This window comes from Curvibacter gracilis ATCC BAA-807 (assembly GCF_000518645.1).
Classification (GTDB): domain Bacteria; phylum Pseudomonadota; class Gammaproteobacteria; order Burkholderiales; family Burkholderiaceae_C; genus Curvibacter; species Curvibacter gracilis.
Map to the genome: position 1 here is coordinate 1 of NZ_JADZ01000015.1, position 57671 is coordinate 57671.

The window sequence follows — 57671 nt, forward strand, 5'->3', positions numbered from 1 at the left end:
CCCACCCTCCCGTCGGGCACGGCGAGCAGCGCAGACTTGGGCGGAAAAAGGGCTCGCGTCTGTTTGAGCGCAGCGAGTTTAGCGAGACCCCGCCCAAGTTGAGCAGCGCAGCGGACCCTGCGCAGCAGGGCGTGCACGTCGGGTCGCCTTTCTTTGCTTACTTTCTTTGGCGAGACAAAGAAAGTGAGGCGCCCGCCGGGGCGCAATCCCGGCCTCCGACTTCAATCAAAGAGCAGAACCACCAGAGCGCAGCGGCAACACAGAACCCACAACCAGTGGCCAAGGCACCAGCCCCAGGTTGCCCACCACCCATGCGCCCTGACCGCCAAGTCAGCCCTCCACCTCCACCACCTTCTGGTCAATAGCCCCAAACAAACTCACCCCATTGCGCCCCTTCATCTCGATGCGAATGGTGTCCCCGTACTTCATGAACCCGGTGCTCGGCTTGCCGTTCTGGATCGTCTCGATGCAGCGCTTCTCGGCAATGCAGCTGTAGCCCTTGGGCCACTCGGTGCGGCCCTGGGCGTCGGTCACGCCCTGGTTGCTCACCGTGCCGCTGCCCACGATGGTGCCGGCGCGCACATTGCGGGTCTTGCAGATGTGGGCGATCAACTGGCCGAAGTGGAAGGTCATCTCGGGTCCTGCCTCGCACTGGCCCACCTTGCGGCCGTTCCAGGTCGACTCCAGCGTCAGGTGCACACGGCCCTGGTCCCAGGCCTCGCCCAGTTCGTCGAGCGTGATCGCCACCGGGCTGAAGGCCGTGGCCGGCTTGCTCTGGAAGAAGCCGAAGCCCTTGGCCAGCTCGGCCGGGATCAGGTTGCGCAGCGACACGTCATTGGCCAGCATCACCAGGCGGATGCCGTCCAGCGCGCGGTCGGCCGGCGTGCCCATGGGCACGTCGCCGGTCACCACGGCGATCTCGGCCTCGAAATCGATGCCGAAGTCTTCGCTGGGCACCACCACATCGTCGCAGGGGCCGATGAAGTCATCGCTGCCGCCCTGGTACATCAAAGGGTCGGTGTAGAAGGTGGCGGGCACCTCGGCGTTGCGCGCCTTGCGCACCAGCTCGACATGGTTGAGGTAGGCCGAGCCGTCGGCCCACTGGTAGGCGCGCGGCAGCGGGGCCATGCACTGCGCCGGGTCGAAGGGAAAGGCGTGGCGGGTCTTGCCCTGGTTGAGCTGCTCGTACAGGTCCTGCAACTGCGGGGCCAGGAAGTTCCAGTCGTCCAGCACCTGCTGCAAGCGCGTGGCGATGCCGGTCGCATAATGCGCGGTGCTCAGGTCACGCGACACGACGACCAGTTGGCCATCACGCGATCCGTCTTTGTAGGTGGCGAGTTTCATGGTGCGCGGGTCTCCGGCGTAGGGGGTTGGCGGGGGGCTGAAGGCCTTTTTGCGAGCACCCACCGCGCCGGCACAGGGCGCGTGGTTCAATCGGTTCAAGCCAAGGAAAGCAGCGGATTCTAGTGCGCACGGAACAGGAACAGGCCGGCCTTCAAGCCCATGCACGGCAGCGGCCCGAACGCAGCGGCCCCTCACGCCGGGCCCTGGTCGGCCTCACCGTGCTGGTGCTGGCCGTGCACGCTGCGCTGCTGTGGCAGGGCCGCAGCCTGCTGCCGGCGGGCGAAGGCCCGGGCACACGGGTGGCCGCCCTGCCCCTGCCCGTGTTCAGCACCCGGCGCGTGGAGGTGTCGGCCCCGGTGGCGGCCGTAGGGGCCGTGGCCCGACCGCCCCGGGTGATTCGGCGCCCTCCGCGCAGCATCCCGGCGCCCCAGGCCCCGAGCCCGGCCCCCGGCGACACCCCGCCCGACCCGAGCGCCACCGTGCCCGAATCCCCCAGCGACGCGCCGGCCTTGAGCGCCAGCCCCGCCGCCACGGATCCGCCCCAGCCGCAGCCGGTGATCGGGCCGACGTCGGCCCCGGTGGCCAAGGCACCCGAGGTCAGCCCGGCGGCCGCCGAACACCGCACCCTGAGCGTCAAGGTGCCCCCACCCATCCGCCTGAGCTATGCGGTCAAGGCCGAGGTCAAGCACCTGAACTACCAGGCCAACGGTGAGATGAGCTGGACCCACGACGGCAGCCAGTACGAGGCCCAGGCCTCGGTCAAGATGTTTCTGATCGGTGGGCGCAGCCAGACCAGCCGCGGCCGCATCACCGCCGCCGGCCTGGCCCCAACCCGCTTTGGCGACAAGGTGCGCAATGAACAGGCGGCCCACTTCGACGCCGAGCAGGGCAAGGTCACCTTCAGCGCCAACACCCCCGATGCGGTGCTGCTGCCCGGCATGCAGGACCGCCTGAGCGTGTTCATGCAACTGGCCTCGCTGGTGGCGGCCGAGCCGACCCAGTTCGGCCCCGGCACGCGCATCACCGTGCCCACGGTGGGCCCGCGCGACGCCGAAACCTGGGTGTTTGTGGTGGATGGCCCCGAAGAACTGGCCCTGGCGCAAGGCCCCTTGCCCACCCTCAAGATCACGCGCGCGCCGCGCACCGAGTTCGACACCCGGGTTGAGCTGTGGCTGGCCCCCGGCATCCACTACCTGCCGGCGCGCATCCGCATCACGCAGTCTCAGGGCGATTTCGTGGACCAGCAGCTGACCGGCGTGCTCACGCCCTGACAGCGACCGGCCCAGGCCGGGTGTTGCTGAAAACCTGCAGTGCGCATGGATTTGCACAGATCTTGAAACTGGCACGGTCATTGCCATCTACCATGGGACTCAGAAGGAATCCATCTCATGCAAATGCTCTATGACTCCGACTCCTTTGTGGTGGTGCACCTGGTGCCCGACCTCGACCTGACGCCGGGCAGCACCGAGGCACAGGAGCCCGCCGTGCCCCAATTGGCGCGGCATGGTTTCGAGATCGTGGACAAACGCTCAGGCAAAGAGGTGTACCTCGACGGCTCCTGGGCCGAGATGTTCCAGCAGATCATCCTGGGCTGGCAGCTCAACGCCCCCACCGAAGAAGAGGTGGAAAGCACGCTGGAGCGCTACTCGGGCCTGGCCCAGAACCCGGTGCTGGTGCACTGAGCACGTCAACCACCCGCTGACCGGGCTCAGGCCTGGCCAGGTTTCAAGCGCCGGTACAGGGCCCGGTACAGCGGCTCGACCAGCAACAGCACGGCCACCAGGCGGCACACCTGGAAGGCGGTGACCACCGGCACGCCCAGTTGCAGCACCTTGGCCGTGATCGACATCTCGGCAATGCCCCCAGGCGAGGTGCCCAGCACCATGGTGGCCGGGTGCAGGCCGGCAGCCCATCCCAGCGCACAGGCAAAGCCGGCGCACAGCAACACCATGGCGAAGGTGCCGAACACCACCGAGGCCATCCAGCGCGGCGCCGTGTGGATGAAGCCCGGCGTGAAGCGCACCCCCAGACTCACCCCGATCACCAGCTGCGCCGCATTCGACATCCACTGCGGCACCGCCGACAAGGTGTGCCCCGTCATGGTGATGGCCGCAGACACCACCAGCGAGCCCAGAAACCAGGGGTTGGCGCGCCCCAGCCGGTGCATGACCAGCGCGCCCACACCGGTGGCCGCCCCCAGCAAGGCCAAACCAGCCCCATCAACGACCCGGGTGGTCGCAGGCATCTGATCCAGGCCATGCAGGCCACTGAAGGTGAAGGCAAACGGAATCAACACCGTGACGATCACCAGGCGCAGCGAATGGCTGGCGGCCACCAGCTCGGTGCGGGCCTGGGCGCGTTCGGCCAGCAAGGTCATCTCGGAAGCGCCCCCGATGGCCCCGGCAAAGAAGGTGGTGGCGCGCAAGGCGGGTTCGTCCAGCCCGCTCAGCAAGGCGCGGTTGCGCAGGCAAAGCCATTGGCCAAAGGCCCAACCCAGGCCCAGCGCCCAGGCAATGCCCAGCACAATCGCCCACCACAGACCCAGCACCAGCGAAGTGACCTCGGGCGTGAAATACAGGCCCAGCGCGGCGGCAATCGTCCACTGCCCCAGGTTGCGCAGCGGCGCCAGGCTCAGCGCCGGCGCCCCCAGCATGCTGGCCGCGGCCACCGACAGCAGGGGCCCCAGCATCCAGGGAAGGGGAACGTGCAGGGCCACAAAGGCCTGGGCAGTGAGCCAGGCCAGCAGCAGGGTCAGCGCGGCGCGCATGACGTCATGGAGGCGGGTGGGCATACAGGCAGGCGAGCAGAACAGAGAGCAAACCCGGCCGGGCCAGAAGGCCATGCCTGTGGCATGCCGGAGTCGGGATAGTATGCGCGCATGCGTGTTTTCCCCTGTCTTGAACGCCCTCGCATCCGGGCATGGCTGGCTTGCTGCTTTGCCATGGCCGCCCTGCTGGGCTGTGCCAGCAGCTCGTCCGACCTGCCGGCGCGCCAACTCTCCAGCCTGCTGCCGGCCGACGTGCTGCTGCTGGGCGAGCAGCACGATGCCCCGGCCCACCACCAATGGGAGCGCCAGGTGGTCGAAATCCTCGCGGTGCAGAACCGACTGTCTGCGCTGCTGCTCGAGATGGTCGATCAGGGCCACGACACCCGCGGCCTGCCCCGCAACGCCAAGGAGGCCCAGGTCAAGCAGGCGCTGCAATGGAACGACGCGGGCTGGCCCTGGGCCGACTACGCGCCAGCCATCATGGCCGCCGTGGAGGCCGGGGTGCCGGTGCTGGGCGCCAACCTGCCCCGCGAGCGCCAGCGGCCCGCCATGAAAGACCTGAGCCTGGACCTGCGCCTGCTGCAGCCGGCGCTGGAGCGCCAGCGCGCCGCCATCCGCGACAGCCACTGCGGCCTGCTGGACGAGGCCCAGGTCGCCCCCATGACCCGCATCCAGATCGCGCGTGACCTGGCCATGGCCCAGGCCGTGATGAAGGCCCCGCGTCCGCCGGGCCGCACCGTGCTGCTGCTGGCCGGGGCGGGCCATGTGCTGCGCCCGGTGGGCATTCCGGCGCACCTGCCCGAGTCGCTGAACACCCGCGTGCTGGTGGCCGCGGTGGAGGGCAGTGAAGTCGCAGCGAACTTGCGCAGCCCGGGCGGGTCCGCAGAGACCGATCTGCTGTGGGTCAGCCCGCGCCAGCCCGAGCGTGACCACTGCAGTGAACTGCGCCAACGCATGCAACTGAACTGAACTCTTGACTGCGCTTTTAACGGAGCCTGGACCAAGGCTGAACTGAGCCTGCGCCTCAACCCCCGTCCGGTGGCGCAGCGGTCGGCGGTGCATCGACCGCGTCGACCACGGGCCCAGGCGCCTGCCCATCCTCATACCTCACCACGCTCGCCGGCCTGGGCGGGCCGCGCCAAGCTTGAAGGCGGTAGGTCCACTGCCGCTGCGGCCAGGGCTTGTCGGCCAAGGCCTGGACCAGGGCCGGCTGACCGCTGGGCACGTCGTGCTGGCCCCGGGCCTGGCCCAGGGGCACCCGCGGAAACAAGGACACCTGATCCGACCCCAGGGGCTGGCGCACCGCCAGGGGAGCATGCCCACGAAGATGGGCGGCCAACACCGCCGCCAGGCTGGGTTGATCGGCCCAGGCCAGGTGGGCCGAGGAGGGGCAGCACGGATTGCAATCGATCAGCCAGGCCCGGTCAGTGCCGGGCTCCAGCCTGAAATCCAGGCTGTGCAAACCCGTCAGTTGCAGGTGGGCGCACAACTGGCGGGCCGCCGCCTCCATGCCCGGGTGGCCGATGCGACGCACCACCGTGGCAGGGCCCGCGGGGCCCAGGGTCTCCACCGCCGCCAGCGACAGCCAGGCCAGCACCTGCCCTTGCTCGCAGAGAATCAGGGTGCTGGCGGGCTGCCCTTCGACAAAGCGCTGCACCAGCACCCGGGTCCGCCCAGGGTGGCGCCGGCTCCACCAGGCCAGGGGATCGCGCTCGACCACCAGGCGGCGCAGCAGGGCCGCCCCGGACAGGGGGCGGCTGAAGGACGGCCAGACACGTTCGGCCTCGGACAGGTCGTCCACCACACAGTCGCCTGCGCCATCGAAGCTCAGGTCCCGCTTGAGCACGCTGCGGCCATGACCTTCGCGGAACCAGAACAGCAGGTCCTGGGCGGAGTCGAGCTGGCGGTGTTCGGGCACGTCCAGCCCCAGAGACTGGGCCGTCGTCAGCAAGCGGTGCCGCTGCAGCAGCGTGGTGTGGCTGGACGCCGGGCCGATGGACTGCTCGATCAGGCTGCGCAGCACCGGCACCTGCTCGTGCAGCGCGATCAACTGGGCCACCACCGCATCGTCGCAGGGCAGGACCCGCCGGTAGCCATGCCCCGATCCCAGCACGGCACGCAGGCTGCCCAGAGCGTCGAACATCGCGAAATGCCAGCATCGGCCCAGGCCCGGCACCTGCTGCACAGGGTGGCCAACGGGGCACAGCACGTCGACGCGGCACCCCTGCTGCACCAGGGCCAGCGCCAGGCGGGCCGCCGTGGACGAACCCGTGCTGGTGACCAACAGAAGAGCTGGTTTTTTCAAGGCGCAGGGGCTTCCTGGCGAGAACTGCCGCTGCCGGCCACTCCGCCGTGTCGATCAATGAACATGTCTATCAAGTGATGAAAATGGCCGTTCAGCATCCCAGGCCCACCCCGGCCGTCGAGCGCTCACTCTTTGAGGCGGGGCAGGATCTCCTGGCGGATCACATCGGCCGTGAGCGGCCCGTGGAACTGGAACACGATGCGCCCCTGAGGGTTCACCACCCAGGTCTGCGGCGGTTTGCCACTGCCCAGCCGGCGCTGCAGTTCGCCATCGGCATCGACCAGGGAGGTCCAGTAGGGGTTGCCGAAGTAGGCCAGGTAGTTGATGGCGTCCTGGGTCTTGTCGCCTCCATTGAGGCCGATCAGTTGCTCGGCACGCCCGTCGGCACGCAAGGTGGCGGCCAGGGCCAGCATGTTGGGGGCCTCTTCACGGCAGGACAGGCACCACGATGCCCAAAGATGCACCACGCGCGCCTGGCCGCGCCACTGCGCCGGGCCCATGCGGGCCGCATCGGCCAGCTGTGGCAGCGCCAGTTCGGGCCAGGCGGGGGCCTGATTGGCCGCCTCCTGCGCTTGCCAGGATCTGCGCAACTGGTAGCCACCGGCCACCAGAAGCAGCAGCACCAGCAGACCCAGGCCCCAGCGCACCCGGTGCGCCATCAAAGAACTTTCTGAACTATTGGCCATGTTTTCTCCTTTGCAGCGCTGTTCCACGCCCAGCCAGGCCCCGGAGACCCGGGCCCTGGCGGGCGCGCAGCGCACTGGCTGATCGTTGTTGGATTCAGAGGTCACAACCCGACGCGCAGTGCCCTCCCAGGCAGGCTGGCCGCGGGGCACCTCGGCGCCCCACAAACCCGCTCACTGTCACGCCCGGCAGAGTGCTGCGACAATCCGGGGGTTATGACCAAAGCCTATATTCTCACCCTGTCCTGCCCCGACCGAACGGGGATTGTTCACGCCGTGTCCGGTTTCCTGCTCGAGCGTGGCGGCAACATCGAGGAAGCGGCGCAGTACAACGACCCGGCCACCGGTCTGTTCTTCATGCGCGTTCAGTTCGCCTGCGACACGTTGAACCACGAGGAACTCAAGGCCCAGCTGACCCCGTTTGCCGACGGCTTCGCCATGAAATGGAGCCTGCACGCCACCTCCGAGCCGGTGCGCACCGTGCTGCTGGTGAGCAAGGAGGGCCACTGCCTGAACGACCTGCTGTTCCGCTGGAAGTCGGGCCTGCTGCCGCTGGACATCCGCGCCATCATCAGCAACCACCGCGAGTTCTACCAGCTGGCCGCCAGCTACAACGTGCCCTTCCACCACATCCCGGTGACGGCGGCCACCAAGGCCCAGGCCGAGGCACGTCAGTTCGAGATCATCGAGGCCGAAGGCGCCGAACTGGTGGTTCTGGCGCGTTACATGCAGATCCTGAGCGACGACCTGTGCCGCAAGCTCGCCGGCCGGGCGATCAACATCCACCACAGCTTCCTGCCCAGCTTCAAAGGCGCCAAGCCTTACTACCAGGCGCACGACCGCGGCGTGAAGCTGATCGGCGCCACCGCCCACTACGTGACGGCCGACCTCGACGAAGGCCCCATCATCGAGCAGGACGTGGCCCGCGTGGACCACAGCCGGACGGTGGAAGACCTGACCGCACTCGGCCGCGACACCGAAAGCCAGGTGCTGGCGCGGGCCGTGAAGTGGCACAGCGAACACCGCGTCTTGCTGAACGGTCACAAGACCGTGATCTTCAAGTAAACCACCCGACCGCCTCACCGCGCTGCTGACACGCGACCCGCCAGGCCCAGGAACGACATGGACGAAGACAACCGCAACAACAACGGCAGCAACAAGGCCCAGCGGATCCCGCCCATCCAGTGCCTGCTCACGTTCGAGGCCCTGGCGCGCCTGCGCAGCGTGACCCAGGCGGCCGAAGAGCTGTGCGTGACCCCGAGCGCCGTGAGCCACCGGGTGCGCCAGCTCGAACAGATCATCGGTACCAAGTTGTTCGGGCGGGCCGACTTCTCGCTGACCACCGAAGGCAGCGAGTACCTGGCCCATGTGCGCGAAGGGTTGGACGCGTTGCAGAAGTTTCCGGGGGCCCCGGGTGTCAGCGGCAAGCGCAAGCTCAAGCTGGCCGTGACGCCCACGTTCGCACGCTCCATCCTGATCCCGCGCCTGAAGCAGTTCACCGAGGCCTACCCCGAGATCGACCTGGCCCTGCATGTGTCGATCCCGCTGCTGGACGTGATCGCCGAGGACGCCGATCTGATCGTGCGCTTCGGGCCGGGGCGCTATGCCGACCTGGAGCACATCAAGCTGGCGGGTGACGACGTGACCCCCCTGGCCTCACCCGCCTTCGTGCGCGAGCATGGCCCCTTCGACCGCCCCGAAGATCTCGAGGGCGTGCCCTTGCTGCGCAGCCCGCTGGAGCCCTGGCGCACCTGGTTCGCGGCCCACAACCTGGACTGGCCCGAACCGGCCGAAGGCTCCCAATTCAACGATGTGGGCCTGATGTGCGACGCCGCCTCGGCCGGCATGGGCGTGGCCCTGGTGCGGCTCAAGCTGGGCCGCCCCTGGCTGGAGGCGGGCTCCCTGGTGCGGCTGTACGACCGCAACGTGACCAGCCCGCACGCGCACTACCTGTGCTGGCGCACCGGATCGATGGACCGCTGGGAGTGCGCGGCCTTTGCGGAGTGGTTGCGCAAAGCAATTCTGTGAATTGTTAGCCCCCACGGTCGTGCACTTCGTGTCACTCCCTGCCCCCCGAGGGGGCCGCAGCCCGCCTTCGGGCGGCCGGGCGGCGGGCTGGACTGTGCGCCCCCACGCTCCCTCACTTCGTGTGGTCGCTGCCCCCCGGGGGGGCCGCAGGCCGCCTTGGGGCGGCCCGGCGCCGGCCTGACTCCTTCGTTGTAGGCTTGCTGGAGCCCCAAGGGGGCCTGTCGGCCCCCTCACTTCGTGTCACGCACGGCCCCCAGACGGGCCGCAGCCTACCTTCGGGCGGCCGGGCGCCGGCCTGGACTGTGAGCCCCCGCGCTCCCTCACTTCGTGTGGTCGCTGCCCCCCAAGGGGGCCACAGGCCGCCTTGGGGCGGCCCGGCGCCGGCCTGACCTCTTCGTTGAAGGCTGACTGAATTCAGAAGAGGGCCTGACGGCCCCCTCACTTTGTGTCGCTCCTACTCGCGGCCGCGGGGCACTGAGGCTCTTCGCTTCGCGGGCTGGCTGACCAGCGGCGATGGGCGGGCAGGGGGGCTTGCGGCTGATTGACGGGGAGCACGCAGACTGCAACAAAAAACACCTTGTGAATCGGTCATGCCTTGGTTGGGGACAAGGCTTACCGACTTCTCACACGGCTGATCATTTATTACTTTTCTCAGTTCTGTACGCGACACGAAGGGCTGGGGGGGCTGTTGGAAATTGGGTGGCTGGCGTGGCCTGAGGAGGGCTGACGCCGTTCATCGACTTTCTCATGAGGTACCCCATGAAAGCATTTCCCTGGATCGCGTCCTACCCCGAAGGGGCTCGCTGGGACATGGCCTTGTCACCGCGGCGCATTGATCAACTGCTGAGCGATGCGGCACGCCGATGGCCCGGCCAGACGGCGCTGGACTTCCAGGGGCGGCGCATGAGCTACCAGGAGCTGGACCGTCGTGTGGACGAGCTGGCGGCCGGCCTGCAGTACCTGGGCGTGGGGCCCGGTGTGCATGTGGGGCTGTACCTGCCCAACACCCCGCACTATGTGGTGAGCTTCTTTGCCGTGCTGCGTGCGGGCGGCACCGTGGTCAATTACTCGCCGCTGGATGCGCGCAACACCATTGCCCACAAGATCGAAGACAGCGAGACCGATCTGCTGTTCACGCTCGATCTGCCGGCCTTGTACGGGCAGGTGCATGACCTGTCGGGCCAGACCCGCCTGCGCCACCTGCTGGTGGGCTCGCTGGACGATTTTGGCGCCGATGAGGCCGCCGCCAACGCCCACTTGCGCCACGACGCGCCCTATGTGCCCACGGCAGGGCCCCACATCTTGCGCTACGCCGCCTTGTTCCGCCAGGGGGCCCGGCCGGTGCGCTCGGCCGGGGCCGGCGGTCTCGATGAGATCGCAGTGCTGCAATACACCGGGGGCACCACCGGCCACCCCAAGGGGGCGATGCTGAGCCACGCCAACCTGAGCGCGGCCACCGACCAGGCGGCCGAAGTCTGCTCGCTGGGCGGCGAACAGCTCAAGCCGGGCCAGGAACGGATGCTGGTGGCCCTGCCCCTGTTCCATGTGTACGCCATGGTGATCAACCTGCTGATGGGCGTGAAACTGGGGGCCGAACTGGTGCTGGTGCTGAAGTTCGACCCCGGCCAGATCCTGCACGACATCGCCACCAAGCGCATCAGTTGCTTTCCGGGCGTGCCCACCATGTTCACAGCCTTGGTCAACCACCCCGATGCCGCCCGCTACGACCTGCATTCGCTCAAGACCTGCGCCTCGGGGGGAGCTCCTTTGCCGGTCGAACTGCTGCACCAGTTCGAAGCCCTGAGCCACTGCATGCTGTCCGAGGGCTGGGGCATGACCGAAACCAGCTCGATCGGCACCTTCACCCCCACCACCGGGCTGCGCAAGCCCGGTGCCTGCGGCATCCCCTCGCCCCAGGTCGAGATCCGCATCCTGCGGCTGGGCGGCCAAGATGAACCCGTGCCCGTGGGCGAGATCGGCGAGATCGTGATCGCCGGCCCCCAGGTGATGCAGGGCTACTGGAAGAACCCCCAGGCCACACGCGACAGCTTCACCGCCGACGGATTCTTCCGCACCGGTGACGTGGGCCGCCTGGACGCCGATGGCTTTCTGACCCTGGTCGACCGCAGCAAGGACATGCTGCTGTGCAGCGGCTTCAACGTCTACCCGCGGGTGATCGAAGAGGCCATCTACACCCACCCCCTGGTGCGCGAAGTGATGGTGATCGGCCAGGACGACCCCTACCGTGGCCAGTCGCCCAAGGCCTACATCAGCCTGCGCAAGGCCGGCGACACCTTGACGCTCGAAGAACTGCAGGTCTATCTGCGCGACCACCTGGGCAAGCACGAGATGGTGCAGGCCCTCGAGCTGCGCACCGAGCTGCCCAAGACCGCCGTGGGCAAGCTTTCCAAGCAGATGCTGCGCGAAGAGCTGGCCAAGCGCCCATGAGCCGCCAGCCCATGACTCGCCGCCTACCCATCTCATTTCCAACGCCTCTCATAGGATTTCCATTGCCCAACATCTTTTCCTGGCGAGCCTCGCTCTCGCCCTGGTCACCCCAACCTGTTGATGGCCCGCCACCGGCCTGGCTGGCCATGATCGAAGGGCGCGCCTTCATCGAAGCCAGCACCATCCCGCTGGCCCTGCCCTGGCTGCTGCAGCGCGTGCCACGTGGTGACGGCCACGCCGTGCTGGTGATGCCGGGCCTGATGGCCTCCGACGCCTCCACCCGCCCGCTGCGGCAGTTTCTGAAACGCCTGGGCTACCAGGCGCGCGGTTGGGGCCAGGGTCGCAACCTGGGCCCACGCCCCGGCGTGCAGGAGGGCCTGAGCGAGCGCCTGCAGCAGATGCACCGAGACAGCGGCGGCAAGGTCAGCCTGATCGGCTGGAGCCTGGGTGGCCTGTTCGCCCGCGAGCTGGCCCGCCAGGAGCCCGAACTGACGCGCCAGGTGATGAGCCTGGGCAGCCCGCTGTATGGCACACCCGGCGCCGACTCCAACCCCCTGGTGTGGCAGATCTACAAGCAGTTCAACGAAACCCGCCCGGAACACATCAAGGCCTTCCGCGGCGACTGCGCCCCGCCCGTGCCCACCACCTCGATCTACTCGCGCGGCGACAGCGTGGTGGCCTGGGCCGCCTCGGTCGAGCACGACAGCGACGCCACCGACAACATCGAGATCAACAGCGCCAGCCACCTGGGCCTGGGCTTCAACCCCCTGGTCTGGTACGCGGTGGGCGACCGCCTGGCGCAACCTGAAGGCAACTGGCAGAAGTTCGACCCGCCGCCCCCCGAACGCTGGCTGTTTCCACGCCGGCTGCCCTCCCGCTGAAGCCGGTCGCATCCCCTCACCGGCCCCCGCAACACCCAGCCCCTCCCTCCAACCCATCCACCCGGAGACCCCCATGGACCACCTGAGCGGCCTTGACGCCACCTTTCTTCATGTTGAAAGTCCCGAAACCCCGATGCATGTGGCCTCGCTGCACGTCCTCGACCTGCCCGAGGGCTACCAGGGCGACTACTGCGAAGACGTGCGCCACCACCTGCAAGAGCGCCAGCACCTGGCCGACCTGCTGACCCGTCGGCTGGCCCTGATGCCCTTCGACCTGTCCGACCCGGTGTGGGTGCGCGACGACGACATCGACTGGGACTACCACGTGCGCCCCATCACCCTGCCCTCGCCGGGCAGCAACGCCCAGCTGCAGGCCCTGGTGGCCCGGCTGCACTCCTCGCTGCTGGACCGCAGCCGCCCACTGTGGGAGGTGGCCGTGATCACCGGCCTCAAGAGCGGCCAGGTGGCGCTGTACCTCAAGGTGCACCACTGCGGCATCGACGGCCAGTCGGGCGTGGCCCTGGGCAACGCCTTGTTCGATCGGGTGGCCAGTGGCCGGGTGGTTCCCGCCCCGCTGCCCCGCCCGCCGGCACGCCAGCGCGACCTGGGGGTGGCCGAACTGGCCGCCGCGGCGCTCAAGAACACCGGGCGTCAATACCTCAAGCTGCTGCGCATGACCCCCAGCATGGCCCGCGCCGCCAAGACCGTGCTGCTGCCCGCCCCGGGCGAGGACGGCAAGCGCAGCTGGCGTCTGCCGAAAAACCTGCAGCTGCTGGCGCCCCGCACCCCGTTCAATGTCACCATCACCAACCAGCGCTCCTTTGCCGCCCGCACCGTGCCGCTGGCCGAGGTCAAGTACGTGGCCAAGCACCTGGGGGGCTCGGTCAATGATGTGGTGATGGCCACCACCTCGGGCGCGTTGCGCCGCTACCTGACCGAGCTGGGCTGCCTGCCCGAGAAGTCCCTCACGGCAGCGGTTCCGGTCAGCCTGCGCACCCCGGGCGACAGCCGGGCCAACAACCAGGTCAGCATGATGGTGGTGCCGCTGTGCACCCAGGAGGGCGACCGCGCCCAACGCTTCCACGCCATCCACGATGCGGCCCAGGCCAACAAGGGGGTGATGGGGCAGATCAAGGCGGCCATCCCCACCGACTACCCCATCTTCGCAGCCCCCTGGCTGATCTCGGGCCTCAACACCATGCTGGCGCGCTCCAAGCTCATCAACCAATTGCCGCCCATGGCCAATGTGGTGATCTCGAACGTGGCGGGCATCCAGGAAGCCCTCTACTGCGCCGGCGCCCGCGTGGTCTGCTACTACCCCTTGTCCATCCCCACCCATGGCATGGCCCTGAACGTGACGGTGCAAAGCTACAACGGCCGGGTGGACTACGGCTTGATCGCCTGTCGCCAGGCTGTGCCCCAGATCCACGAGCTGGCCGACTTCGTGCTGGAAGAGCACCAGCAGTTGCTGGCACTGGCCCGCCAGGCCGAGGCCCACGGCGGCAAGCCGGCGGCCGCTGCGGCGCCCGGCCAAACAACAGGCCCCACCACCGGCGCCCGCAAGAGCGCCTCCACGGCCTCTTCCGGCCAGACCCAGAGCCTGGCACAGGGCACCACGCCCGGGAGTTCGCCAACCCCCGCCCGGGCCACCGCGCGCCCCCGGCCGGCCGCCGCCCGCCGCACCACCGCCACGGCCGACAAGCCCACCGCCCCCTCCGCCAAGACCACCCCGGCCAGCCGCAGTGCCCGCCCGGCCGCCAAGCGCAGCAGCCCGGAGGGTTCGGCCACGCAGGCAGCGCCAGGCACAGCCCCGACCAAACGACCTGCCCGGCCCCGCAGCCGCACCGCAGCCGCCGCCAAGGCCGCGCCAACCACGGCCACCACAAGCCCGGGCGCCAACCAGGCCGGCGCTGACAGCGGCGCCACCTCGACAGCGACCACCGCCTCGACAGGCGCTGCAGCCGCCACAGCGTGAAGCTGACACCGTGAGCTGAGTCCACGGGCGCCCCATGTGGCCAGCTTGCCGCCCGCTGGCCAGCCACTTGTCACCCGCCCTCCCCTCAGGCCCCCTGCCAGCCCGCTGGCCGGGGGCATTTTCTTCACGCATTGCTGAAAGAAACTTCATGGCCGGTGCCCGCGGTTTGGGCTTAAATTACCGGCTCTTGCCGCCGGCCTGTGCTGGCGTGCACGCTGTTGTCCAGAAACCGTCCGGATCCATGCCATGAACGCCACCTTGTCCGCGCCGCCCACCGACCACCGCCACCGCGCCGAGCGCCAGGCCCAGGTGGTGGCGGCCCTGCAGGCCGTGCTGCCCGCCCATGCCCTGCTGTGGCACACCGAAGACACCGTGCCCTACGAGTGCGACGGCCTGACGGCCTACCGCGAACGCCCCTTGGTGGTGGCCCTGCCCGAAACCGAAGACGAAGTGCAGGCCGTGCTGCAGACCTGCCACGAGCTCCAGGTGCCGGTGGTGGCCCGCGGGGCTGGCACCGGCCTGTCGGGCGGTGCCATGCCGCACAAGATGGGGGTCACGATGTCGCTGGCCAAGTTCAACCAGATCGTGCGCATCGACCCGGCCAGCCGCACCGCGGTGGTCCAGGGCGGCGTGCGCAACCTGGCCATCAGCGAGGCCGCCGCGCCCTTCGGCCTGTACTACGCGCCCGACCCCAGCAGCCAGATCGCCTGCACCATCGGCGGCAATGTGGCCGAGAACTCAGGCGGTGTGCACTGCCTGAAGTACGGGCTGACGGTGCACAACGTGCTCAAGGTGCGCGGCTACACCATGGCCGGCGAAGCCGTCGAGTTCGGCAGCGATGCCCTGGACTGCCCGGGCCTGGACCTGCTGTCCATCGTGATCGGCAGCGAAGGCATGCTGGCCGTGACCACCGAGGTCACGGTGAAGCTGGTGCCCAAACCGCAACTGGCGCGCTGCATCATGGCCAGCTTTGACGACATGCGCAAAGCCGGCGATGCGGTGGCCGAGGTGATTGCCGCCGGCATCATCCCGGCCGGCCTGGAGATGATGGACAAGCCCATGACCGCCGCGGTGGAAGACTTTGTGCACGCAGGCTACGACCTGAACGCCGAAGCCATCCTGCTGTGCGAGAGCGACGGCACGCCCGAAGAGGTCGAAGAAGAAATCGGCCGCATGAGCGAGGTGCTGCGCCGCTGCGGCGCCACCGCCATCGCAGTGAGCCGCGACGAGGGCGAGCGCCTGCGCTTCTGGAGCGGGCGCAAGAACGCCTTCCCGGCCAGTGGCCGCATCAGCCCCGACTACATGTGCATGGACTCGACCATCCCGCGCAAGCGCCTGGCCGACATCCTGCTGGCCATCAGCGAGATGGAGAAGAAGTACCAGCTGCGCTGCGCCAACGTGTTCCACGCCGGTGACGGCAACCTGCACCCGCTGATCCTGTTCGATGCCAACGACCCCGACCAGCTGCACCGCTGCGAGCTGTTCGGCGCCGACATCCTGGAAACCAGCGTGGCCATGGGCGGCACCGTGACCGGCGAGCACGGCGTGGGCGTGGAGAAGCTCAACAGCATGTGCGTGCAGTTCAGCGCCGAGGAGCGCGAGCAGATGCTGGGCGTGAAGCGCGCCTTCGACCCGCGCGGCCTGCTGAACCCGGGCAAGGTGATCCCGAGCAAGCACCGCTGCGCCGAGTACGGCAAGGAGCTGGTGCGGGGCGGGAAGATCAAGCATCCTGGCTTACCGAGATTTTGACCCCCCCTGAGTCGCCTTCGGCGCCTTCCCCCCGAGGGGGACGACACCAGCGGCCTGGCAAAGCCAGCTCCGCGGTGTCTGCTGGCATGGCTTGCTCCGCAGCCTTTTGAACGGTAAGGCTGCACGGGGCTCAAGCGCTGCGCCCTGCGCTCGGCCTCTGCGACTCCGTCTCTGACATGCCCCTCCGGAAGCCCCGAGGGCGACAACACCCGCGGCCTGGCAAAGCCCGCTCCGCGGTGTTTTGAGCGGCGGGGCTCAGGCAGCCACGGGTTCGCGGGCGGGGTGGCCGACCTGGTCGAGGGCGGCGGCCAGTTGGCCGACGGTGCGCTCCACGTTCTGCCATTTCTCCAGGCCGAACAGGCCGATGCGGAAGGTGCGGAAGTCGGCGCCCTCGTCGCATTGCAGCGGCACGCCGGCGGCGGTCTGCAGGCCCACGGCGGCGAACTTCTTGCTCGACTGGATGTCAGGGTCTTCGGTGTAGCTCACCACCACGCCGGGGGCCTGGAAGCCGGGCGCGGCCACGCTGGGGATGCCGCGCGACTCGAACAACTGACGCACGGCACGGCCCAGCGCCCACTGCGCTTCGCGCATGCGGGCAAAGCCCAGGGCCTGGGTTTCCTTCATGGTGTCACGCAGGCGCACCAGGGCGTCGGTGGGCATGGTGGTGTGGTAGGCGTGGCTGCCGTTTTCGTAGCTCTCGGTGATCTGCAGCCACTTCTTGAGGTCGCAGGCAAAGCTGCTGCTGGTGGTGCCGTCGATGGCCTGGCGGGCGCGCTCCGACATCATCACCATGGCGCAGGCCGGCGAGCTGCTCCAGCCCTTTTGCGGCGCCGAGATCAGCACGTCGACCCCGGTGTCGCGCATGTTGACCCACACCGCCCCCGAGGCGATGCAATCCAGCACGAACAGGCCGCCCACCTCGTGCACGGCCTCGGCCACGCTGCGCAGGTAGTCGTCGGGCAGGATCATGCCCGAGGCGGTTTCAACGTGCGGGGCAAACACCACGGCAGGCTTTTCGGCGCGGATGGTGGCCACCACCTCGTCGATGGGGGCCGGCGCCCAGGGGGCCTGAGGCCCGGGGGCCACGCGGCGCGCCTTGAGCACCGTGACCTCCGGCGTGATCGCGCCCATCTCGAGGATCTGCGACCAGCGGAAGCTGAACCAGCCGTTGCGCAGGATCAGCACCTTCTTGCCGCCGGCAAACTGGCGCGCCACCGACTCCATGCCGAAGGTGCCGCTGCCGGGCACCAGCACGGCACTGTGGGCGCCATAGACCTCTTTGAGCATGTCGCCGATGTCGAGCATGACGCGGCGAAACCGCGCCGACATGTGGTTGAGCGCGCGATCGGTGTAGACCACCGAGAATTCGAGCAGACCGTCGGGGTCCACGTGGGGCAAGAGTCCGGGCATGTTGTGTCTCCGTCAGACGCCGGGTGGGAGGGCACGCCATCCGTGCCTGTTGACCACCCGGGAGCGAATCACTTTAGCACGGCCCCTGCGGGCCCGCTGCCCCGCCTGCGGCCTGGGCCACGAGGCCCATCGAGCGCGCATTTGATGCAGCGCAAACACCCGTGCCGGCGCGCCGGAAAACCCCATTGAAGGCATGGAATTTGCGCCCGGAGCGCTCAGCCCCCACGAAGTGACACGGTGTGTCACAGCCCGCCGCAAGCCGGGCACCGTGGGGTGTTCCGCACCGTTCAACGACAAGGAGATGGACCATGTCTTTCAAAACCCCCCTGATGCTCGGCGCCCTGCTGCTGGGCGCCCAGGCCGCACAGGCCGACGCCAACCTGGACGCCCAGATGAAGGCCCTGGCCCTGGGCAGCGGATGCCTGACCTGCCACCACATCGAATCGGGGGCCAAGGCCGCTGACGGCAGCAAGCCCATCGGCCCCAACTGGCAGGACGTGGCCCACAAGTACAAGGGCCAGGCCCAGGCGCTGGACACCCTGGTGCAGACCGTGATGCAGGGCTCCAACCCCTACAACAGCCATTGGAAGGGCCAGGCCAGCGGTCTGGCCATGCCGCCCAATGCCGTGGCCATCAGCCAGGCCGATGCGCAGAAGCTGGTGGGCTGGATCCTGAACCTGCCCTGATCCGCCTGCGCGCGGGCGCTGAAAGCACAACGCCGCCCCGGGGCAAACCCGGGGCGGCGCAGCAGTGTCACTTTTTGGAACGTTCCAGGGCGAAGCAGGTGACAAGCCAGATCAGGGCGCCTGCCAGGGCACCTGGGCCGCGGCAAAGGCCTTGGCGAGCCGCCCGTCGGCGGCGACGGCATTGAGCGCGGCCTGCAGGGCCTGCGCCAATTCAACCGACTGCTTCTTGACGGCCATGCCCACGGCCCAGCCGTCGCGCGGGGCGCGGGGCATGGGCAGGGCCTCGATGAAGAAGCGCTTGTCGTCGCCCAGCACCGAGTACAGCTCGGAGGCCTGTCCCGCCGCCGCATCCACCTCACCATCGCGCAGCAACCGTGCCGCCGCCACGCCATCGGGCAAATGGGTGGTCAACAGATCGCGGTAGGCCCCCTGGTCGGCACCGATCAGCAGCCAGCCGGCCAGCGATTGCCCGGCCACCGCCACCTTGTGGCCCTTGAGCGCGGCCAGGCTCTCCAGGTCAGGCAGCCGGTCCAGCCGTCGCGCCATCACCACCCGCTCGCGGTAATAGGGCCCGAAGATCAGCACCTGGCGCTCGGCATCCATCAGGGGTTTGTCCACCGGCACATGCAGTAGCACATCCGCCGGGCCGTAGCCCAGGTAGTGGCCCTTCCAGACCATGTTGCGCAGGTCGTCGCCCATCTTCTCGTCGGCGTCGAAGGGCAGCAGGTTCAGCTTGAGCCCCAGTTGGGTGGCCAGCAGGCGCGCCAGTTCGGCATCGATGCCCTTGCCTTTGACGTTGAACGGCGGGTTGTCGTTGTAGATCGCCACCGACAGCACCCCGCGCGCCTGGATGCGCGCCCAGGCAGATTCCTCCTGGGCCTGGGCCTGCCAGGCCAGCGGGGCGGCCGCCAGGGCCGCCGATGCCTTCAACAGGCTGCGGCGGGCAATCACTTGGCCTCCGCCAGCGGCTTGACGCGCAGCGATTCCAGGTAGGTCTTGATGGCCCAGGCCGCTTCCTGCGACAGGATGCCCTCAAAGCCCGGCATGTAGACCGCGCCGTTGCGGGTCACGCCGTGGCGGAAGTGGCCGATGAACCAGTCGTTCACATCACGCACGCAGGCGGCCTGCTTCTTGGCGTCGCGCAGGCCGGCACAGTCGTCGTCCAGGTGGCGCAGATCGGGTGCGATGCCGCCCGAGATGGCCTCCAGGCCATGGCAGCGGGCGCAGTTCTGGTTGAAGCCCGACGAGCCGATGCGGATCGCCTCAGGGTTCTTGCTGTAGGGGTTGTCCACCCGCCACTCCTCGCCCAACTTGGGCAGGTTGCCGGTGTCCACCGCCTGCGGGGTGACGTCACCGTGGGCGTGCGCCAGGCCACTCAAGGCCAGCAGCAGGGCCCCGGCCCACAGCAAAGGGCGGCCGAAAAAGGAAGTCGATTTCATGGTGTCTCCGGGTTTTTGTTGAAAAGCAATGAGCGTTTGTCAGCAAAGCGCATGCCAAGCCCCGTACCCTCGCACCAACCCCTAGGACAACTCCGCATGACATGTGCCGGGTTGCGCTATAGCGTGGCAGGCCGTTGCTCCAATCTGTGACGCTGGACCAGGATTTGCTAGCCAAGCCTCTTGAGCGAGTTGAACAACGACAAATGACAGCCCCCAGGGCTGCAGGAGACAAACGCGATGAAACCCCTTGTGCCTCACGAGCTGCACAGCTTCGCCCCTGTGCGCGCCACGATGAACAGCGACCTGGCCACCGTGGCCGAACCCCACGAAAGCGTGATCCGTGATTCGCACGATCGCTGCCTGGAGCTGGGCCTCAACCCGCGGGACCACATCGACTACTCGATGGAGACGCTGGCCGACTTCAAGCTGGCCCAGGAGCGCTGTGCCCGGCTGCAGGCCCAGGCCCTGCCGGTGATGGAGATGCTGCTGGAGCAGGTCAGCGGCACCGGCAACATCGTGTGCCTGGCCGACGACAAGGGCACCATCCTCATGTCGGCCGGCCACAGCGGCTCGGTCGATTTTGCCGAGCGCGTGGCGCTGCGCCCCGGGGTCAGCTGGTCCGAGGCGGCCAAGGGCACGAACGCGGTCGGCACCGCCCTGGTCACCGAGCGTGACATCTTCGTCCACGCCAACGAGCACTACATCCAGTCCAACCACGTGCTCACCTGCTCGGCCTCGCCCATCATGGACCACTCGGGCGGCGTGATCGGCGTGCTCGATGTCACCGGCGAGCACTACAGCTTCCACCCCCACACCATGGCCCTGGTGCGGGTGGCGGCCCGCACCATCGAGAACTACTGGTTCTGCGACAACTTCAGCCGCAATCTGCGCCTGCACTTCCATTTCCGCCCCGAGCTGATCGGCACCATGGTCGAGGGCGTGATCGCGCTGAGCGCCGACGGCAAGATCCTGGGCGTGAACCGCGCCGGCCTGCAGCTGCTGGGCACCAGCAGCGCGGCGGCCCGCATCCAGGGCGTGCGCGTGGTGTTCGGCATGGACTTCGGCGCCCTGATGGACCGCCTGCGCAGCCACAGCATGGCGCCCTTGCAGATGCGCCTGCCCGATGGCCGCATGCTCTACGCCCGGGCCCAGTGCAACGATGCCTCGCTGGGCCAGCACTTCCACTTCGGCCAGACCCGCGCGAGCGAGGCCCGCGCCCACGCCACGCCCGCCAGCCCGGCCCCCGAGCCCCCGGCCACCCCCACGTCCACCCGGGCCGCCACCGCCGCACGCCACGCCCCCGACCTGAACGAACTGGCGCGCGGCGATGCCCGCCTGGCCCAGGTGGTCGACCAGGTGCGGCGCGTGCTCGACCGCGACATCCCGATCCTGATCCTGGGCGAGACCGGCACCGGCAAAGAGGTGCTGGCCTCGGCCCTGCACGGGGCCAGCCAGCGCAAGGACCAGGCCTTTGTGGCCGTCAACTGCGCCTCCATCCCCGAGACCCTGATCGAGTCCGAGCTGTTCGGCTACGAGGAAGGCGCCTTCACCGGCGCCAAACGGCGCGGCTCGGCCGGCAAGCTGCTGCAGGCCCATGGCGGCACGCTGTTCCTCGATGAGATCGGCGACATGCCCTTGTCGCTGCAGGCCCGCCTGCTGCGCGTGCTGCAAGAGCGCAAGGTGGTGCCGCTGGGCGGGCAGAAAGCCAACGACGTGGACATCAACCTGGTCTGCGCCACCCACCGCAACCTGCGCGAGATGATCGAGCGTGGCGAGTTCCGCGAAGACCTGTACTACCGCATCAACGGCCTGGCCGTGCGCCTGCCCCGCCTGTGCGAACGCACCGACCTGCGCGTGGTGTGCCGGCGCCTGATCAGCCAGCTCTCGCCCCAACACCCCTTGGGCATCAGCGAAGAGCTGCTGGCCGAGTTCGAGGCCTACGCCTGGCCGGGCAACCTGCGCCAGCTGCACAACGTGCTGCGCACCGCCTGCGTGATGGCCGGCACCGACCGCGAGATCACCCGCGTGCACCTGCCCATGGACTTTCTCGAAGACCTGAGCAGCGCGCGCGGGCAACGCCAGACCGGCCAGGGAGCCCAGAGCGGCCAAGCCGCCGGGGCCACCCCCACCCTGCCGCCGCAGAGCGCGGGCGGCGACACCGCCTCGCTGGGCGATGTGCTGCACGAACTCAAGCTCAGCACCATCCGCCAGACCCTGGCCGCCTGCAACGGCAATGTGACCGAGGCCGCCAAGCGCCTCAACATCAGCCGCAACACCATCTACCGCAAGCTCAAGGCCGTGGGCGACCGGCCCGCCTGAGGCCTGTCAACAGGGCTTCGCCCCCTGGGGAAAACCAGGGCCCGGCGTGACACCGATGGAGCACCGGTGTCACACCTCGGAGATGCAACACCGTTGCACAACACCACGCCGCCTGCCCGGTTCCGCCTCATCCGCCCCGGTGGCCCTGCGTCCCGGGGGCTGAGGCGCCTCCCCGGCACCACCGCCCCCCTGAAAACCCCTACAAGCCCCCCTCCACCGGGCTTTCGGCACGGGCTTTGCAGAACACCCAGCCTCTGCCACCCGCCAGCCAAGACAGCCACCCCGCCATGCTCTCCGTGCGCCACCTCAGCAAAAGCTATGGCTCCCGCCAGGCGCTCCAACAACTGGGGCTGGAGCTGGCCGACGGCCAGTTCTGCGTGCTGCTGGGGCCCAATGGCGCCGGCAAGTCGACCCTGTTCCAGTTGCTCACCGGCCTGTTCATGCCCGACAGCGGCGACATCGAGGTCGATGGTCTGAACCTGCGCCACGCCGCCGCGCGCGCCCTGGCCCGCATCGGCGTGGTGTTCCAGCAGCAGTCGCTCGACCTGGACCTGAGCGTGCGCCAGAACCTGCTGTTCCATGGCGACCTGCATGGCCTGCCGCGCGCCCTGTGCCGGGAGCGCATCGCCAGCGATGCGCCCGGCCTGGGCCTGGACAAAGACCTGGACCGCCCGGTGCGTGAGCTCTCGGGCGGCACCCGGCGCAAGGTGGAGCTGGTGCGCGCCCTGCTGCACCGCCCCGGCCTGCTGCTGATGGACGAGGCCACCGTGGGCCTGGACCCGCCCTCGCGCCACGACCTGCTGCGCACCGTGCGCCAGGACGTGGCCCAGCGCGGCACCAGCGTGCTGTGGGCCACCCATTGGGTCGAGGAAGCCGCCCAGGCCGACCGCGTGCTGGTGCTGCACCAGGGCCAGCTGGTGGCCGACGGCAGCCCGGCCGAGGTCACCCAGGCCCTGGGCGCCGACACCCTGGAAGCCGGCTTCATCCGGCGCACCGCCGCCCGCGGCTGAACGCCGCACCGCTCTAGCCCCTTGAACGCCATGCACCACGCTCTGTTTTCCCCCATCCGCTGGCTGTCAGCCCTGGCCCTGGCCGGGCTGCTGCACGGCGCCGCCCAGGCCCAGACCCTGGCCCTGGTGTCCAGCGAAAAGGACAACGCCATCACCGTCATCCGCCTGGCCGACCTGCAGCTGCAGGCGCCCATCCCCACCTGCAAGCGCCCACGCCACATGCAGCTCAGCGCCAACCGGCAGCAGCTGCTGGTGGCCTGCAGCGACAGCGCCGCCGCCGACGTGATCGATCTGCGCAGCCTGAGATCGGTGGACCGCATCCCCCTGAGCGACGACCCCGAGATCTTCGACCTCTCGCCCGACGGCCGCACCTTCTACGTGTCCAACGAAGACGATGCGGCGCTCAGCATCATCGACGCGACCAGCCGCAAGATCGTGGCCAGCGTGCCGGTGGGCCGCGAGCCCGAGGGGGTGAAGGTGTCGGCCGACGGCAAGACGGTGTATGTCAGCTCCGAGGTGGCCAACAGCGTGCACGTGATCGACACCGCCAGCCGCAAGCTGGTCAAGACGATTGCGGTGGGCCAGCGCCCGCGCCGCATGGCCCTGAGCCCGGACGGCAAGGAGCTGTGGGTCAGCAACGAGCTGGGCGCCAGCATCAGCATCATCTCCACCGCCGAGCAAAAAGTCGTGCACACCCTGACGCTCGACCTCAAGGGCGCCCGCGCCAGCGACATCACCCCGGTGGGCCTGCTGATCGGGCGCGACGGAAAGCGCGCCTACGTGGCCATGGGCCGGGCCAACCATGTGGCCTTCATCGATGTGGCCAGCCGCCAGATCACCGAGCGCGTGCTGGTGGGCCGGCGCGCCTGGGGCCTGGCCCTGAGCCAGGACGAATCGCGCCTGTATGTGGTCAACGGCCTGTCGGACGACCTCACCGTGGTCGACGTGAAGGCCGCCCGGGCCCTGAAGAGCGTGCCCGTCGGGCGCGTGCCCCACACCGTGGTGCTGTACTGATGCGCGCCGCCTTTCACCGAAGCCTGATCGCCACGGCGCTGGCCCTGGCGGCCACGGCCAGCCAGGCCGCCGCCTGGAAGCTCACCCTGATCGAACAGGCCGACCCACCGGCCTGGCAGCGCCAGCAGCTCGAGCGCGCCTACCTGGGCCACAGCGGTGGCTCGCTCAAGCCCGCCATCGCCCTGGGCCTGGAAGACGCCCAGTTCGAAACCCAGGCCGCCCAGACCACGCTCCGGCTGCAGACCGAAGCCAGCCCCAGCCTGGAGGCCGCCCGCGAGGCCGCCCGCCAGGCCGAGAAGGCCGGCGCCCAGGCCCTGCTGCTGGACCTGCCGGCCGACTGGGTGCGCGCCGTGGCCGGCGCGGTCAAGCTGCCGGTGCTCAACCTGAGCGCGCGCGACCAGGCCCTGCGCGAACGCGACTGCCTGCCCCAGCTGTTCCACCTGATCGCCAGCGAGCGCATGCGTGCCGACGCCCTGGCCCAGGCCCTGGCCAGCCGCAAGTGGGGCCAGGTGCTGCTGCTCAGCGGCAGCGCCCCGGAGGACGCCGCGCGCAGCCAGATCGCCCAACAGGCCCTCCAGCGCTACGGCCTGAAGCTGGTGGCCCAGCGCCCCTTCAAGCTCTCCACCGACCCGCGCGAGCGCCAGCTGGCCAACCCCCTGCTGCTCACCGGCGGCCTGGCCTACGACGTGGTCTGGGTGGTGGACAGCGAGGGCGAGTTCGCCCGCAGCCTGCCCTTCAACAGCGCCAGCCCGCGCCCGGTGGTGGGCGATGGTGGCGTGGTGGCCCTGGAATGGCAGGCCCAGTACGAACGCTATGGCGCACCGCAACTGTCGCGCCGCTTCCAGAAGGCCACCGGGCGCGGCATGCAGGCCACCGACTGGGCAGGCTGGGTGGCAGGCCGGGCCCTGGCCAACGCAGCACTCACGCTGCGCTCGGCCGACGCCCAGGCGCTGCGCCAGGCCCTGGGCTCGGTCAGCGTGGACGGCGCCAAAGGCGTGGCCCTGCAGTTCCGGCCCTGGGACCGACAGCTGCGCCAGCCCCTGCTGCTCAGCGACGGCCAGGGTGTGCAGGCGCTGGCCCCGGCCGAGGGCGTGCTGCACCCGCGCAACGCGCTCGACACCCTGGGTGCCGACGAGCCCGAAAAGCTCTGCAAGGGGCAGCCATGAGCCTGTCGCTGCGCCACCTGCTGCAGGCCATGCGCGCCATCGTCTGGCGCGAGCTGCTCAAGTTCTCGCGCCAGCGCGGTCGCCTGGCCTCGGCCCTGGTGCGGCCGCTGCTGTGGCTGGCGGTGTTTGCCGCGGGCTTTCGCAATGTGTTCGGGGTGGCCATCGTCGAGCCCTATTCCACCTACATCCCGTACGACGTCTACATCGCCCCCGGCCTGATCGGGATGGTGATGCTGTTCAACGGCATGCAGTCCTCGCTGGCCATGGTCTACGACCGCGAGATGGGCCTGATGCGCCTGCTGCTGGTGGCCCCGCTGCCCCGCTGGTGGGTGCTGGCCTGCAAGCTGGCCGCCACCGCCGTGCTGTCGCTGCTGCAGGCCCTGTGCTTTGTGCTGATCGCCTGGGCCCTGGGCACACCGCTGCCGCTGTGGGGCCCGCAGTTGCCCGCCGCGCTGCTGGCCAGCACCAGCGCCGCCCTGATGCTGGGTGCGCTGGGCCTGCTGCTGAGCGTGCACATCAAGCAGCTCGAGAACTTCGCCGGCACCATGAACTTCGTCATCTTCCCGATGTACTTCATGTCCACCGCGCTGTACCCGATGTGGAAGCTGCAGGAGTCGGGCGCCGAATGGGTGTACCAGGTGGCGCGCTTCAACCCCTTCACCCACGCCGTGGAGTGGATCCGCTTCGCCTTCTACGGCCAGGACGCGGGCGCCTCGCCCTGGGTGGTGCTGGGCACCGGCGCACTGTGCTTTGTGCTGGCCTGCTGGGGCTACGACCCGCAGCGCGGCTTTGGCGCGCTGAGCAAGCGCGGGGGTGGCGCATGAGCCCCTGGCGTGCCAACCGACGTGAGCCGCTGAGCGAACCCCTGTGGCTCGAATGGCTGGCCCTGGGCGGTCTGCTGGTGTTCGGCACCTGGCTGCTGGGCGTGCGCGGCGTGTGGGCCCTGCTGCTGCACGCCGACCCCACCGGCCTGACCCTGGTCATCGTGGCGGTGTTCGCCTGCAGCACCGCCTGGTGCGGCAGCCGCGCCAAGGCCTTGCAGGCGCAGCGCCAGGCCCTGGAGGCCAGCCTGCGCCCCGGCAGCCCCGGCCAGGGCTGGGCCCATGACTACTGGCTGGCCTGCCGGCAACCCGGCGGCGATGCCGCCACCGCGCTGGAGGTGCTGCTGGAGCACAGCCATGGCCCGCATGGCACGGCCTGGTGGGTCAACGGCATCCAGCTCAAGCTGGGCCTGCTGGGCAAGGTGATCGGCTTTTGCATCCTGGCGCTGAACATCGGCCAGTTGCAAAGCCTGGACGCCAGCCAGTCGAGCGAGCTGCTCAAAAGCCTGACCACCGGCCTGGGTGTGGCCCTGCTGACCACCATGGTGGGGCTGGTGGCCAACATCCTGCTGGGCCTGCAGCTGACGCGGCTCGACCGCTACGCCGACAGGCTGGTGGCCGATTGCCAGCGCCATGGGCTGAACCAGCGCCCACAACATCACCAGGCGGGCGTGCCATGAGCCTGCGCCACCGGCGCCGCGCGCGCGAGCAAGAGGTCGACCCGTTCTACGACATGTTGTTCAACATGCTGATCGCCTTCGTGTTCTGCTTTCTGATCGCCTTGCTGGTCATGAACCCCAAGGCCCTGAAGGCCGGCGACATCCCCTCCAAGGCCGAGTACGTGATCACCGTGTCGTGGCCCGACCTGAACCCCAACGACCTCGACACCTGGGTGCAGGACCCGGGCGGCAAGCTGGTCTGGTTCCGCAACCGCGAGGCCGGCCTGATGCACCTGGACCGCGATGACCGCGGCATGTCCAACGACGTCATCACCATCAATGGCCGCCAGGTGGTCAACCCACTGAACCAGGAGGTGGTCACCCTGCGCGGCATCGCCCCGGGGGAGTACACGGTCAACCTGCAGTACTACGAAACCCGCAACGGCCAGCCGGTGGATGCCACCGTCTCGGTGCTCAAGGTCAACCCGCGCGCCGAGGTGGTGTTCTACGGCAGCCTGAAGCTCATGCGCCCCGGCGACGAGGTGACCGCCGTGCGCTTCACCCTGCTGCCCGACGGCAGCGTGGCCCACATCAACAACCTGCCCAAGACCCTGGTGGAACGCCTATGACCCTCGCCATCGAACTCGGCGCCGCCGTGCTGGCCCTGCTGTGCGCCCTGGCCCTGCTCTGGTCGCACTGGCCGGCCTGGCTCAAGGCCGCGCTGCTGCTGGGCGTGACCGTCTTCTACTTCTTCGCCCACGACGAGGTGAACAACATCGCCGGCTGGCCCAGCCCCCACCGCCTGCCCGAGCGCTTCCAGCTGCTGGCCGCCGTCATCGAGGAGCCCACCCAGCGCAACCCCGGCGCTCTGTACCTGTGGGTGAACGCGGTCGAGAACGGCCGCCCCCAGACCCAGCCGCGCGCCTACCGCCTGCCCTACACCAAGGACCTGCATGCCTTGCTCAACGACTCGCTGAAAAAGGTGCGCGAAGGCGTGAGCCAGCTCGGCACGCTGGAGCCGCAGCGCGGCCGCCCCGGCCTGTCGTGGCTGCGCCCGGGCAGCGACGAGCAGGTGGTGAAGCTGCGCGACATGCCCAAGCCACAGCTGCCGGAGAAGTGAGCCATGTCGCTGCGCCTTGCCCCTGCCGTGCTGATCTGCTGCGCCCTGGCCCTGTCCGTGCTGGTGGCAGGCTGCGACCGCGCGCCCGCCAGCAGCGACTACTTTCCGCTGGCCAGCGGCCAGCACTGGACCTACACCGAGACCACCGAACGTGACAACGGCCAGCGCAGCCAACGCAGCCTGCGCCTGGACAACCTGGGCCAAGACCGCCTGGACGACGAGCCCGCCTGGCACCGCTACAGCGACGACGGCATGCACTACTGGCTGCGCAGCGACGACAGCGGCACCTACCGCGTGGCCAGCCGCTTCGAGCTCGACGAGTTCTACACGCCGGACGCCACCCGCCACTACGTGCTCAAGCAGCCCCTGAGCGTGGGCACCAGCTGGCAGGCCGACACCGCCCCCTACCTGCTGGAGCGGGCCCAGCAGTTTCCGCCCGAGATCCGCCACAGCCACCCGGCCGTGCCCATGGTCTACCGCATCGAGGCCACCGACGAAGCCGTGGACACGGGGGCGGGCCGCTTCGAGCACTGCCTGCGCGTGCAGGGCGTGGCCAGCCTGCACCTGTACGTGGACGCCGCCTCGGGCTGGAAGGACCTGCCCCTGATCACCCGCGAGTGGTACTGCCCCGGCGTGGGCCTGGTGCGCCTGAGCCGCGAAGAACACACCGCCTCCAGCTTTGTCACGGGCGGCACCCTCACCCTGGATCTGCAATCATGGCCCTGAGCCCCGTCGTCTCCGTCGTCTCCGTCGCCCCAGCTTCGCCCCGTCGCCGGGCCCTGGCCCTGCTGGCCGCCCTGAGCCCGCTGCTGGGCAGCCGGCCCGCCCAGGCCCAGCCCGGCAACCCCGGCGTGATCACGCTGTACGTGCCCTGGCCCGCCGGCGGCGCCACCGACGTCACGCTGCGCATGCTGGCCGATCTGGCGGGCCAGCAACTGGGCCAGAAAATCATCATCGAGAACCGCCCCGGCGCCGGGGGCAGCCTGGCCATGCCCCTGCTGCAGCAGGCCCCGGCCGACGGCAGCGTGCTGGCCCAGATGCCGCAGCCGGTGTTCCGCATCCCCTTTCTGCAGAAGGTGGCCTGGGACCCGATCCGCGACACCACGCCCATCCTGCAGATCAGCGGGGTCACCTTCGGCATCCTGGTGGCCAGCAACAGCCCGCTGCGCCACCTGGGCGACCTGCTCGACTTTGCGCGCCAGCACCCGGGCGAACTCTCGGTGGCCACCAACGGCAACGGCACCACCCCCCATGTCGTGATGGAAGAGCTGCTGAGCGAGCAGGGCCTGCGCTACATCCACGTGCCGTACAAGGGCACTGCCGAGCAGATGCTGGCCGTGGCCGCCGGCCAGGTGATGGTGGGCGTCAATTCGAACGGCTTTGCCCCCTATGTGGACAGCGGGCGCCTGCGCCTGCTGGTCACCTTCAGCGAGGCCCGCACCCGGCGCTGGCCGCAGGTGCCCACGCTCAAAGAGCTGGGCTACCCCATCGTGGCCACCTCGCCCTACGGCCTGGTGGGGCCGCGCGGCATGGCGCCCGAGCTGGTGCAGCGCCTGCACGCCTCCTTCAAGGCCGCGCTGTTCCACCCGCGCCACCTGGCCGAACTGGCCAAGTACGACCAGGAGCCCGCCTACCTGGGTCCGGCCGACTATGGCCGCTCCATGGCCCAGGCCTACGCCCTGGAGCGCCGCCAGGCCGAGCGCCAGGGCCTGATCGCGCCCAACGCCTGAGGAGCCACACCATGCCCAAGCACCTGCCCCACGCCCACCTGCCCCCCCGCTGGCAACGCGACCTGCTGGGCATGGGCGCCTGCGTGCTGCTGGGCTGGGCCGCCTCGGTGCAGGGCAACTGGTTCGAGCATTTCTCACGCTTTGCCCAACGCCATGAACGCTGGCAGCTCGACGAATGGCCCCTGGGCCTGCTGCTGCTGTCACTGGGCCTGGTGTGGTTTGCCGGGCGACGCCTGCGTGAGCTGCGCGCCATGCTGGCCGAGCGCGCCGCCGCCGAGCAGCGCATTGCCGAGCTGCTGACCCACAACCAACACCTGGCGCGCCAGCTGATCCGCGTGCAGGAGGCCGAGCGGCGCAGCATCGCGCGCGAGCTGCACGACGAGTTCGGCCAGGGCTGCACCGCCATCCGCATCGAGGCCCGGCTGCTGAACCGGCCCGAGGCGCCGGAGGCCGTGCGCCAGGGCGCCCAGCGCATCGCCCGCAGTGCCGAGCACCTGTACGGCCTGGTGCGCGAGCTGCTGGTGCGCCTGCGCCCGCACAGCCTGGACAGCCTGGGCCTGGAAGCCGCCCTGCACGAGCTGTGCGAAGGCTGGGAGGCGCAGACCGGCGTGGCCTGCCGGCTGCACACCCAGCTGCCCGAGCAGCCCCTGGACGACGCCGTGGCCGTGACCCTGTTCCGCCTGGTGCAGGAGGGCCTGACCAACATCGCCCGCCACGCCGGCGCCGACGAGGCCTGCGTGAGCCTGCAGGCGGCGCGCTGGCCCCAGCAGCCCTTGCAGCTGCAGATCGAAGACAACGGCTGCGGCCTGCCCGGCGCGGCCAACGATGAAAGCGCGGCCCCGCCCCGAACGGGCTTCGGCCTGGCCGGCATGCGCGAACGCGTGGCGGCCCTGCAAGGCGAGTTGCAGTTCGACAGCGCGGCCACGGGCGGGCTGCGCATCCACGTCACCCTGCCCGCGGAGCGCGCCGCATGATCCGCATCCTGCTCATCGACGACCACCCCGTGGTGCGCGCCGGCTACCGCCGCCTGCTGGAGCAGGAGAGCGATCTGAGCGTGGTGGCCGAGTGCGCCGACGCTGACAGCGGCTACGCCGCCTTTGTGCGCGAGCAGCCCGACCTCAGCATCACCGACCTCTCGCTGCCCGGCGCCAGCGGCCTGGACGCCCTGCGCCGCATGCGGGCCCGCCAGGCCGAGGCCTGCGTGCTGGTGTTCAGCATGCACGACTCGCCGCATGTGGTGCGGCGCGCCTTGCAGGAAGGCGCGCGTGGCTTTGTCAGCAAGAACGCCGAGCCCGAGAGTCTGATCGCCGCCGTGCGCGCCCTGCGCCAGGGCCAGCGCTACCTGAGCCCCGACCTGCCGCCCAGCCTGCTGCGCGAGGCCGCGCCCTGCGACGACCAACTGGCCAGCCTGAGCCCGCGCGAGTTCAGCGTGTTCCGCCTGCTGGCCGAAGGGCGCAGCGCCGCCGAATGCGCCGAGCTGCTCAAGCTCAGCCCCAAGACGGTGGCCAATGTGCAGACCCTGGTGAAGGAGAAGCTGCAGGTCAGCACCTCGGCCGCGCTGGTGCACCTGGCGCTGCAGCAGGGCTTGATTTCCGGCGCCATGACGGCCAGCGCCATCTGAGCCCCGGCCGGGGCGGCATCGCGGGAAATTTTCCCTGGGCCGCAAGAGCGCACGGCGCTAACTTTCAGCCCTGGAGACAAGCCGCCTGGCGCCCGCCGTTTTTCAAGAGGCGAGCGACCCCGGCCCCACAACAAAGAGAACCGCCGTGAACACCCTGCGCCTGCCCCAACGCCCCTTTCAAGCCTCCCACCCCCTGCGCCTGCGCGTGCTGACTTCGGCCCTGTGCGCCCTGGGCTTTCAATCGCTGGCCTGGGCCGCCGACACCCTGGAGGTGGCCCAGCTGAGCACCGTCAACGTGGTGGGCAGCACGCCCATCGATGGCATCGGCGTGCCGCTGGCGCAGGTGCCGGCCAATGCCCAGAAGATCACAGGCCAGGAGGCCGAGGCCCAGGGCGCGAGCAACCTGGCCGAGCTGCTCAACAACAACCTGGGCTCGGTCAGCGTGAGCAATGGCAGCGGCAGCCCCTACCAGAACGATGTGAACTACCGCGGCTTCCAGGCCTCGTCCCTGCTGGGCGCACCGGTGGGCCTGTCGGTCTACTTCGACGGCGTGCGCATGAACGAGCCCTTCGGCTCCATCGTCAACTGGGACCTGATCCCCGTGAACGCCATCGCGGGCGTGGATGTGCTGCCGGGCTCCAACCCGCTGTTCGGGCTCAACACCCTGGGCGGGGCCCTGGTGGTCAACACCAAGAACGGCCAGGACAACGCCGGCACCTCGATCACCGCCCAGGGCGGCTCCTTCCAGCGCAAAGCCTTGCGCTTCGAGACCGGCTGGGCCGACGCGGCGCTGGGCACCGACCACTTCATCGCCGGCAACTGGGACAGGCAGGCCGGCTTTCGCAGCCACTCCAGCTCCGAGGTGCGCCAGCTGTTCGGCAAGACCCGCTGGCAGGGCAACGGCGGCAAGACGCGGCTGGAGTTGTCGCTGACCGCGGCCGACACCGTGCTCAACGGCACCCAGGCCCTGCCCATGGACATGATGGCCAACCCCAGCGCCGCCTACACCTGGCCCGACAGCACGGCCAACCAGCTGTTCATGGCCAAGCTCAAAGGCAGCCACTGGCTCAGTGATGAGCAGCAGATCAGCGGCCAGTTCTACCTGCGCCAGGGGCGCAGCCGCAATGTGAACAGCAATGCCGAGCTCGACGACGGCTGCCTCAACGACGATGGCAGCCTGGCCCTGTCGGGCGGCAGCCCCAAATGCGGCAACAAGGCCCCCCACGGCACGGCCACCAATGCCGTCACCTCGGCCGCCGCCCAGGGCTTGGGCTTTGCCCGCTGGACCAGCAGCATCAACACCAGCGTGGTCGAATCGCTGACGCGGCAGCAGGGCTGGGGCAGCAGCGTGCAGTGGTCCGACTTCCAGCAACGCCTGGGGCGCGACAACACCCTGCAGATCGGTGCCAGCTGGGACAGCGCGCGCATCACCTACGACCAGACCCGCACCCTGGCCCGCCTGGTCGATTACCAGACCGTGCAGACCCCCAACCAGAGCTATGGCTTCACCGCCGACGGCAAGGCCCCCTCGGCCAGCAACCCCTTGAGCTTCAGCGGCTCCAATGTGCTGGGTTCGGTGAACCTGGTCTCCACCACCCACCAGTTCAGCACCTACCTGAGCAACACCTGGCAGGCCAGCGAGCGCCTGAGCCTGACGGCCGCCGGCAGCTTCAATGCCACCATCCTCAACCAGAGCGGCACCAGCAACCAGTACCTCAACGATGACGGCGGCTACAGCTGGACCGACACGGTCAGTGGCGTCAGCTACTACAACCCCGCCTACCTCGGCGCCTACCAGTATTCGAACACCACCGCCAGCGGCGCCAAGCCCGCGGCCAATGGCATCCCGGCCGGCGCCGTGGCCGGGCCCGAGTCGCACAGCCTGAATGGCAAGCACCACTACCAGCGCTTCAACCCCTCGTTCGGCTTCAACTACCCGCTGGACCGCAGCACCGGGGTGTTCGGCCAGTACAGCGAAGCCATGCGGGCGCCCACCTCGATCGAGCTGTCCTGCGCCGACCCCAAGAGCCCCTGCGCCCTGCCCACCGGCTTCAATGGCGACCCCGACCTCAAGCCCGTGGTGGCCAAGACGGTCGAGTTCGGCGCCCGCGGCCGCCTGGGCGAATCCAGCCGCTGGAACGCCGCGGTCTATGACACGCGGCTGAGCAACGACATCCAGTTCATCGCCACCTCGTCTTCGCTGGGCTACTTTGCCAACGTGGGCAACACCGAACGCCGCGGGCTGGAGCTGGGCGCCCAGACCCGCTTCAAGGACCTGACGCTGGCGGCCGACTACGGCCTGGTCGATGCCCGCTACCGCACCCCCTTCACCACGGCCAGCGGCCAGAACGTGGTCAGCGGCAACCGGATCCCGGGCATCGCCCGCCAGACTCTGAAGCTGCGCGCCAGCTACCAGGCCAGCGCCAGCCTGGTGCTGGGCAGCCAGCTGATCCTGGCCAGCTCGCAGGTCGCCCACGGCAACGAAAGCAACCAGACTCCGGGCGGCACGGTGCCGGGCTACGGCGTGCTCAACCTCGACGCCCACTGGCGCCTCAGCCCGGAGCTTCAACTCAACGCCCACCTGAGCAATGCCTTGAACAAGCAATACGCCACCTACGGCATGTCGGGCCTGCGCAGCGTCTACACCCTGGCCACCCAGCAGTTCATCACCCCGGCCGCACCGCAAGCCCTGTGGGTCAGCTTGACGTATACCTTCGGGGGGCGCGCCACGAACTGAGGGGCCTGGGCGCAGTCGACAAGGCCGCCGTCGCGGCCCGACGAGCATGCCGGCGATGGGGCCGGTTCAGCTCAGGCTCACACCTGCACCAGACCCGGCGTGGCCTGCCAGCGGCCGGCCTTGTCGACCACCAGCACATCCACCGCCCACTGCGGGGCCAGTTGCAGCGCGCCCTCGAAGCCGGCCACGAACATCACCTTGGTCAGGGCATCGGCCAGCGCGCACGAGGATGCGGCCACGGTGACGGCGGCCAGGCCGGTGGGGGAGTAGCCGGTGTGGGGGTCGAAGATGTGGTGGTGTCGGCGGTCGGCGCTGAAGGTGGTCTGGTTGTCGGCCGAGGTGGCGATGCAGCGCCCACCCAAGGCCAGCCGGGTCAGCATGGCGCTTTCGTCGCGCGGGTTGGCAATGCCCAGCACCCAGCCGCGCTGCGCATTGGGCCGGCCCAGGGCGGCCCATTCGCCGGTGTTGATCAGGGCATGCTCGATGCCATGCTCGCGCAAGGTGGCGCGCACCCGGTCGGCCGCGTAGCCCTGGGCAATGCCGTTGAGGGTGACGGCCATGCCCGGCACGCCCAGGCTGATCTGTTGCGCATCCAGCTGCAGTTGCCGCCAGTCGACCTTGGCACGCGCCTCCGACACGGCCTGGGCGCTGGGCAACTGCCCCTCTCGGCCGGCCGACTCGAAGGCCTCCCACAGGGGCTGAACCGTCACATCGAAACTGCCCTGGCTGCGTGCCGACACCTGCTGCGCCAACTGCAGCACCTGCAGCAGATCGGCGTCGGGCTGGCGCAGCCGCCCGTGGCGGTTCAGGCGGCGCAAGGCGCTGTCGGGCTGGAACAGGCTCATCTGCGACTCGATGTGGCGCAGCGTGGCCACCGCCGCGTCCAGCGCCGCGTCGGCCTGCTCGCCGTCGCGGTGGGCCACCCGCAAGGACAGCACGGTGCCCAAGGCCACCATCGACCGGTCTCGCCAGACCAGGCCCTCCAGCGCCAGATCGCTGGCAAAGCGGCGCGGCGCCCGCCGCTCGGCGCCAAAGGCCCGGCCCAGCATGCCGGTGGCCCCCAGCCCCAGGCTGGTCTGCAAGAAAACGCGCTTGTTCATGTTGTCTCCTCCTGAATCGACATCGGCGGCAAAGGGGTGACGCGGATCACGCGGGCGCGGCCCGGTTGGCGTTGCTGCTGGATGCGGGGTACGCACAAGGTGTCGCTCTCATAGATCACCACGCAGTCCAGGCACTGAAAGCACTCGTCGTAGTCCACCCGGCCGCTGCGCTCGATGGCCTGGTAGGCGCAATCGCTGCGGCAGCGCTGGCAGGGTTGGCCGCACTCGCTGCGCCGGGCGATCCAGTCGAAGCGGCGCAGCCGCCCGAGCCAGACCATGCCCGCCCCCAGCGGGCACAGGTAGCGGCAGTAGCCCTTGTAGAAAAAGGCGCTGAAGCCCACCAGCGCCAGCGCCCACAGCACATAGGGCCAGGCCCGCACGAAGTTGAGCGTGATGCTGGTCTTGAAGGGCTCGACCTCGACCAGGCGATCGGTCCAGGTGACCGACAGGCAGGCGCTCAGCAGGATGACGATCAGCACGGCGTGCTTGATGCGCTTGAGCCGGGCGTCCCAGCGCTCGGGCACCTTGCGCGCCCGCAGGCCCAGGCGGCGCGCCAGCTGGCTGCTCAGGTCCTGCAGGGCGCCGAAGGGGCACAGCCAGCCGCAGAAGGTGCCGCGCCCCCACAGCACAAAGCTCAGCGCCACAAAGGCCCACAGCGACACGGTCATGGGGTCGTACAGGAAGAAGTCCAGGCTGCGCCGCGCCAGCAGCGCCTGCAGCAGGGCCGTCAGGTTGACGACGGACAGCTGCCCCTGGGCAAACCAGCCGATGAAGCCCAGGGTGAACAGCAGGTAGCCGTTGCGAAACCAGCGCAGGCGCTGCGGGTGCCGGCTCAGGCGCTCGGGGCGGCTCAGCACCACCGCCAGCACCGCCAGGGCCAGCACCAGCACCGCCAGCTCCCAGGCGCGGCTGATCCAGATGCTGTGCCAGGTCTTGCTGTCGCTGGCCCCGGCCTCCACGTAGGCCTCGGGCAGGCGCACGGAGAAGTCGAAGCTGCGCCGCACCTTCTCGGGGTAGATGGCGCCCTTGCTGCGCGTGACCTGCAGGCCGAAATCGAGCGGCTGGGCCGGGTCCAGCCCGGCCGCACCGATGACGCGGAACACCCGCCACTCCGCGCCCTTCAAGGCCTCAGGCAGGTGCAGGGGCTGCTTCAGGTCGGTGTCGAGGTCGCGCATCTCCAGCGGCAGCTTCTGCTGCTGCAGGGTCAGGCGATCGGGCACGGCGCCGCGCACAAAGTCGTCACCCAGCATCGAATAGCGCCCCTCGGCCAGCAGCAGCAAGGCGTGGTCGCCGGGCTCGATGCTGCGGTTCAGGGCCTCCCAGTCGGCCGGGCTCAGCAGGTTGCGCCCCACGGCCGGCACACTGAGCCAGGCAAAGTGCAGGTCGACAAAGCGTTCCTCGGGGCGGGCCAGGGCCTGGGCATCCTGGCCCTCACCCACGGTGCCGGCAAAGGCCTGCTCGATGTCGCGATTGAGAAAGCGCCGGCTCACCACCAGCCCCGCCTTCTGCAGGCCGGCCCAGTCCAGCGGCTGGAACACGCCGGGGCGGATGTGGGCGATCAGATCGGGGTCGCGCCCCTCGCCAAAGCCGAGACGGGCACGCGCCACCTTCAGCGAGGCCGACAGCAGCGACTGGTTGAGGATGCGCACCGAGGCCGTGGCCTTGGCCACCCCGTCGATGCTGACATTGCTGCCCGAACGGTCGCCCCGGCCTTGCGGCGCGCCGATGCGGATGTTCTGCGTCAGCGACAGGCCCTTGTACTGCTCGACGAAGGCATGCATGGGCGCCTCGCCCAGGCCGTCGAGAAACACCGGCTCGTGCTGCGACAGCACGCGCACATCCACGAAGCGGCCCTTGGCATCGAGCAGCACCAACAGGTTGAAGGGCGTGCCCGAGAACCCGGGCAAGGGCGCCAGGTCGATCGACTCGAAGGCATAGGCCACCACCGGGGTCGCGGTGGCGTCTTGCTTGAGGATGGGCCAGACCGGCAGGTCGCTTGCCTTCTCACCCACGATGAGGGGCGAGGGAAAGGCCTTCTCCATCGCGGCGCGGTCCATCACGCCGGCCTGGGCCAGGCCGGCCAGGGCCCACAGCAACAGGCTGGCAAGCCAGGGCCACAGCCCCCTCCAGGCACCGGGCTTGCGGGTTTTCACGGAGCGCGACAGGCCCGCCACGGCGGCTGTGACACGCGGACGACTGCAACAGTCGCGACAAGGCCATCGATTCATTCTGGTACAGCTCTCCGGGTATTCACGGAGCCCTGGAGGGGCTCTTTGTCATGCTGCACCGCACCCAGCCGGCGTCGCGGCAGGCCCACACCGAACCTGGCCGCCATCCAAGGGGGCCCGCCCCTGAAAACCCCGCTCTGCAAGGGAAAAAATCCCGCATTCCGGGGCTTCGGCACGATCAGCAATCGCTGTTTTCAATGCAGGTTTCGGGCCCGCGCCACCCGGGTTTCCACGGAGCCGAAAGCGCTGCCCGCCGAGCGTGAAAGGACTGGTACGCATATTGCGGAGAAGGCCGCCGGGTACATGTCGTTTCACCCAGGATGAGTACAACGAGGAGATCAAGATGAAACTGAAATTGTTGGCCGCTTTGATGGCCGTGGGCATGGGCGTCGGCAACCAGGCAGCACATGCCGTGGTGACGCAGGAGATGGTGGACAACGCCGCCGGTGACACCAAAGAGGTGTTGACCTGGGGCATGGGCAACGAGGGCCAGCGCTACTCGCCGCTCAAGCAGGTGAACACCGACACGGTGAAGCGCCTGGTGCCGGCGTGGAGCTTCTCCTTCGGCGGCGAGAAGCAGCGCGGCCAGGAGTCACAGCCTGTGATCCACAACGGCAAGATGTTTGTCACGGCCTCTTACTCGCGCATCTACGCGCTCGATGCCGCCACCGGCCAGAAGCTCTGGAAGTACGAGCACCGCCTGCCCGAAGGCATCATGCCCTGCTGCGACGTGGTCAACCGCGGCGCCGCCCTGTTCGACAACCTGGTGATCTTCGCCACGCTGGACGCCCAGCTGGTGGCCCTGAACCAGGACAACGGCGAAGTGGTCTGGAAAGAGAAGATCGACGACTACCGCGCCGGTTACTCGGCCACGGCCGCCCCCATCGTGGCCAATGGCCTGCTGCTGACCGGTGTGTCGGGCGGTGAGTTCGGCGTGGTGGGCCGCGTCGAAGCGCGCGATGCCAAGACCGGCCGCCTGGTCTGGACCCGCCCCACGGTGGAAGGCCACATGGGCTACACCTACGACAAAGACGGCAAGGCCACCGAGAACGGCGTTTCGGGCGACACCAACAAGAGCTGGCCCGGCGACCTCTGGAAAACCGGCGGCGCAGCCACCTGGCTGGGCGGCACTTACGACAAGCGCACCGGCCTGGCCTACTTCGGCGCCGGCAACCCCGCGCCCTGGAACAGCCACCTGCGCAAGGGCGACAACCTGTTCTCCAGCTCCACCGTGGCCATCGACGTGAAGACCGGCCAGATCAAGTGGCACTACCAGAACACGCCCAACGACGCCTGGGACTTCGACGGGGTGAACGAATTCATCACCTTCGACATGGATGGCAAGCGCGTGGGCGGCAAGGCCGACCGCAACGGCTACTTCTATGTGAACGACGCCACCACCGGCAAGCTGGTCAATGCCTTCCCCTTCGTGCGCAAGACCACCTGGGCCAATGGCATCGATCTGAAGACCGGCCGCCCGAACTTCGTGCCTGAGAACCGCCCGGGCGACCCGACCGCCGGTGCCGACGGCAAGAAGGGCAGCGCCGTGTTCGCCGCCCCCGGCTTCCTGGGCGGCAAGAACCAGATGCCCATGGCCTACAGCCCGGACACCAAGATGTTCTACGTGCCCGCCAACGAATGGGGCATGGAGATCTGGAACGAGCCCATCGCTTACAAGAAGGGCGCGGCCTACCTGGGTGCCGGCTTCACCATCAAGCCCCTCAACGAGGACTACATCGGCGCGCTGCGCGCGGTGGACCCGAAGAGCGGCAAGATCATGTGGGAAGTCAAGAACAACGCCCCGCTGTGGGGTGGCGTGATGACCACCGCCGGCAACCTGGTGTTCTGGGGCACGCCGGAGGGCTTCCTGAAGGCCGCCGATGCCAAGACCGGCAAGGTGGTGTGGCAGTTCCAGACCGGCTCGGGCGTGGTGGCCCCCCCGGTCACCTGGCAGAAGGACGGCCAGCAGTTTGTGGCCGTGGTCTCGGGCTGGGGTGGTGCGGTGCCGCTGTGGGGCGGCGACGTGGCCAAGCGCGTGAACTTCCTGGAGCAAGGCGGCAGCGTGTGGGTGTTCAAGCTGGCTGACGCCAAGTAAGCCGGGCTGCCAAGCCTGTGCCACCCGCGCCGCGGCGGGCCCCGATCTCCGGGGCCCGCCGCGGCGTTTTTCATCGCCGGGGCGCCCCAAGATGCCCCCCCCATGGGGTGCAGCGACCACGCGCAGCGAGGGAGTGTGGGGGGGCATTTTCCAGGGGCACACAGGTGGCGCATCGTCGATACCGCTCAGAACTTCAGCACGGCCTTCACGCCCATCACCCAGTTGCGCCCCGGGGCCGGTTCGTAGAACTGGCTGTTGGCCTGGTTGACGATGAGCGAGCCCACGTATTGACGGTCGGCCAGGTTGTCCACGCGCAGGAACTCGGTGAGCTGCCAGGCCCCCACTTGCTGGCGCGCCACCACGCGCGCATTGAGCACGCCGTAGCCGCCCGCGAACGCGGTGTTGGCATCGGAGGCGGCCATGTTGCCCACTAGGCGGGCCTCGACGCCGGCCTCCCAGGCCCGGTCGGGCTTTTGCCAGACCAGCTCGGTGAACAGGCTGCGCGCAGGCACGCCGGGCAGGCGCCGGCCGGCGGCGATCAGCACCGGGGTGGCGGCGGCGTAGCTGGTGTAGGCCTGATCGACCGTGGCACTCAAAAAGCTCAGCGCCGTGTTGGAGCGCAGCTGCCACGGCAGTTCGGCCGCCAGGCTGAGCTCGAAGCCCTGGCGGCGGGTGCGCGGCGCGTTCATGAAGGCGGTGCGTCCGCTGTTGCTGGCCGCGATCACGATGTCGTTGCTGGTCTTGGACGAGAACAGCGCGGCCTGCCCGCGCACGCCCTGGGCCAGCTCGGCCTTCAGGCCCAGTTCGATCTGATGGGTGCTGGCCGCCTGCAGGCTGAAGTTGCCGGTGTTGGCCACGCTGCTGTTGATCAGTGCGGCCGGGGTGTAGGCCAACTGGTTCAGCGTGGGGGTGTCAAAGCCGCTGCCATACGACACATAGACGTTGGTGTCGTCTCGCAGGTAGTGCTGCCACGACAGCATGCCGGTGGTGGCGCGGAAGCGGCTCAGGCCGGTGCCGGGCTGCTTGTTGTTGCTTTGCGAGCCCAGCTCGGTGCTGGAGTGGCGCAGGCCGGCGCTCACGGTGTCGCGCTCGCCCAGGCGCAGCTCGGCCTGCAGGTAGGTGTCGAGGTTGCTGGCGTACTGGCTCAGGTCCTGGTTGCTGGCCGTGCTGAGCTGGGCCTGGCCGGCCACGTTGTTGGCGGTCAGGCGGCGGTCGTTGTTGCGGTTGCTGTCCAGCCCGGCCACCCATTGCAAGGGCAGGCCGGCGAGCGTGGTCTTCTGCTGCCAGTGCATATCCAGCCCATAGAAGGTGCGGGCCAGGTTGATCACGCCGTTGCTGGCCGGCGTGACGCCCGAGACAGCCGAGCCGGCGAGAAACTGCTGGGTCTTGCGCTCGCCGTAGTAGGGCGAGATCACCAGGCTGTTGCTGGCATCGAAGGCGTGGGTGAGCACCATGCCGCCCTGGGTCTGGCGCACCGTCTTGCGGGTGTCGTAGGCCAGGGCAAAGTTGCCGGCCTGGGTGCGGTTCTGCTGCAGCTGGGTGGCAGTCAGGCCCAGCGGGTCTTGCGCGCTCAGGTCGACCTGGTTGGCCACCAGCTGCACCTGGGTGCCGGTGGAGAGCGTAAAGCCCAGCTTGGCATTGCTGTTGTCGCGCGTGGCCGCGCTGTGCTGGCGGTAGCCGGTGCTTTCGAGCTTGCCGGTGTTGAGCACGTAGTTGATGCCGTCTTGCTCGCCCGTGGCCTTGAGGCCGTACTTGCGCAGGCCGTAGGAGCCGGTTTCATAGTAGGGCGTGAGCTGCAGGCCGGGCTGGCCTTTTTCGGTGAAGACGCTGATCACGCCGCCCGAGGCATTGCCATACAGCACCGAGAACGGCCCGCGCAAGACCTCGATGTGGTCGGCCGAGGCCAGGTCGATGTGCGAGATCTGGCCCTGGCCGTCGGCCACGGTGCCGGGGATGCCGTCGACCAGGATGCGCAGGCCGCGCGCGCCGAAGGTGGAGTTGGCGCCGAAGCCGCGCGAGGAGATCTGCAGATCCTGCGCGTAGTTCTGGCGGTTCAGCGCATACAGGCCGGGCACCCGCACCAGCGACTCCGACAGGTTGGCCTGGGCCTGGCCCTCCTGGATCTGCTCGCGCGAGACGAGGTTGACCGAGGCCGCGGTGTCCATGATCTTCTGCTCGGCGCGGCTGGCCGAGACCACCACATCGGACAGGCTTTGCGCGGCGGCGCCGCCCGCCAACAGGCAGCAGCACAGGGCGGCACCGGCCGTGGCCGTGCAACGGAATCGGGAGGGCAACAGAAGATGAGGGGGCGGGCAAAAAGAGGACATGGGCAGGTTCAACAATCGGTGAAGGCCATGCAGCGGAGACAGCCCGCTGCTTGGGAACCCAGTGTGCGCAATCAGCGCCCCCGGCGCCATCGGTGGGATCTGTATTTGGGGCTCATGATTTTCATGAAATGGCCGCCGCTACGGGCAAACCCGAGTGCCCATGGGCGCTAGCATCAGCGATATGCCGAACCCCGCCCCCTGCCCCACCCGGAGCGCGCCCCCATGAGCCTGCGCCTGCAAGTGAACCTGATCATCACTGTGTTGCTGGGCTTGATGGCTTCGCTGCTGGTGGGCCTGCAGATCGACAACACCCGGCGCAGCGTGCGCGACGAGGTGGAGGGCGCCAACGTGGTGGCCAGCCAGTTGCTGGGCCGGGTGAACTGGGTGTACGGCTATGGCGGCCTGGACGGCATGCGCGAGTTCCTCAATGGCGTGGGCCGGGTGCGCGCCAACGACATCCAGCTGTTTGATGCGCTGGGCCAGCAGCTGTACCGTTCGCCCCCCTCGCCCTACAAGCCCGGGCGCGAGGCCCCGGGCTGGTACACCCGGCTGGTGTCGCCGCCCCTGGCCCCGCGTGAGATTGCCCTGCCCAGCGGCCGCATCGTGCTGTATGCCGACCCTTCTCGCGCGGTGCTCGACGGCTGGGACGACCTGCTGCCCACGCTGGGTGGGGTGCTGGCCGGCTTTGCCCTGGCCAACGCCGCGGTGTGGGCCCTGATGGGCCGCGCCCTGAAGCCGCTGCAGCAGGTGGCCGAGGGCCTGCGCGCCATGGAGGGCGGGCACTACGCGATCCGCCTGCCCGAGCGCGGCGGGCACGAGCCGCGCCTGGTGGCCCAGGCCTTCAACCGCATGGCCCAGGCGGTGCAGGACAAGGCCGAGGCCCAGCGCGCCGCCCAGGAGGCCCGCCAGGCCCTGGCCGAGAGCCGCGAACTGGCCCAGCTGGTGCACGCCCGCATCGAAGAGGAGCGCGGGGCCATCGCCCGCGAGTTGCACGACGAACTGGGCCAGCAGATCACGGCCATCAAGAGCGCGGGCCTGACCATCCAGCGCCGCATCGGCCCCGGCGACCCGGCGCTGAACCAGTCGGCGCAACTGGTGCTGAGCTGCGCCGACCACATCTACGAGGGCATGCACAGGCTGGTGGCCCGCCTGCGGCCCTTGGCGCTCGAGCCCTTCGGGCTGAGCGACGCCTTGCAAGACCTGCTGGGCGACTGGCGCCAGAGCCACCCAGGCCTGCAGTTCTCACTGCGCCTGGAGGGCCCGCTGGACAGCCTGGACGAAGCCACCGCCAGCGCGACCTACCGCATCGTGCAGGAGGCCGTGACCAATGCGCAGCGCCACGCCCAGGCGCGGCACATCGAGGTGGCGGTGACGGTGCAGGCACAAAGCGTGCTGCTGTGGGTGGCCGACGACGGGCAGGGGCAGCTGGACGCCCTGCACGCGCCGCGCCATTACGGCGTGGCCGGCATGCGCGAACGCGCCCAGGCCCTGGGCGGCGAGCTGGTGTTTGAACAACGCCCCACGGGCGGCCTGGCCTTGCGCGCCCGGCTGCCACGCGCGGGCCTGAAGGGAGATGGCGCGTGAGGGTGATGCTGGTGGATGACCACGCCGTGGTCCGCATGGGGTTCAAGCTGCTGCTGCAGGCCGAGCCCGACATCGAGGTGGTGGCCGAGGCCGACAGCGGCGAGGCGGCCTGCCAGGGCGTGGCCGCCGCCGCGCCCGATGTGGTGGTGATGGACCTGTCCATGGCCGGCATGGGCGGGCTGGAGGCCATCAAGCGGCTGCTGGCGCACCAGCCGCAACTGCGCATCCTGGCGCTGTCGGCCCATGAGGACACCAGCCACTCGCGCCGCGCCCTGCAGGCCGGGGCCCTGGGCTACCTGTCCAAACGCAGCGCACCCGAGGCCCTGATCGACGCCTTGCGCAGCATCGCGCGCGGCCAGCGCTACCTGGACGCGGCCATCGCCCAGCGCATGGCCATGCAAGACCTGGACGGTGGGCCGCAGGGGCCGCTGGGCCCGGTGGGCCAGCTGTCGGCGCGCGAGTTCGAGGTCTTCATGCAGCTGGCGCGTGGCCAGTCGGTGGCCCAGATCTCGGAGGCCCTGAAGCTCAGCGCCTCCACCGTGGGCACCCACCTCTACAACGTGAAACAGAAGCTGGGCCTGAGCAACCAGGCCGAGATGACCCTGCTGGCCCTGCGCCATGGGCTGATCGACGTGGGCAGCTGAGCCGCTCCACCGGCAGGCCCCAGGGAAAGCCCCTGCCCGCCTGCTCCAGCCTGGCACACCGCGAACAGGCCACGACAGGCCCAAGACACACATCCGGGGTCAGATCTGTCACAGAGGGGGCGCCAAGCGCCCCTGGCAGGGCCCGACACCCGGCCTGCAGGGCCTGGCACGCGTGTTGCAAAAAGCAGGGCATCCCAACAACGGGGAAGCCACCGGCATTCCCGCCCCCTGACAGGAGACATCCATGACCGCATCCAGCAACCGCCGCCAGTTCATCTGCCACCTTGCCGTGGCAGGCACCGCCCTCGCCAGCAGCGCCGCCCAGGCCCAGGCGGGCGCCCATGTGGACGAAGCCAGCGACCAGGCCATGGCCCTGGGCTACAAGCACGACACCAAGCACGTGGATGCCAAGAAGTACGCCCAGCACACCCCGCAGCAGCGCTGCCACAACTGCTCGTTCTACCAGGGCAAGCCCACCGATGAATGGGGTGGCTGCGCCATGTTCGGCCGCAAGCACGTGGCCGGCAACGGCTGGTGCTCGGCCTGGAACAAGGCGCCGGGCTGAGGCGTCAGGGCGAGGCGGGCGTCGGGGTTTGACGCCTGGCAGGGCGACCCGAGGCGGCCTACCATGGCGGCCACACCCGAGGAGACCCGTCATGCCCAGCGTCCGCTTTGAAGCCGCCGACCCGATCTGCACCATCACCCTGGACCGCCCGGACAAGCGCAACGCCGTCGACGGCGTGGTGGCCGCCGAGTTGCGCGACGCCTTTGAATGCTTTGAGGCCGATCCCGCGTTGCGGGTGGCGGTGCTGACGGGTGCGGGCGGCCATTTTTGCGCCGGGGCCGATCTGGCCGCCGTGAGCGACCCGGCGCGGCGCAACGAGCTCGCCCCCGAAGGCGGGGGCAGCGGACCCATGGGGCCCACCCGCATGGCACTGAGCAAGCCCATGATTGCCGCGATCCAGGGCTATGCCGTGGCCGGTGGGCTGGAGCTGGCCTTGCTGGCCGACCTGCGCGTGGCCGATGAAGAGGCCACGCTGGGCGTGTTCTGCCGACGCTGGGGCGTGCCCCTGATCGATGGCGGCACCGTGCGCCTGCCCCGCCTGGTGGGCATGGGCCGGGCGCTGGACCTGATCCTGACCGGGCGCCCCGTCAGCGCGGCCGAGGCCCTGGCGATGGGACTGGTGAACCGCGTCACGCCGCCCGGCCAGGCCCTGGCCGTGGCGCAGGCCCTGGCGCGAGAGATCGCCGCCTTTCCGCAGCAATGCATGCTGACCGACCGGCATTCGGCCTACGCCCAATGGGACCTGCCACTGGACGAGGCGCTGCGCCAGGAAGGCCGCCTGGGCGTGCCCCTGGTGGCCGCCGAGGGCGAGGCCGGCGCGGCCCGCTTTGCGCAAGGGGCTGGGCGGCACGGGCGCTTTCAGGATTGAGCGCCTTTTCAACGCTTGGGCGTTGACACCCAGTTCTCCAGCGCCAACGCAGGCACACGCTCGAACTCCGACGTGTTGTTCGTCACCAGCACCAGGCCTTCACTGCGTGCATGGCCTGCAATGTGCAGATCGTTCACGCCGATGGGCTGGCCGAGTTTCTCCAGCGCAGCACGGATGGCGCCGTAATGCTGCGCGGCCCTGGCGCCATAAGGCAGGACTTCCAAACGGCTGCAAAAATCTTCGACAGCGGACAGGTTCTCACTCACCCGGCTGCTCTTTTCCGCACCGTGCAAGAGCTCGGCCAAGGTGATGGAAGAGATGGCCATGCGACCTGCATTGGCATTGAATGTTGACAACGCCTCGACAGGGCGTCGCTTCAGAACGTAGATGACGATGTTGGTGTCCAGCAGGTAGCGCAACATCAGAGGTCTTCCCGCTCAGCCTGCTGCTGACTTGCACGTTCGGGCAGGAAGTCGTCACTGACGGGGGGGCCGCCGAGAAAAAAGCTGTCCCAAGATTGCCCCAGGGGAGCGATGATTCGCTCGTTGCCTTTGACTCGTATCACGACCTTGTGAACACCTTCAGGCAGGCGGACATCCAGTGGCAGGCGGACAGCCTGGGTACGGTTGTTGATGAACACGGTGCCGATGGACATACATACCTCCTCAAAGACGTATATAGCTATTGTATAGCGCACTTTCGATGCTCACAATTCAGCGGGCGCGCCACCCTACCGGACTACCGAGGCCCACCTATTTTCAGTGGCGGCAGTCCCGCAACGAGAGCATCACCAGGTGTCCACAAACCGCCCCGGCTGGCGTGGCTGCTGGGTGGCCGAGGCCAGGCCGCGCAGCAGCCAGCTGCGGGTGTCGGCCGGGTCGATCACGGCATCGATCTCCAGCGTGGCGGCCATGTTCATGGCTTCGCCGTTGGCGTACTGCTGATCGACCAGGCGCTTGAACAGCGCTTCGCGCTCGGGCCCGGCGGGCGCCGCCTCCAGCTCTTTGCGGAAGCCCAGGCGCACGGCCCCTTCCAGGCCCATGGCGCCGAACTCGCCCGTGGGCCAGGCGACAGTGAACACCGGCGCATCAAAGCCGCCGGCCGTCATGGCCTGGGCGCCCAGGCCGTAGCCCTTGCGCAGCACCACGGCAAAAAAGGGCACGCTGAGGTGGGCCGCCACCACGAACATGCGGCACACATGGCGCACCTGGGCCTGGGCCTCGATGTCGGGCCCGACCATGAAGCCCGGGGTGTCGGTCAGCGAGACGATGGGCAGGCCGTGGGCATTGCACAGCTGCATGAAGCGGGCCGCCTTGTCGGCGGCCTCCACATCGATGGCGCCGCCCAGGTGCTTGGGGTTGTTGGCGATCAGGCCCACGGCCCGGCCCTCGATGCGCGCCAGCGCCGTCACCATGCCGGCACCAAAGCCCGCGCGCAGCTCCAGCAGCGAGCCCTCGTCGACCAGGCCGCGCATCACCTCGCGCACCTCGTACACGCGCAGGCGGTTTTCCGGCACGGCATGGCGCAGCAGCCGCTGATCCGGCGCAGCCCAGCCCGCCACGGGGCCCTGGAAATACGACAGGTACTGACGCGCCACCGCCACGGCTTCGGCCTCGTCGCGCACCAGCACATCGATCACGCCATTGGCCGACTGCACCCCGCTGGGCCCGATCTGCTCGGGCTTGAACACGCCCAGGCCGCCGCCCTCGATCATGGCCGGCCCGCTCATGCCGATGTTGCTGGCCTCGGTGGCGATGATCACATCGGCACAGCCCAGCAAGGCGGCATTGCCGGCAAAGCAGCGCCCGTGCACGATGCCCACCACCGGCACCTGGCCCGACAGGGCCGCAAAGCGGCTGAAGGTGTGGTTGTTGAGGCCGGCCACGATGGGCATGTCGGTGTCGCCCGGGCGCCCGCCGCCGCCCTCGGCAAACAGCACCACGGGCAGACGCAGCTGGTGCGCCAGCGCCAGCATGCGGTCGGTCTTGTGGTGGTTGCGCATGCCCTGGGTGCCGGCCAGCACGGTGTAGTCGTAGGCCATGACCACGGCGCGCGAGCGCTCGGGGCCGAACTGCGCTGCGTTGACGCTGCCGATGCCCGTCACCATGCCGTCGGCCGGGGTGTTGGCCACCAGGTCTTCGAGGCTGCGGCGGCGGGTCTGGGCGGCAATGGCCAGTGCGCCGTATTCGATGAAGCTGTCGGCATCGCACAGGTCGGCGATGTTCTCGCGGGCGGTGCGCCCGCCCTGGGCGTGGCGCTTGGCCACAGCCGCCGGGCGGTTCTGGTCGAGGGTGTGGGCGTGGCGGTCGATGACGCGCTGCAGATCGGGGCGGATGTGGTCCGGGTCGAGCGTCTGCAGCACGGCCTGGGCCTGCAGCTCGCCGGCCACCGGCTCGAGCACCAGCACCGCCTGGCCCGCGCTCAGGTAGTCGCCCGGCACCGCCGCCAGGGCCAGCACGCGGCCGGCCTGCGGGGCCTGCAGCACGTGCTCCATCTTCATGGCCTCGAGCACCGCCAGCGGCGCGCCGGCGGGCAGCACATCGCCCACCGCCACATGGAACTGCACCAGGCGCGCCGGCATGGGGGCGGCCACCGCGCCCTCGGGCAAGGCGGGCGCACTGGCGCGTGACTCGCCGGGCGCGGCCTGCGAGCGGGTGGCAACCACGGGCAGGGCCGCCAGCAGCTCGGGCAGCACCTGCTCCAGCCAACGGGTGTGGATCTGCTGGCTGGCCATCTCGGGCCGTGCCGCGAGGGCCTGCAGCAGGCCCAGGTTGGTGGCCAGGCCTTCGATGCGGCACTCGGCCAGGGCGCGCTGTGAGCGCCGCAACACATCGGCAAAGGCCGGGCTGCGCGAACTGACGATGAGCTTGGCCAGCAAGGTGTCGTAATGCGGCGAGGGGCTGGCCCCGGCCACGCCATGGGTGTCGATGCGGATGCCGGGGCCGGTGGGCAGGTCGAAACGGCTCAGGGTGCCGTGGCCCGGCGTGGCCTGGCCATCGGCGCTGAGGGTTTCCGCGTTGATGCGCCACTGCACGGCATAGCCGCGAGGTTCAGGCGGGCGCAGCGAATCCAGCCCGAGCTGGGCCAGGCTGCGGCCGCCGGCCAGGGCGATCTGCAGCTGCACCAGGTCCAGGCCGGTCACTTCTTCGGTGACGGTGTGCTCGACCTGCAGCCGGGCATTGGCCTCGATGAAGACAAAGGGCAGGTCCGCCGAGGCCAGGTCGACCAGGAACTCGAAGGTGCCCAGGCCCTGGTAGTGCAGCTCGCGCGCCAGGCGCAGGGCTGCTTCGGTGAGGGCGGCGCGCAGGCCCGGCGTGAGCGAAGGGCTGGGCGCCACCTCGACCAGCTTCTGAAAGCGCCGCTGCACGCTGCATTCGCGCTCGCCCAGGGCCATCACCTGGTGGCCGTCGCCCAGCACCTGCACCTCGATGTGGCGGGCGCCGGTCATGAGGCGCTCCACATAGACGCCCTCGACCCCGAAGGCGGCCAGCGCCTCGGAGCGGCAGCGCAGCCAGGCCTCGGGCAGCTCGTCGGGGTGCTGCACGGCGCGCATGCCGCGCCCGCCGCCGCCCCCCACGGCCTTGACCATCACGCCCGCGCCCTGCTGGGCCGCCATGAAGGCCTGGGCCGCCTCGAGCGTGACGGCCCCGGTGCTGCCCGGCATCAGCGGCACGCCACAGCGCTGGGCCAGGGCCCGTGCAGCCGCCTTGTCACCGAGGGTGTTGAGTGTGTCCACGCCGGGCCCGATGAAGCGCAGGCCGGCCTGGGCACAGGCCTCGGCGAAGTCGGCACGCTCGCTGAGAAAGCCGTAGCCGGGGTGCACGGCCTGGCAGCCGGTGTCGCGCGCCACGGCGATCAGGGCCGCCGCATCGAGGTAGGCGGCCGGGCCGGTGGCGGTCAGCGCCACGGCCTGGTCGGCCGCCTGCACATGGGGCGCGTGGGCATCGTCCTGGGCATGCACGGCCACGCTGGCAATGCCCATTTCATGCAGGGCGCGCACGATGCGCAAGGCCACCTCGCCACGGTTGGCGACCAGGACTTTGGAAAACACAGGATGGCTCACAAGGGCTCCAGACCGGTTGAAACAGGGATGCGCCAGGGCGCAAAAAAGCAGGGGATCAGGGGTTCAGGCCACGTCGCGCAGCAGGCGGCGCAGCACCTTGCCGGCACCGGTGGCGGGCAGCGCGTCGATGAAGCGGACCTCACGCGGGGCCTTGTAGGGGGCCATGTTCTCACGCGACCACTGCAGCAGCTCGGCGGCCTCGAGCGTGGCGCCAGGCTTGCGCACGATGAAGGCGCGCACCACCTCGCCCTTGTCGGGGTCGGGCACGCCCAGCACGGCGGCCTGGGCCACCGCGGGGTGCTTGATCAGGATGGTTTCGACCTCTTCGGGGAACACGCTGTAGCCCGAGACCTTGATCATCTCCTTGAAGCGACCGATGAAGGTGAGGTAGCCGTCGGCATCGAGCCGGCCCATGTCACCGGTCCAGACCCAGCCCTGGCGCAGGGTCTTGGCGGTGGCCTCGGGCTGGTTCCAGTAGCCCTTGAAATTGCCCGGGCTGCGCAGGGTGATCTCGCCCACTTCGCCGGGGGGCAGGGTGGCACCGGTCTCGGGGTCGACGATGCGGATCTCGTTGCCGGGCACGGCCTTGCCGTGCGCGCCCCAGCGGATGGCGTCGTGCGGCATGTAGGTGTCGACCGTGTGGGTCTCGCTCAGACCGTAGGCGGCCTCGAAGCTGGTGCAGTTCGGGGCCAGGCCCTGCCATTGGCGCGCCAGCGCTTCGGTGAAGGTGATGCCGAAGCTGGTGACGGGGTTCATGCGCAGGGCCGAGAAGTCGAGCTCGCGCACCCCGCTCACCTGCATCACCGCCACGTTCATGGGGGCGATGCTGTACCACCAGCTGACGCGGTGCCGGGCCAGCGCCTGGGCCGTGGCCAGCGGGTCGAAACGCTGCAGCAGCACGGTGGTGGCCCCGGTGTAGACCGGCACGTTGATGCCCATCACCATGCCGGCGATGTGGTACAGCGGGGCAATCGCCAGCAGCACGTCGTCACGGCTGACCACGTTGCAGTTCGAGGCGGCTGCGGTCTTGAACAAGGCGTTGCCGTAGCTCAGCATGGCGCCCTTGGGCAGGCCGGTGGTGCCCGAGGTGTAGGTCATCAGGGCCACATCATCGAGGCGGATCGTCACCGGCGCGGGCTGGCCGCCGGCGTCGAGCGCGGCCTGGAAGTCTTCGCAGCCCGCAGGCAGCGGCAGGGGGGCGTCGCGCAAGGCCAGCAACTCGGGCGGCACATCGAGGGCCGGGTCCGTCGGCAGCCAGGCGGCCTGGCGCACCATGAAGACCTGCTGCAGGGCGGTCTGGGCGCGCACCTTTTCAACCACCGGCAGCAGGCTGTCGGCCGCCACGATGACCCGGGCGCGCAGGTCGTTGAGCTGGTAGCTGAGCTCATGCTCCTTGTTGAGCGGGCCGCAGGGGCAGACGATGGCGCCGATCTTCTGGATGCCGAAATGCGCCACCACGTACTGCGGGCAGTTGCCCAGGAACAGGGCCACCGGCTCGCCGGGCTGCACCTGAAGTGCCTGCAGGCGCGCGGCAAAGGCGTCGCTGGCACGGTCGATCTCAGCCCAGCTGAGGGCGCGCCCGTACCAGAGGTAGGCCACCGCCTCGGGTCGCTCGCGGGCGTGGCGACGCAGGTGTTCGTGCAGCGGGAGTTCGGCAACAGCGGGGGTCTGCACGGTCTGGGCGGTCGGGGCCATGGTGTCTCCTTGGGTGTTATGGGGATGGCCCGGGGCATGGGGGGTCGGCCCCGGGCGATGCATCAGGGTTTGCGATAGGACTGAACCCCCATCGGCGGCTTGCCAATATATACCGTCAGGTAGAACAATGCTACCCAAAGGTATAACCGGCGCGACAGGCAAAATCTGGCCATGAGCAAAAAATCAACCCCTCCCCGTGGCCGCCAGAAGGCCGACACCGCCCGCACCGACGAGAAGCGCGAGAGCATCCTGCGCGCCGCCGAAGGCCTGTTCGCCGAGCAGGGCTATGCCAACACCACCATCGACCAGATCGCCCAGCGCCTGGGGGTGACCAAGCCTTTCGTCTACTACTACTTCCACAACAAGCTCGAGATCTTCGAGCAACTGTCCTGGCGCCCGGCCGTGGCCTGCTTCACCAGCATGGACTTTGCCGCCGACGACCCGCGCCCCGCGCATGAAAAGGTGACCGAAGGCATCGAACGGCTGATCCGCGCCACGCTGGCGCACTACCCGGCGGCCTTCTTCCCCTACCGCGAGCCGCAGGTCTACCGCCCCGAGTACCTGGTGGCCCAGAAAAAGCTGGCCAACCACTTCTACGACCGGCTGTGCGCCCTGCTGGAGCAGGGGCGCAGCGAAGGCATGTTCGATTTCGACGAGACCCGCATCACCGCCCTGGCGGCCTGCAGCCTGCCCGGCTTTCTGTACAACTGGTACCGCCCCGATGGCCGCATGGGCCCCGAGGAGCTGGTGCAGACCCTGGCCCCGCTGGCCTGGCGCGTTCTGGGCCTGCGGCGCAGCCGCCGGCGCGGCACGGCCGCCACCTGAGCATGCGGGGGGCTGCATGAGAACAGCCGGGCGGATGGATTCCTTCAGGCGGCCCGCCGGGTCGCCCTTTCACACCCCAAACCGGAGACACCCATGAACCATCCCCCGTGCCGATCTGGCCGATCTGGCCGATCTGGCCGACATGACCAATATGGCCGCCACGTGCTCAGTGCCGCAGCCCTGCTGCTGGCTGGCCTCACCACAAACGCCCAGGCCGCGCCGGGCGAGGTCGGCTTCAAGGTGGCCTACATCGATCCGCTGTCGGGGCCGTTTGCCAATGTGGGCGAGCTGATGCTCACCCACACCCAGTTCGCGATCGAAGAGATCAATGCCAAGGGCGGCATCGCCGTGGCTGGCCAGGGCCCGGTGAAGCTGCAGCTGCTGCAGTTCGACAGCAAGCTGTCGGCCCAGGAAAGCCTGAGCGCGCTGCAATCGGCCATCGACCAAGGCGCCCGCGCCATCGTCACCGGGGGCTCGGGCTCGTCGGTGGTGGCGGCGCTGGTGCAGGCCGCGGCCAAGCACAACGAGCGCAACCCCGATCGAGCGGTGCTGGTGCTGAACCACTCCTCCATCGACCCCGACCTGACCGGCAAATCGTGCAACTTCTGGCACTTTCAGTTCGAGGCCAACACGGCCATGAAGATGAAGGCCATTGCCAACACCATCAAGAAGATGCCCGAGGTCAAGAAGGTGTACCTGCTGAACCAGGACTACGCCCACGGCAAGCAGTGGGCGCACTATGGGCAGGAGCTGGTGGGCCTGGCGAGGCCCGACATCCAGTTCGTGGGCGAGACCCTGCACCCGATCGGGCGAGTGAAGGATTTTTCGCCCTATGTGGCCAAGATGAAGGCCGCGGGTGCCGACTCGGTGATCACCGGCAACTGGGGCCAGGACATGACGCTGCTGCTCAAGGCGGCGGGCGATGCCGGCTATGGGCTGCGCTATTTCAACCACAGCGCGGGCTCGATCCCGGGCACCGTGCTGGCCGTGTCGCAGGCCAAGCTGGGCCAGCTGACCTGGGTGGCCGAGTGGCACCCCGGTGAGGCCGGCACACCCCGGGTCGACGCCCTGGCCAAGGCCTACAAGGCCCGCACCGGCAAGGAGTTTCTGGCGCCCCGCATCGACATGACGCCGCGCTTCCTGGCCGCAGCCATCCAGAAGGCGCAGTCGCTGGACGCGGTCAAGATCGCCCGTTCGCTCGAAGACCTGACCCTGGACACCCCTGTGGGCCCGGTGCGCATGCGCGGCGAAGACCACCAGGCCCTGCTGCCCCAGGTGGTCAACACCATCGCGCCGGTCGACGGCAAGACCGTCAAGGTGGGCTGGGAAGGCACGAACTATGGCTTCCGCACCGATGCGATGTACACCGGCAACGAGCTGGCCCAGGGCACCGAATGCCGCATGACACGCCCGCAATGAATGCGGGGCTGGCGCCTGAAGCGGCTTGAGATGGTCTGAGGTGGCTTGAGACGACGCACAATCGGGGCCTGCCCAGCACGCCCCCGACCATGAGCGACACCCCCACCGACCTCGACCGCATCGACCTGCGCATCCTGCAAGTGCTGCAGGAAGACGGGCGCATCTCCAACCTCAAACTGGCCGAGTCCGTGGCCCTGTCACCCACTGCCGTGCTGGCCCGGGTGCAGCGCCTGACCCGCGAGGGCTACATCCTGGGCTACGAGGCGCGGCTCAACCCGCTCAAGCTCGGGGCCGGGATGATGGTGTTTGTGGAGGTGCTGCTGGACCGCACCACCCCCCATGTGTTTGAAGAGTTCCAGGCCGCGGTGCAGGTGCGCCCCGAGATCATGGAGTGCCACATGGTGGCCGGCGGATTCGACTACCTGCTCAAGACCCGCATGGCCGACATGGCCTCGTACCGGTCGTTTGCCGGCACGGTGCTGTGGCAGTTGCCGGGGGTGCGCGAGACACGCACCTACGCAGTGATGGAAGAGGTGAAGAACACCACCCACCTGAAGCTGCTCTAGGGCCGCCAGGGTGACCAGGCCGGCGTCGGGCGTGCTTGATATGGATGCCCCCATCGCGCCGGTGCCCATGCCATCCCCAGGCATCAGCGCCCTGGACGGGGGCGGGCTCAGCGCGCCACGGCCCCCATGATGGCCTTGACCTCGAGGAAATCCCGGAAGCCGTGCTCGCCCCACTCGCGCCCGTTGCCCGACTGCTTGTAGCCGCCAAAGGGCGCCGCCGGGTCGGGGCCCGCCCCGTTCAGATGAACCATGCCCGTGCGCAGACGCTGGGCCACGCGCCGCGCATGGTCGAGGCTGCCCGACTGCACATAGCCCGACAGCCCGTACGGCGTGTCGTTGGCCATGCGGATGGCATCGTCTTCGCTGTCGTACGGGATGATGACCAGGACCGGGCCAAAGATCTCTTCTCGCGCAATGGTCATGTCATTGCGCACATCGGCGAACACCGTGGGCTTGACGAAAAAGCCCTTGTTCAGCCCTTGGGGCCGGCCAGTGCCGCCGGCGACCAAGGTAGCCCCTTCGTCGATGCCCTTTTGAATCAGGCCCTGGATCTTGCTGAACTGCGCCTGGCTGGCCACCGGGCCCATGTGCATGCCCTCGGTCAGCGCGTCGGCCACCGGGGTGGCCTCGGCCACGGCCACGGCCTTGGCCAGGGCCATGGCCTGCGCCTGCCTGGCGCGCGGCACGAACAGGCGGGTGGGCGCATTGCAGCTCTGCCCCGAATTCATCAGCACCGCCTGCACGCCCTGCGTGACGGCCCGCTCCAGGTCGGCATCTTCCAGCACGATGTTGGCCGATTTGCCGCCCAGTTCCTGGGCCACGCGCTTGACCGTGTCGGCGGCCGCCTTGGCGACGGCGATGCCGGCGCGGGTGGAGCCCGTGAAGGTCACCATGTCGATGTCGGGGTGCACCGACAGCGCTTCGCCCACGGACGGGCCGTCTCCGTTGACCAGGTTGAACACGCCGGGCGGCACGCCCGCCTCATGCAGCACCTCGGCGATCAGCAGGGCATTGAGCGGCGCCACCTCGGAGGGCTTGAGGACCATGGTGCAGCCCGCCGCCAGCGCCGGTGCCACCTTGCACAGGATCTGGTTGATGGGCCAGTTCCAGGGCGTGATCATGCCGACCACGCCGACGGGCTCGTGCACGATCGCGGTGCTGCCTTGCAGCTGCTCGAACGGGAAGTTTTTCAAGACCTCAAGGGTCGTGGCCAGGTGCGCCACGCCCATCGCCGCCTGCGCGGCCTTGGACAGCCACAGGGGCGCGCCCATCTCCAGGGAGATGGCGGCCACGATGTCGCCGTAGCGCTTCTGGTAGACCTCCAGCACCCGGCCCAGCAGGGTCAGGCGCTCTTCGCGCGTGGTCTGCGAGTAGCTTGCAAAGGCGCGTCGCGCTGCCGCCACCGCCTGGTTCACATCAGCGGCGCTGCCCATGCTGATCTGGGCGCAGACCTCTTCGTTGGAGGGGTTGACGACCTCGTGTATGGCGGGCACGGCGGGGTCCACCCACTGACCATCGATGTAGAACTGGAGGTGCTTTTGTACGGTCATGGGGTCTCCTTGGAGCGTTATGGAGCGGACTGAGGGCGGATGGCGTCGGCAGTGCCTTGGATGAAGGCCTTGATGGCCTCCACCTGATCGCGGGTCAGCTTGCCGGTGAAATCGGGCATGCCGCGTGCGGTGGCCGGCCCGTTGAAGATGAAGCTGGGCAGGTGCTCGATGTAGGCCGCATCCAGGTAGGCCAGGTTGGGCAAGGCCCCACCTTTCTGCACACCGGGCATGCCGTGGCAGGCAAAGCAGTTGGCCACGTACAGGCCCGTGCCTTCAGGCACCTTGGCGGGGTCGTACTTCACGCCTTGCAGCAGCTTGCCGGTGCGATAGGCCACAAAGTCGGGCAGCTTGGCCGCGCCGCCCAGCGCAAAGGTGTAGACGGTGCCGGGCATCTGCTGGTCTGAGGCGCGGTCCGCCAGGCCGTACACACCGCCCCAGCCCACGGCCACGGACACGTATTGCTGGCCGTCCACCAGGTAGGTGCTCGGCGCGGCCAGCACGCCGGTGCCCACCGGGCTCTCCCAGAGCTTCTTGCCGCTGCCAGCGTCATACGCCACAAATCGACCATCTGCCGTGCCCTGAAAGACCAGCTGGCCTGCCGTGGTCAGCGTGCCACCGTTCCACGGTGAGATGTGCTCCACGCGCCAGACCTCCTTTTGCTGCACGGGGTCCCAGGCCAGCAGACGGCCCATGGGCTGGCTCTTGGGTGGCTCGGCCGGAATGGTCTTGGCGGTGTTCCAACCGGTGCCCGACCCCAAGGCCATGGGGCGGGCCTGGTTGAACTTCCACATGGGATCGTCCACCAGCGCCACGGGCACGTGCTGTGCGGGCAGGTAGACCAGCCCGGTCTTCGGGTTGTAGGACATGGGGTGCCAGTTGTGCGCCCCGCTGGGGCCGGGCACGGCATCCGGATCACGGCCATCACGCGCGGCCGCGATGCCGATCGGGCGCCCCTTCTTGTCATAGCCCTTGGCCCAGGTCACCGGGACGAAGTTCCTGGCGGAGATGAACTGGCCATTGGTGCGATCGACCACGAAGAAAAAGCCGTTCTTGGGTGCGTGCAGGATCACCTTGCGCGGTTTGCCGCCGAGCTGGAGGTCGGCCAGGATCATGGGCTGGGTGGAGGTGTAGTCCCAGTTGTCCGAAGGCGTTTCCTGGTAGTGCCATTTGTACTTGCCCGTGTCCGGGTCCAGCGCCACGATGGAGCCCAGGAACAGGTTGTCGCCGCCTTTCGGGCTGCGCGCCTTGGCCGACCAGGGGGATCCATTGCCCACGCCCACGTACAGGGTGTTCAGCTCGGGGTCGAAGACCATGCTGTCCCACATCGTGCCGCCGCCCCCCGCCTTCCAGTATTGGCCGCTGGGGTCCCAGGTTTTGGCGGCGGCTTTCAGCTCAGGCGTCTCGTAGGGCCGGGACGGATCGCCGGGCACGCTGTACCAGCGCCAGCGCTGCTCACCCGTCTCGGCGTCGTAGGCGGTGATGAAGCCCCGCACCCCATATTCGGAGCCCCCATTGCCGATGATGACCTTGCCCCGGATCACGCGCGGCGCGCCGGTGATGGTGTAGGCCCCTCGGTGGCCCTCCAAGGTGTTCTTCTGCCACACCACCTGGCCAGTGGCAGCGTCTAGCGCGATCAAGCGGCCGTCAAAGGCGCCGACGTAGACCTTGCCCTGCCAGAGTGCCACACCCCGGTTGACCACATCGCAACATCCGTTCTTGGCCAGCGCGGGGTCGATCTGGGGGTCGTATGTCCAGATCTTCCGCCCGGTGCGCGCGTCGATGGCGTGCACCACGCTCCACGAGGCGGTCTGGTACATCACGCCGTCGACGACGACCGGTGTGGCCTCCACACCGCGCGTGGACGCCAGGTTGTACGACCAGACCAGGCCGAGCTGTTGAACGTTGCCGGCATGGATCTGATCCAGGCGGCTGTAACGCGTCTCGGCATAGTCGACGCCCGTGGTGGGCCAGTCGGCCGTCTTCTGCTCATTGGCGCGGATGAAAGCTTCGTCCACGCGCTTCACGGGGGTCGTGCGTGCGCCCGCGTCGTCTTGGGCCCAGGCAGAAAGCGCCCACAGGCTGATGAACAGGGCAGGAATGGCGGTGCCAAGCATCTTGTCTCCTCGAAGTTGTGGCTCGCAAGCCCGGTCGGGACACCGGTGCACGCCCAGCCTTTCTGAACGCCGGGGCACGGACTGCTCAGGCCTTGTTCTGGCGCCTGGGTGATTTG

Annotated in this window: 47 protein-coding genes; 31 read left to right on the forward strand and 16 right to left on the reverse strand. The window is 69.0% G+C overall.

Features of this window, described 5'->3' with window-relative positions; genetic code table 11:
- Positions 1-330: 330 nt before the first annotated feature.
- Positions 331-1344 carry a fumarylacetoacetate hydrolase family protein gene (locus L880_RS0113055; protein WP_027476059.1) on the reverse strand — a complete coding sequence of 338 codons (1014 nt, stop codon included), beginning with the start codon at positions 1342-1344 and terminating at the stop codon, positions 331-333.
- A gap of 122 nt (positions 1345-1466) precedes the next feature.
- On the opposite strand from L880_RS0113055, the gene L880_RS32365 reads away from it, so the two are divergent.
- Positions 1467-2615 (forward strand): DUF3108 domain-containing protein, encoded by a 1149-nt coding sequence (locus L880_RS32365; protein ID WP_051443287.1) that lies wholly within the window; start codon positions 1467-1469, stop codon positions 2613-2615.
- Between the two features lie 117 nt (positions 2616-2732).
- The gene (locus L880_RS0113065) at positions 2733-3026 is read left to right on the forward strand and encodes a BTH_I0359 family protein (protein WP_027476060.1); all 294 of its coding nucleotides are present in this window, start codon (positions 2733-2735) and stop codon (positions 3024-3026) included.
- A gap of 26 nt (positions 3027-3052) precedes the next feature.
- On the opposite strand, the gene L880_RS0113070 is transcribed toward L880_RS0113065, so the two are convergent.
- Entirely contained in the window at positions 3053-4135 is a 1083-nt protein-coding gene (locus L880_RS0113070) for an AbrB family transcriptional regulator (RefSeq protein WP_027476061.1), read from the reverse strand.
- 150 nt (positions 4136-4285) lie between these two features.
- Here L880_RS0113070 and L880_RS0113075 point away from each other — a divergent pair, with 150 nt between their 5' ends.
- The gene (locus L880_RS0113075; protein WP_027476062.1) at positions 4286-5080 is read left to right on the forward strand and encodes a ChaN family lipoprotein; all 795 of its coding nucleotides are present in this window, start codon (positions 4286-4288) and stop codon (positions 5078-5080) included.
- 55 nt (positions 5081-5135) lie between these two features.
- On the opposite strand, the gene L880_RS0113080 is transcribed toward L880_RS0113075, so the two are convergent.
- Together L880_RS0113080 and L880_RS0113085 are read right to left on the reverse strand one after the other, a co-directional pair.
- Positions 5136-6416, reverse strand: a complete 1281-nt coding sequence (locus tag L880_RS0113080) for an ATP-grasp domain-containing protein (protein ID WP_157462852.1) — start codon at positions 6414-6416, stop codon at positions 5136-5138.
- Between the two features lie 125 nt (positions 6417-6541).
- On the reverse strand, positions 6542-7102 hold the full coding sequence (locus L880_RS0113085; RefSeq protein WP_157462854.1) for a redoxin domain-containing protein: 561 nt from the start codon (positions 7100-7102) through the stop codon (positions 6542-6544).
- 213 nt (positions 7103-7315) lie between these two features.
- On the opposite strand from L880_RS0113085, the gene purU reads away from it, so the two are divergent.
- From purU to L880_RS0113115, 6 genes are all read left to right on the forward strand, one after another.
- On the forward strand, positions 7316-8164 hold the full coding sequence (purU, locus tag L880_RS0113090; protein WP_027476065.1) for a formyltetrahydrofolate deformylase: 849 nt from the start codon (positions 7316-7318) through the stop codon (positions 8162-8164).
- A 57-nt stretch (positions 8165-8221) separates the two neighbouring features.
- The gene (locus L880_RS0113095; protein ID WP_027476066.1) at positions 8222-9127 is read left to right on the forward strand and encodes a LysR substrate-binding domain-containing protein; all 906 of its coding nucleotides are present in this window, start codon (positions 8222-8224) and stop codon (positions 9125-9127) included.
- 759 nt (positions 9128-9886) lie between these two features.
- On the forward strand, positions 9887-11575 hold the full coding sequence (locus L880_RS0113100; protein ID WP_027476067.1) for a long-chain-fatty-acid--CoA ligase: 1689 nt from the start codon (positions 9887-9889) through the stop codon (positions 11573-11575).
- Positions 11576-11637: 62 nt separating this feature from the next.
- Complete coding sequence (locus L880_RS0113105) at positions 11638-12456, forward strand: esterase/lipase family protein (protein ID WP_027476068.1); 819 nt, start codon at positions 11638-11640, stop codon at positions 12454-12456.
- 73 nt (positions 12457-12529) lie between these two features.
- Positions 12530-14431 (forward strand): wax ester/triacylglycerol synthase family O-acyltransferase, encoded by a 1902-nt coding sequence (locus L880_RS32370; RefSeq protein WP_084461294.1) that lies wholly within the window; start codon positions 12530-12532, stop codon positions 14429-14431.
- Between the two features lie 246 nt (positions 14432-14677).
- On the forward strand, positions 14678-16180 hold the full coding sequence (locus tag L880_RS0113115; RefSeq protein ID WP_027476069.1) for an FAD-linked oxidase C-terminal domain-containing protein: 1503 nt from the start codon (positions 14678-14680) through the stop codon (positions 16178-16180).
- Positions 16181-16435: 255 nt separating this feature from the next.
- Here the strand turns inward: L880_RS0113115 and L880_RS0113120 are convergent, their stop codons facing one another.
- On the reverse strand, positions 16436-17590 hold the full coding sequence (locus L880_RS0113120) for a pyridoxal-phosphate-dependent aminotransferase family protein (protein ID WP_027476070.1): 1155 nt from the start codon (positions 17588-17590) through the stop codon (positions 16436-16438).
- A 308-nt stretch (positions 17591-17898) separates the two neighbouring features.
- Between L880_RS0113120 and L880_RS0113125 the strand changes: the two genes are divergently transcribed.
- Positions 17899-18276, forward strand: coding sequence for a c-type cytochrome (locus L880_RS0113125; protein WP_027476071.1), 378 nt, complete (start codon positions 17899-17901; stop codon positions 18274-18276).
- Positions 18277-18387: 111 nt separating this feature from the next.
- Here L880_RS0113125 and L880_RS0113130 read toward each other — a convergent pair whose 3' ends face one another.
- Together L880_RS0113130 and pedF are read right to left on the reverse strand one after the other, a co-directional pair.
- A complete protein-coding gene (locus L880_RS0113130) occupies positions 18388-19227 on the reverse strand; it encodes a substrate-binding periplasmic protein (RefSeq protein WP_027476072.1) in 840 nt (279 codons plus the stop codon).
- The gene (gene pedF, locus L880_RS0113135; protein WP_027476073.1) at positions 19224-19715 is read right to left on the reverse strand and encodes a cytochrome c-550 PedF; all 492 of its coding nucleotides are present in this window, start codon (positions 19713-19715) and stop codon (positions 19224-19226) included. The genes L880_RS0113130 and pedF overlap by 4 nt, the downstream gene beginning before the upstream one ends.
- A 237-nt stretch (positions 19716-19952) precedes the next feature.
- Between pedF and L880_RS0113140 the strand changes: the two genes are divergently transcribed.
- From L880_RS0113140 to L880_RS0113200, 13 genes are all read left to right on the forward strand, one after another.
- A complete protein-coding gene (locus tag L880_RS0113140) occupies positions 19953-22034 on the forward strand; it encodes a sigma-54-dependent Fis family transcriptional regulator (RefSeq protein ID WP_157462856.1) in 2082 nt (693 codons plus the stop codon).
- 287 nt (positions 22035-22321) lie between these two features.
- Positions 22322-23044, forward strand: a complete 723-nt coding sequence (locus L880_RS0113145; RefSeq protein ID WP_027476075.1) for an ATP-binding cassette domain-containing protein — start codon at positions 22322-22324, stop codon at positions 23042-23044.
- 30 nt (positions 23045-23074) lie between these two features.
- Complete coding sequence (locus L880_RS0113150; protein ID WP_027476076.1) at positions 23075-24058, forward strand: PQQ-dependent catabolism-associated beta-propeller protein; 984 nt, start codon at positions 23075-23077, stop codon at positions 24056-24058.
- Positions 24058-25224, forward strand: a complete 1167-nt coding sequence (locus tag L880_RS0113155) for a type 1 periplasmic-binding domain-containing protein (protein WP_027476077.1) — start codon at positions 24058-24060, stop codon at positions 25222-25224. Before L880_RS0113150 ends, L880_RS0113155 begins: the two co-directional genes overlap by 1 nt.
- Positions 25221-26048, forward strand: coding sequence for an ABC transporter permease (locus L880_RS0113160; RefSeq protein WP_027476078.1), 828 nt, complete (start codon positions 25221-25223; stop codon positions 26046-26048). Before L880_RS0113155 ends, L880_RS0113160 begins: the two co-directional genes overlap by 4 nt.
- Positions 26045-26725, forward strand: a complete 681-nt coding sequence (locus L880_RS0113165) for a MotA/TolQ/ExbB proton channel family protein (protein ID WP_027476079.1) — start codon at positions 26045-26047, stop codon at positions 26723-26725. The genes L880_RS0113160 and L880_RS0113165 overlap by 4 nt, the downstream gene beginning before the upstream one ends.
- Positions 26722-27333, forward strand: a complete 612-nt coding sequence (locus L880_RS0113170; RefSeq protein ID WP_027476080.1) for a hypothetical protein — start codon at positions 26722-26724, stop codon at positions 27331-27333. Before L880_RS0113165 ends, L880_RS0113170 begins: the two co-directional genes overlap by 4 nt.
- Entirely contained in the window at positions 27330-27824 is a 495-nt protein-coding gene (locus L880_RS0113175; protein WP_027476081.1) for a hypothetical protein, read from the forward strand. The genes L880_RS0113170 and L880_RS0113175 overlap by 4 nt, the downstream gene beginning before the upstream one ends.
- Positions 27825-27827: 3 nt before the next feature.
- Positions 27828-28550, forward strand: coding sequence for a hypothetical protein (locus L880_RS0113180; RefSeq protein WP_027476082.1), 723 nt, complete (start codon positions 27828-27830; stop codon positions 28548-28550).
- On the forward strand, positions 28541-29554 hold the full coding sequence (locus L880_RS0113185; RefSeq protein ID WP_027476083.1) for a tripartite tricarboxylate transporter substrate binding protein: 1014 nt from the start codon (positions 28541-28543) through the stop codon (positions 29552-29554). Before L880_RS0113180 ends, L880_RS0113185 begins: the two co-directional genes overlap by 10 nt.
- An 11-nt stretch (positions 29555-29565) precedes the next feature.
- Complete coding sequence (locus L880_RS32375; RefSeq protein ID WP_051443289.1) at positions 29566-30528, forward strand: histidine kinase; 963 nt, start codon at positions 29566-29568, stop codon at positions 30526-30528.
- On the forward strand, positions 30525-31175 hold the full coding sequence (locus L880_RS0113195; protein ID WP_019575787.1) for a response regulator transcription factor: 651 nt from the start codon (positions 30525-30527) through the stop codon (positions 31173-31175). Before L880_RS32375 ends, L880_RS0113195 begins: the two co-directional genes overlap by 4 nt.
- A gap of 145 nt (positions 31176-31320) precedes the next feature.
- Positions 31321-33912 (forward strand): TonB-dependent receptor, encoded by a 2592-nt coding sequence (locus L880_RS0113200; RefSeq protein ID WP_027476084.1) that lies wholly within the window; start codon positions 31321-31323, stop codon positions 33910-33912.
- Between the two features lie 77 nt (positions 33913-33989).
- Here L880_RS0113200 and L880_RS0113205 read toward each other — a convergent pair whose 3' ends face one another.
- Together L880_RS0113205 and L880_RS0113210 are read right to left on the reverse strand one after the other, a co-directional pair.
- Positions 33990-35012 (reverse strand): FAD:protein FMN transferase, encoded by a 1023-nt coding sequence (locus L880_RS0113205; protein ID WP_027476085.1) that lies wholly within the window; start codon positions 35010-35012, stop codon positions 33990-33992.
- On the reverse strand, positions 35009-37069 hold the full coding sequence (locus L880_RS0113210; RefSeq protein ID WP_425389185.1) for a 4Fe-4S binding protein: 2061 nt from the start codon (positions 37067-37069) through the stop codon (positions 35009-35011). Before L880_RS0113210 ends, L880_RS0113205 begins: the two co-directional genes overlap by 4 nt.
- A 514-nt stretch (positions 37070-37583) precedes the next feature.
- Between L880_RS0113210 and L880_RS0113215 the strand changes: the two genes are divergently transcribed.
- Positions 37584-39335 carry a PQQ-dependent methanol/ethanol family dehydrogenase gene (locus L880_RS0113215; protein WP_027476087.1) on the forward strand — a complete coding sequence of 584 codons (1752 nt, stop codon included), beginning with the start codon at positions 37584-37586 and terminating at the stop codon, positions 39333-39335.
- 185 nt (positions 39336-39520) lie between these two features.
- Here L880_RS0113215 and L880_RS0113220 read toward each other — a convergent pair whose 3' ends face one another.
- Positions 39521-41629 carry a TonB-dependent receptor family protein gene (locus tag L880_RS0113220; RefSeq protein ID WP_043329463.1) on the reverse strand — a complete coding sequence of 703 codons (2109 nt, stop codon included), beginning with the start codon at positions 41627-41629 and terminating at the stop codon, positions 39521-39523.
- A gap of 255 nt (positions 41630-41884) precedes the next feature.
- Between L880_RS0113220 and L880_RS0113225 the strand changes: the two genes are divergently transcribed.
- The 4 genes from L880_RS0113225 (at position 41885) to L880_RS0113240 (ending at position 45323) form a co-directional block, all read left to right on the forward strand.
- On the forward strand, positions 41885-43246 hold the full coding sequence (locus L880_RS0113225; protein ID WP_027476089.1) for a HAMP domain-containing sensor histidine kinase: 1362 nt from the start codon (positions 41885-41887) through the stop codon (positions 43244-43246).
- A gap of 5 nt (positions 43247-43251) precedes the next feature.
- Complete coding sequence (locus L880_RS0113230; RefSeq protein ID WP_027476090.1) at positions 43252-43890, forward strand: response regulator; 639 nt, start codon at positions 43252-43254, stop codon at positions 43888-43890.
- 244 nt (positions 43891-44134) lie between these two features.
- Complete coding sequence (locus tag L880_RS0113235; RefSeq protein WP_027476091.1) at positions 44135-44455, forward strand: high-potential iron-sulfur protein; 321 nt, start codon at positions 44135-44137, stop codon at positions 44453-44455.
- A 91-nt stretch (positions 44456-44546) separates the two neighbouring features.
- Positions 44547-45323 carry a crotonase/enoyl-CoA hydratase family protein gene (locus L880_RS0113240; RefSeq protein WP_027476092.1) on the forward strand — a complete coding sequence of 259 codons (777 nt, stop codon included), beginning with the start codon at positions 44547-44549 and terminating at the stop codon, positions 45321-45323.
- Positions 45324-45331: 8 nt separating this feature from the next.
- On the opposite strand, the gene vapC is transcribed toward L880_RS0113240, so the two are convergent.
- The 4 genes from vapC to L880_RS0113260 form a co-directional block, all read right to left on the reverse strand.
- Positions 45332-45745 carry a type II toxin-antitoxin system tRNA(fMet)-specific endonuclease VapC gene (gene vapC, locus L880_RS0113245; protein ID WP_019575777.1) on the reverse strand — a complete coding sequence of 138 codons (414 nt, stop codon included), beginning with the start codon at positions 45743-45745 and terminating at the stop codon, positions 45332-45334.
- Positions 45745-45978 (reverse strand): type II toxin-antitoxin system VapB family antitoxin, encoded by a 234-nt coding sequence (gene vapB, locus L880_RS0113250; protein WP_027476093.1) that lies wholly within the window; start codon positions 45976-45978, stop codon positions 45745-45747. Before vapB ends, vapC begins: the two co-directional genes overlap by 1 nt.
- Positions 45979-46110: 132 nt before the next feature.
- Positions 46111-49374, reverse strand: a complete 3264-nt coding sequence (locus tag L880_RS0113255; RefSeq protein ID WP_027476094.1) for a carboxyl transferase domain-containing protein — start codon at positions 49372-49374, stop codon at positions 46111-46113.
- 75 nt (positions 49375-49449) lie between these two features.
- Positions 49450-51081 (reverse strand): AMP-binding protein, encoded by a 1632-nt coding sequence (locus L880_RS0113260; protein WP_051443291.1) that lies wholly within the window; start codon positions 51079-51081, stop codon positions 49450-49452.
- Between the two features lie 171 nt (positions 51082-51252).
- On the opposite strand from L880_RS0113260, the gene L880_RS0113265 reads away from it, so the two are divergent.
- The 3 genes from L880_RS0113265 (at position 51253) to L880_RS0113275 (ending at position 53891) form a co-directional block, all read left to right on the forward strand.
- Positions 51253-51906, forward strand: coding sequence for a TetR/AcrR family transcriptional regulator (locus L880_RS0113265; RefSeq protein ID WP_027476096.1), 654 nt, complete (start codon positions 51253-51255; stop codon positions 51904-51906).
- Positions 51907-51999: 93 nt separating this feature from the next.
- Entirely contained in the window at positions 52000-53325 is a 1326-nt protein-coding gene (locus L880_RS0113270; protein ID WP_157462858.1) for a branched-chain amino acid ABC transporter substrate-binding protein, read from the forward strand.
- A gap of 89 nt (positions 53326-53414) precedes the next feature.
- Complete coding sequence (locus L880_RS0113275) at positions 53415-53891, forward strand: Lrp/AsnC ligand binding domain-containing protein (RefSeq protein ID WP_027476098.1); 477 nt, start codon at positions 53415-53417, stop codon at positions 53889-53891.
- A gap of 107 nt (positions 53892-53998) precedes the next feature.
- Here L880_RS0113275 and L880_RS0113280 read toward each other — a convergent pair whose 3' ends face one another.
- Together L880_RS0113280 and L880_RS0113285 are read right to left on the reverse strand one after the other, a co-directional pair.
- Positions 53999-55441, reverse strand: coding sequence for an aldehyde dehydrogenase family protein (locus tag L880_RS0113280; protein ID WP_027476099.1), 1443 nt, complete (start codon positions 55439-55441; stop codon positions 53999-54001).
- Positions 55442-55458: 17 nt separating this feature from the next.
- Entirely contained in the window at positions 55459-57555 is a 2097-nt protein-coding gene (locus L880_RS0113285) for a PQQ-dependent dehydrogenase, methanol/ethanol family (protein WP_027476100.1), read from the reverse strand.
- Positions 57556-57671 lie beyond the last annotated feature (116 nt).

What these genes read in the sequence shown, in the direction of transcription:
- L880_RS0113085 (WP_157462854.1), bottom strand. Translation starts at nt 7,102, where the DNA reads ATGGCCAATAGTTCAGAAAGTTCTTTGATGGCGCACCGGGTGCGCTGG.
- L880_RS0113115 (WP_027476069.1), top strand. Translation starts at nt 14,678, where the DNA reads ATGAACGCCACCTTGTCCGCGCCGCCCACCGACCACCGCCACCGCGCC.
- L880_RS0113165 (WP_027476079.1), top strand. Translation starts at nt 26,045, where the DNA reads ATGAGCCCCTGGCGTGCCAACCGACGTGAGCCGCTGAGCGAACCCCTG.
- L880_RS0113260 (WP_051443291.1), bottom strand. Translation starts at nt 51,081, where the DNA reads ATGGCCCCGACCGCCCAGACCGTGCAGACCCCCGCTGTTGCCGAACTC.
- L880_RS0113265 (WP_027476096.1), top strand. Translation starts at nt 51,253, where the DNA reads ATGAGCAAAAAATCAACCCCTCCCCGTGGCCGCCAGAAGGCCGACACC.
- vapB (WP_027476093.1), bottom strand. Translation starts at nt 45,978, where the DNA reads ATGTCCATCGGCACCGTGTTCATCAACAACCGTACCCAGGCTGTCCGC.
- L880_RS32370 (WP_084461294.1), top strand. Translation starts at nt 12,530, where the DNA reads ATGGACCACCTGAGCGGCCTTGACGCCACCTTTCTTCATGTTGAAAGT.
- L880_RS0113160 (WP_027476078.1), top strand. Translation starts at nt 25,221, where the DNA reads ATGAGCCTGTCGCTGCGCCACCTGCTGCAGGCCATGCGCGCCATCGTC.
- L880_RS0113055 (WP_027476059.1), bottom strand. Translation starts at nt 1,344, where the DNA reads ATGAAACTCGCCACCTACAAAGACGGATCGCGTGATGGCCAACTGGTC.
- pedF (WP_027476073.1), bottom strand. Translation starts at nt 19,715, where the DNA reads ATGAAATCGACTTCCTTTTTCGGCCGCCCTTTGCTGTGGGCCGGGGCC.
- L880_RS0113210 (WP_425389185.1), bottom strand. Translation starts at nt 37,069, where the DNA reads ATGGACCGCGCCGCGATGGAGAAGGCCTTTCCCTCGCCCCTCATCGTG.
- L880_RS0113075 (WP_027476062.1), top strand. Translation starts at nt 4,286, where the DNA reads ATGGCCGCCCTGCTGGGCTGTGCCAGCAGCTCGTCCGACCTGCCGGCG.
- L880_RS0113065 (WP_027476060.1), top strand. Translation starts at nt 2,733, where the DNA reads ATGCAAATGCTCTATGACTCCGACTCCTTTGTGGTGGTGCACCTGGTG.
- L880_RS0113180 (WP_027476082.1), top strand. Translation starts at nt 27,828, where the DNA reads ATGTCGCTGCGCCTTGCCCCTGCCGTGCTGATCTGCTGCGCCCTGGCC.
- L880_RS0113095 (WP_027476066.1), top strand. Translation starts at nt 8,222, where the DNA reads ATGGACGAAGACAACCGCAACAACAACGGCAGCAACAAGGCCCAGCGG.
- vapC (WP_019575777.1), bottom strand. Translation starts at nt 45,745, where the DNA reads ATGTTGCGCTACCTGCTGGACACCAACATCGTCATCTACGTTCTGAAG.
- purU (WP_027476065.1), top strand. Translation starts at nt 7,316, where the DNA reads ATGACCAAAGCCTATATTCTCACCCTGTCCTGCCCCGACCGAACGGGG.
- L880_RS0113225 (WP_027476089.1), top strand. Translation starts at nt 41,885, where the DNA reads ATGAGCCTGCGCCTGCAAGTGAACCTGATCATCACTGTGTTGCTGGGC.
- L880_RS0113235 (WP_027476091.1), top strand. Translation starts at nt 44,135, where the DNA reads ATGACCGCATCCAGCAACCGCCGCCAGTTCATCTGCCACCTTGCCGTG.
- L880_RS0113280 (WP_027476099.1), bottom strand. Translation starts at nt 55,441, where the DNA reads ATGACCGTACAAAAGCACCTCCAGTTCTACATCGATGGTCAGTGGGTG.
- L880_RS0113195 (WP_019575787.1), top strand. Translation starts at nt 30,525, where the DNA reads ATGATCCGCATCCTGCTCATCGACGACCACCCCGTGGTGCGCGCCGGC.
- L880_RS0113100 (WP_027476067.1), top strand. Translation starts at nt 9,887, where the DNA reads ATGAAAGCATTTCCCTGGATCGCGTCCTACCCCGAAGGGGCTCGCTGG.
- L880_RS32375 (WP_051443289.1), top strand. Translation starts at nt 29,566, where the DNA reads ATGCCCAAGCACCTGCCCCACGCCCACCTGCCCCCCCGCTGGCAACGC.
- L880_RS0113215 (WP_027476087.1), top strand. Translation starts at nt 37,584, where the DNA reads ATGAAACTGAAATTGTTGGCCGCTTTGATGGCCGTGGGCATGGGCGTC.
- L880_RS0113275 (WP_027476098.1), top strand. Translation starts at nt 53,415, where the DNA reads ATGAGCGACACCCCCACCGACCTCGACCGCATCGACCTGCGCATCCTG.
- L880_RS0113175 (WP_027476081.1), top strand. Translation starts at nt 27,330, where the DNA reads ATGACCCTCGCCATCGAACTCGGCGCCGCCGTGCTGGCCCTGCTGTGC.
- L880_RS0113185 (WP_027476083.1), top strand. Translation starts at nt 28,541, where the DNA reads ATGGCCCTGAGCCCCGTCGTCTCCGTCGTCTCCGTCGCCCCAGCTTCG.
- L880_RS0113230 (WP_027476090.1), top strand. Translation starts at nt 43,252, where the DNA reads ATGCTGGTGGATGACCACGCCGTGGTCCGCATGGGGTTCAAGCTGCTG.
- L880_RS0113070 (WP_027476061.1), bottom strand. Translation starts at nt 4,135, where the DNA reads ATGCCCACCCGCCTCCATGACGTCATGCGCGCCGCGCTGACCCTGCTG.
- L880_RS0113240 (WP_027476092.1), top strand. Translation starts at nt 44,547, where the DNA reads ATGCCCAGCGTCCGCTTTGAAGCCGCCGACCCGATCTGCACCATCACC.
- L880_RS0113155 (WP_027476077.1), top strand. Translation starts at nt 24,058, where the DNA reads ATGCGCGCCGCCTTTCACCGAAGCCTGATCGCCACGGCGCTGGCCCTG.
- L880_RS0113145 (WP_027476075.1), top strand. Translation starts at nt 22,322, where the DNA reads ATGCTCTCCGTGCGCCACCTCAGCAAAAGCTATGGCTCCCGCCAGGCG.
- L880_RS0113120 (WP_027476070.1), bottom strand. Translation starts at nt 17,590, where the DNA reads ATGCCCGGACTCTTGCCCCACGTGGACCCCGACGGTCTGCTCGAATTC.
- L880_RS0113140 (WP_157462856.1), top strand. Translation starts at nt 19,953, where the DNA reads ATGAAACCCCTTGTGCCTCACGAGCTGCACAGCTTCGCCCCTGTGCGC.
- L880_RS0113170 (WP_027476080.1), top strand. Translation starts at nt 26,722, where the DNA reads ATGAGCCTGCGCCACCGGCGCCGCGCGCGCGAGCAAGAGGTCGACCCG.
- L880_RS0113125 (WP_027476071.1), top strand. Translation starts at nt 17,899, where the DNA reads ATGTCTTTCAAAACCCCCCTGATGCTCGGCGCCCTGCTGCTGGGCGCC.
- L880_RS0113285 (WP_027476100.1), bottom strand. Translation starts at nt 57,555, where the DNA reads ATGCTTGGCACCGCCATTCCTGCCCTGTTCATCAGCCTGTGGGCGCTT.
- L880_RS0113270 (WP_157462858.1), top strand. Translation starts at nt 52,000, where the DNA reads ATGAACCATCCCCCGTGCCGATCTGGCCGATCTGGCCGATCTGGCCGA.
- L880_RS0113150 (WP_027476076.1), top strand. Translation starts at nt 23,075, where the DNA reads ATGCACCACGCTCTGTTTTCCCCCATCCGCTGGCTGTCAGCCCTGGCC.
- L880_RS0113205 (WP_027476085.1), bottom strand. Translation starts at nt 35,012, where the DNA reads ATGAACAAGCGCGTTTTCTTGCAGACCAGCCTGGGGCTGGGGGCCACC.